Origin of the sequence: Paenibacillus sp. NPDC093718 (assembly GCF_050279985.1) — a bacterium.
Lineage (GTDB): Bacteria > Bacillota > Bacilli > Paenibacillales > Paenibacillaceae > Paenibacillus_AQ.
In genome coordinates this window covers 1-42,063 of sequence record NZ_JBNNUS010000008.1, presented here as the reverse complement: position 1 = coordinate 42,063, position 42,063 = coordinate 1, and the positions used below count along the sequence as shown (strand labels likewise).

At 53.2% G+C, this 42,063-nt stretch carries 37 protein-coding genes; 8 read left to right on the top strand and 29 right to left on the bottom strand.

What is annotated here, in order from left to right:
- From ACQKPA_RS22950 to cobD, 4 genes are all read right to left on the bottom strand, one after another.
- The coding region (locus ACQKPA_RS22950) for a histidine phosphatase family protein (RefSeq protein WP_427494827.1) at positions 1 to 500 on the bottom strand (500 nt) is incomplete at its 3' end.
- Positions 497 to 1,474, bottom strand: coding sequence for an adenosylcobinamide-phosphate synthase CbiB (gene cbiB / locus ACQKPA_RS22945; protein WP_427494826.1), 978 nt, complete (start codon positions 1,472 to 1,474; stop codon positions 497 to 499). The genes ACQKPA_RS22950 and cbiB, both read right to left, overlap by 4 nt.
- Entirely contained in the window at positions 1,471 to 2,202 is a 732-nt protein-coding gene (locus ACQKPA_RS22940) for an adenosylcobinamide amidohydrolase (protein WP_427494825.1), read from the bottom strand. The genes cbiB and ACQKPA_RS22940 overlap by 4 nt, the downstream gene beginning before the upstream one ends.
- Before the next feature lie 76 nt (positions 2,203 to 2,278).
- Positions 2,279 to 3,403 (bottom strand): threonine-phosphate decarboxylase CobD, encoded by a 1,125-nt coding sequence (cobD, locus tag ACQKPA_RS22935; RefSeq protein WP_427494824.1) that lies wholly within the window; start codon positions 3,401 to 3,403, stop codon positions 2,279 to 2,281.
- A gap of 174 nt (positions 3,404 to 3,577) precedes the next feature.
- Here cobD and ACQKPA_RS22930 point away from each other — a divergent pair, with 174 nt between their 5' ends.
- Entirely contained in the window at positions 3,578 to 4,579 is a 1,002-nt protein-coding gene (locus ACQKPA_RS22930; RefSeq protein ID WP_427494822.1) for a lipoate--protein ligase, read from the top strand.
- Between the two features lie 87 nt (positions 4,580 to 4,666).
- Here the strand turns inward: ACQKPA_RS22930 and ACQKPA_RS22925 are convergent, their stop codons facing one another.
- The gene (locus tag ACQKPA_RS22925) at positions 4,667 to 5,380 is read right to left on the bottom strand and encodes a metal-dependent hydrolase (protein ID WP_071222630.1); all 714 of its coding nucleotides are present in this window, start codon (positions 5,378 to 5,380) and stop codon (positions 4,667 to 4,669) included.
- A 287-nt stretch (positions 5,381 to 5,667) separates the two neighbouring features.
- On the opposite strand from ACQKPA_RS22925, the gene ACQKPA_RS22920 reads away from it, so the two are divergent.
- Positions 5,668 to 6,570, top strand: a complete 903-nt coding sequence (locus ACQKPA_RS22920) for a DMT family transporter (RefSeq protein WP_427494821.1) — start codon at positions 5,668 to 5,670, stop codon at positions 6,568 to 6,570.
- A gap of 38 nt (positions 6,571 to 6,608) precedes the next feature.
- Positions 6,609 to 7,415 carry a Cof-type HAD-IIB family hydrolase gene (locus ACQKPA_RS22915; RefSeq protein ID WP_427494820.1) on the top strand — a complete coding sequence of 269 codons (807 nt, stop codon included), beginning with the start codon at positions 6,609 to 6,611 and terminating at the stop codon, positions 7,413 to 7,415.
- A 135-nt stretch (positions 7,416 to 7,550) separates the two neighbouring features.
- On the opposite strand, the gene ACQKPA_RS22910 is transcribed toward ACQKPA_RS22915, so the two are convergent.
- Entirely contained in the window at positions 7,551 to 8,312 is a 762-nt protein-coding gene (locus tag ACQKPA_RS22910; RefSeq protein WP_427494819.1) for a TioE family transcriptional regulator, read from the bottom strand.
- Positions 8,313 to 8,532: 220 nt separating this feature from the next.
- Here ACQKPA_RS22910 and ACQKPA_RS22905 point away from each other — a divergent pair, with 220 nt between their 5' ends.
- Positions 8,533 to 8,943: a GNAT family N-acetyltransferase gene (locus ACQKPA_RS22905; protein WP_427494818.1), complete on the top strand. Its 411-nt coding sequence runs from the start codon at positions 8,533 to 8,535 to the stop codon at positions 8,941 to 8,943.
- A 111-nt stretch (positions 8,944 to 9,054) separates the two neighbouring features.
- Here ACQKPA_RS22905 and ACQKPA_RS22900 read toward each other — a convergent pair whose 3' ends face one another.
- The 4 genes from ACQKPA_RS22900 to ACQKPA_RS22885 form a co-directional block, all read right to left on the bottom strand.
- Positions 9,055 to 9,792 carry an MBL fold metallo-hydrolase gene (locus ACQKPA_RS22900; protein ID WP_427495048.1) on the bottom strand — a complete coding sequence of 246 codons (738 nt, stop codon included), beginning with the start codon at positions 9,790 to 9,792 and terminating at the stop codon, positions 9,055 to 9,057.
- Between the two features lie 194 nt (positions 9,793 to 9,986).
- Positions 9,987 to 10,223, bottom strand: a complete 237-nt coding sequence (locus tag ACQKPA_RS22895; protein ID WP_071222624.1) for a hypothetical protein — start codon at positions 10,221 to 10,223, stop codon at positions 9,987 to 9,989.
- Entirely contained in the window at positions 10,220 to 11,248 is a 1,029-nt protein-coding gene (locus tag ACQKPA_RS22890) for a nucleotide-binding protein (RefSeq protein ID WP_326097206.1), read from the bottom strand. The genes ACQKPA_RS22895 and ACQKPA_RS22890 overlap by 4 nt, the downstream gene beginning before the upstream one ends.
- Positions 11,249 to 11,360: 112 nt before the next feature.
- The gene (locus ACQKPA_RS22885; protein WP_427494817.1) at positions 11,361 to 12,641 is read right to left on the bottom strand and encodes a serpin family protein; all 1,281 of its coding nucleotides are present in this window, start codon (positions 12,639 to 12,641) and stop codon (positions 11,361 to 11,363) included.
- 189 nt (positions 12,642 to 12,830) lie between these two features.
- On the opposite strand from ACQKPA_RS22885, the gene ACQKPA_RS22880 reads away from it, so the two are divergent.
- On the top strand, positions 12,831 to 13,397 hold the full coding sequence (locus ACQKPA_RS22880; protein WP_427494816.1) for a GNAT family N-acetyltransferase: 567 nt from the start codon (positions 12,831 to 12,833) through the stop codon (positions 13,395 to 13,397).
- Positions 13,398 to 13,620: 223 nt separating this feature from the next.
- Here the strand turns inward: ACQKPA_RS22880 and ACQKPA_RS22875 are convergent, their stop codons facing one another.
- From ACQKPA_RS22875 to cysT, 4 genes are read right to left on the bottom strand one after another with little or no spacing between them, the layout of a single operon-like run.
- Complete coding sequence (locus ACQKPA_RS22875; RefSeq protein ID WP_427494815.1) at positions 13,621 to 14,679, bottom strand: sulfate ABC transporter substrate-binding protein; 1,059 nt, start codon at positions 14,677 to 14,679, stop codon at positions 13,621 to 13,623.
- 35 nt (positions 14,680 to 14,714) lie between these two features.
- Positions 14,715 to 15,779: a sulfate/molybdate ABC transporter ATP-binding protein gene (locus tag ACQKPA_RS22870; protein WP_427494814.1), complete on the bottom strand. Its 1,065-nt coding sequence runs from the start codon at positions 15,777 to 15,779 to the stop codon at positions 14,715 to 14,717.
- A gap of 1 nt (position 15,780) precedes the next feature.
- Positions 15,781 to 16,578 carry a sulfate ABC transporter permease subunit gene (locus tag ACQKPA_RS22865; RefSeq protein WP_071222618.1) on the bottom strand — a complete coding sequence of 266 codons (798 nt, stop codon included), beginning with the start codon at positions 16,576 to 16,578 and terminating at the stop codon, positions 15,781 to 15,783.
- Positions 16,575 to 17,390, bottom strand: a complete 816-nt coding sequence (cysT, locus tag ACQKPA_RS22860) for a sulfate ABC transporter permease subunit CysT (RefSeq protein WP_071222617.1) — start codon at positions 17,388 to 17,390, stop codon at positions 16,575 to 16,577. The genes ACQKPA_RS22865 and cysT overlap by 4 nt, the downstream gene beginning before the upstream one ends.
- Before the next feature lie 299 nt (positions 17,391 to 17,689).
- Here cysT and ACQKPA_RS22855 point away from each other — a divergent pair, with 299 nt between their 5' ends.
- Complete coding sequence (locus ACQKPA_RS22855; RefSeq protein ID WP_071222616.1) at positions 17,690 to 18,091, top strand: secondary thiamine-phosphate synthase enzyme YjbQ; 402 nt, start codon at positions 17,690 to 17,692, stop codon at positions 18,089 to 18,091.
- Positions 18,092 to 18,271: 180 nt separating this feature from the next.
- Here the strand turns inward: ACQKPA_RS22855 and ACQKPA_RS22850 are convergent, their stop codons facing one another.
- The 3 genes from ACQKPA_RS22850 to ACQKPA_RS22840 all read right to left on the bottom strand — a co-directional run bounded on the left by ACQKPA_RS22850 (position 18,272) and on the right by ACQKPA_RS22840 (position 20,966).
- Positions 18,272 to 18,865, bottom strand: a complete 594-nt coding sequence (locus tag ACQKPA_RS22850) for a TetR/AcrR family transcriptional regulator (RefSeq protein ID WP_113061516.1) — start codon at positions 18,863 to 18,865, stop codon at positions 18,272 to 18,274.
- A 6-nt stretch (positions 18,866 to 18,871) separates the two neighbouring features.
- A complete protein-coding gene (locus ACQKPA_RS22845) occupies positions 18,872 to 19,504 on the bottom strand; it encodes a YigZ family protein (protein ID WP_071222614.1) in 633 nt (210 codons plus the stop codon).
- 106 nt (positions 19,505 to 19,610) lie between these two features.
- The gene (locus tag ACQKPA_RS22840) at positions 19,611 to 20,966 is read right to left on the bottom strand and encodes a glucose-6-phosphate isomerase (protein WP_194544386.1); all 1,356 of its coding nucleotides are present in this window, start codon (positions 20,964 to 20,966) and stop codon (positions 19,611 to 19,613) included.
- 196 nt (positions 20,967 to 21,162) lie between these two features.
- Between ACQKPA_RS22840 and ACQKPA_RS22835 the strand changes: the two genes are divergently transcribed.
- Both ACQKPA_RS22835 and ACQKPA_RS22830 read left to right on the top strand, forming a co-directional pair.
- On the top strand, positions 21,163 to 22,059 hold the full coding sequence (locus ACQKPA_RS22835) for an NAD(P)-dependent oxidoreductase (RefSeq protein ID WP_427494813.1): 897 nt from the start codon (positions 21,163 to 21,165) through the stop codon (positions 22,057 to 22,059).
- 168 nt (positions 22,060 to 22,227) lie between these two features.
- The gene (locus ACQKPA_RS22830) at positions 22,228 to 23,154 is read left to right on the top strand and encodes a copper amine oxidase N-terminal domain-containing protein (protein ID WP_427494812.1); all 927 of its coding nucleotides are present in this window, start codon (positions 22,228 to 22,230) and stop codon (positions 23,152 to 23,154) included.
- A 131-nt stretch (positions 23,155 to 23,285) separates the two neighbouring features.
- Here ACQKPA_RS22830 and ACQKPA_RS22825 read toward each other — a convergent pair whose 3' ends face one another.
- The 12 genes from ACQKPA_RS22825 to ACQKPA_RS22770 all read right to left on the bottom strand — a co-directional run bounded on the left by ACQKPA_RS22825 (position 23,286) and on the right by ACQKPA_RS22770 (position 41,921).
- The gene (locus ACQKPA_RS22825) at positions 23,286 to 23,603 is read right to left on the bottom strand and encodes a pyrimidine/purine nucleoside phosphorylase (RefSeq protein WP_006212330.1); all 318 of its coding nucleotides are present in this window, start codon (positions 23,601 to 23,603) and stop codon (positions 23,286 to 23,288) included.
- A gap of 100 nt (positions 23,604 to 23,703) precedes the next feature.
- Complete coding sequence (gene tkt / locus ACQKPA_RS22820; RefSeq protein WP_427494811.1) at positions 23,704 to 25,725, bottom strand: transketolase; 2,022 nt, start codon at positions 25,723 to 25,725, stop codon at positions 23,704 to 23,706.
- A gap of 368 nt (positions 25,726 to 26,093) precedes the next feature.
- Positions 26,094 to 29,120 carry a VWA domain-containing protein gene (locus tag ACQKPA_RS22815; RefSeq protein WP_427494810.1) on the bottom strand — a complete coding sequence of 1,009 codons (3,027 nt, stop codon included), beginning with the start codon at positions 29,118 to 29,120 and terminating at the stop codon, positions 26,094 to 26,096.
- Positions 29,104 to 31,110, bottom strand: coding sequence for a vWA domain-containing protein (locus ACQKPA_RS22810; protein WP_427494809.1), 2,007 nt, complete (start codon positions 31,108 to 31,110; stop codon positions 29,104 to 29,106). Before ACQKPA_RS22810 ends, ACQKPA_RS22815 begins: the two co-directional genes overlap by 17 nt.
- Before the next feature lie 263 nt (positions 31,111 to 31,373).
- Positions 31,374 to 32,321, bottom strand: coding sequence for a DUF58 domain-containing protein (locus tag ACQKPA_RS22805; RefSeq protein WP_427494807.1), 948 nt, complete (start codon positions 32,319 to 32,321; stop codon positions 31,374 to 31,376).
- The gene (locus tag ACQKPA_RS22800; protein ID WP_326119914.1) at positions 32,318 to 33,307 is read right to left on the bottom strand and encodes a MoxR family ATPase; all 990 of its coding nucleotides are present in this window, start codon (positions 33,305 to 33,307) and stop codon (positions 32,318 to 32,320) included. Before ACQKPA_RS22800 ends, ACQKPA_RS22805 begins: the two co-directional genes overlap by 4 nt.
- Before the next feature lie 71 nt (positions 33,308 to 33,378).
- Entirely contained in the window at positions 33,379 to 35,112 is a 1,734-nt protein-coding gene (locus ACQKPA_RS22795) for a phage tail tape measure protein (RefSeq protein ID WP_427494805.1), read from the bottom strand.
- A gap of 35 nt (positions 35,113 to 35,147) precedes the next feature.
- Complete coding sequence (locus ACQKPA_RS22790; protein WP_071222604.1) at positions 35,148 to 36,095, bottom strand: ABC transporter permease; 948 nt, start codon at positions 36,093 to 36,095, stop codon at positions 35,148 to 35,150.
- The gene (locus ACQKPA_RS22785; RefSeq protein ID WP_427494804.1) at positions 36,092 to 37,021 is read right to left on the bottom strand and encodes an ATP-binding cassette domain-containing protein; all 930 of its coding nucleotides are present in this window, start codon (positions 37,019 to 37,021) and stop codon (positions 36,092 to 36,094) included. The genes ACQKPA_RS22790 and ACQKPA_RS22785 overlap by 4 nt, the downstream gene beginning before the upstream one ends.
- Positions 37,018 to 39,378, bottom strand: a complete 2,361-nt coding sequence (locus ACQKPA_RS22780; protein ID WP_427494803.1) for a DUF7408 domain-containing protein — start codon at positions 39,376 to 39,378, stop codon at positions 37,018 to 37,020. Before ACQKPA_RS22780 ends, ACQKPA_RS22785 begins: the two co-directional genes overlap by 4 nt.
- Positions 39,379 to 39,770: 392 nt before the next feature.
- A complete protein-coding gene (gene purU, locus ACQKPA_RS22775; protein ID WP_216530669.1) occupies positions 39,771 to 40,670 on the bottom strand; it encodes a formyltetrahydrofolate deformylase in 900 nt (299 codons plus the stop codon).
- A 129-nt stretch (positions 40,671 to 40,799) separates the two neighbouring features.
- Positions 40,800 to 41,921, bottom strand: a complete 1,122-nt coding sequence (locus tag ACQKPA_RS22770) for a deoxyribonuclease IV (protein WP_427494802.1) — start codon at positions 41,919 to 41,921, stop codon at positions 40,800 to 40,802.
- Between the last annotated feature and the right edge of the window lie 142 nt (positions 41,922 to 42,063).

Below are 42,063 nucleotides of genomic sequence, written 5' to 3'. Positions count from 1 at the left end.
TGCACAAGGGTATCCGGATCTTCCTCTACATGCAACAGTTCCTTTAAATCCAAATACAAATCGTTCAAGAATGCCTGAACCCGGGAACGGAACGCCTCCCAGCTCTCCCCATTCGGCGGCGTAACTTCTGCGGGGGTATCAATCCAGCGCCGATAAGAGATATCCGACTTCAAATCCTCGTAGGTTTTCCCTTCCCAATCTCCGAAATCGAGCTCGCGCAGCCGCGGATCATACACGACGCCCGGTATAATCCTGCTCAAAACTTCATCATCAGGAGCAGCCATTTTTAAGTCCGATAGGATAACATTCAGCGTCTGCCTGCATCGAAGGAGATCACTGCAATAGATCCGAACAAACTGCCCGGTAAAAAACCTATCCCGCAGCGGGAGGAGCTGCTGTCTTCCTTCCATGAGAATCCCCTGATCCTCGTGACCGAGATAACGGCGTTCCTCGTTCCACAACGTGCGGCCGTGGCGGACCAGATGCAGCGTGATCCTCATATCCATAGATCTCCTCCGGCTGCGGCAACAAGTCCAAGCACCAGGGTACCCAGTAACGTAAATAATACCGATACGCCCAGCAGCAGACGGTTTGTCACCCGAATATGCTCCGCTTCAAGCGGGCGTTCGGGATCCCCCATGTAAGCCCGGAACGAGATAACGCCTTGATAGGAATTCTCGCCTCCCAGACGAATGCCCAGCGCACCGGCAACGGCCGATTCGGGGAAGCCGCTGTTCGGACTGGGATGCTTTCGTGCATCTCTTCTGACCATCTTGATCGCTTTTTTCCATTGCAGCGAAAACACGGCAGCCACTATGGTCAACAGTCCTGCCGTCAGACGTGCCGGTATCCAATTGGCGATATCGTCCAGCCTTGCGGATGCCCAGCCGATATGCTGATATTTCTCGTTTTTATAACCGACCATGGAATCGAGCGTGTTCACGGCCCGGTAGGCCATCGCCAGCGGCGCTCCCCCGATCAGGGCAAAAAACAGCGGAGCGATGACCGCATCCACGATATTCTCCGCAACCGTCTCCACCGTTCCCCGCACGATCTCCGGCTCATCCAGATGGCCGGTGTCTCTTCCGACCACCATGCTGAGCGCGCGCCTGGCCTCTGCGATATGGCCGGAGCGAAGATGGCCGTAGACCTCCAATCCGGCTTCACGCAGCCCCTTGATGGCAATCGCAGTCGCAATAAGCACGATCTCTACTCCCCACGCAAGCCAAGGATGAATGGCCCCGCAGAGCTCCAGCAGCAGCCATGCCAGCACGAAGGAGCCGCCGGCCACGATCACCGGCAGCAGAATGCCCGCTCGCTTCAGGCTCTGGGCGGTAGTCGCCCGCTGGCGTATCCAGCCTTCCACACGGCGGATGGCTTTCCCCATACCAATGACAGGATGGGGAAGCCATCTCGGATCTCCGATCAGCAGGTCCAGCACGACCGCTGCCCAAATGATCCACACGACAGTCATATCCGGTCCTCTCTTTCGGTGACTATGCTTTCCGTAACACTCTCGTAGACAAGACGGCCGATCATGCCGCCCAGATCGGTGGCGGTTCCGGCATAATGGTGGTTCACGCCATAGGCTGCATTGCCGCTGACCCCAAGGACCATCGCGTCCGTCGTCGTTCCGGTCGCAACGGCTCCGGTCTCATGATCCTTCACGACCAGATCATGCAGTGCAGCGGCTTTCGCTTCCGTCGCCGTCAGCATCGCGTTCACCATGCAAGCCGGCGTCATCATCCCGTCCACCATCAGCATGATATTAATCGTGCCCGGCTGGTAAGCCGCAAAGGTCGTACGGCTCGACCCGGCGCGGGCTGCATTGCCCACGCCGGCGGTGGTGCAGCACAGGATGGAGGCCTGTTCACTCCGCTCTTCCCGGATGGCAGCATACTTCAGTTTTACCGCTGTCATCAATCCAGCTGTGGATTCAGCCGGATAACCGTGAACAGCCATAAAGTTAACCATATCGTTCACAGGGTCGCTGCAATCGTAATGCTTGTCCACATAACGGTTCACGATATGATCCAAATGCACGAATCCGCCGCCGTATATGGCGCTGCTTATGGACGCAGCCGGCTCCGGAAGCGAGATCCGGATATGCGGATGCTGCCGCTCCGATTCCAAGGACACTGTGGCTCCCGGCCACGCACTCGAACGATATAGATTCTTGCCTTTCAGAAAAGGTACTGCCATGTTTCTCTCTCCCTGCTCTCTATGATCTCGCAATCCGCCTGATCCCGAACTTTATGGGTATGTTCCGGTTGATCCCCTAGGTTGCGTCTTCTGAAGAAATTCCAAGAACCTCCGCCATAATGGCAAGCAGCCTGTCGTTATCTTCGGCATGTTTAACGGCCAGCCGGATATGACGCTCACCAAGGCCCGGGTACATGGCGCAGCTGCGGACAAGCACGCCGCGTCTCCCCATCTCCGACTGAAACATCTCGGCACTCCATGGCCGCGGAAGCTCCATGAGTAGAAAATTGGCCTCCCCCGGCGTAACGTCAAGCCCCAGCGTCCGTACACCCCGTATGAGCTTCTCTCGCTCTGCCCGAATCAATTGCAGCGTGTTCTGCTCGTAGTCCCTGCCGCTGCCAAGACAAGCCTCTCCTGCAAGCAGCGCCAGTCCATTGACGCTCCATGTCACCTGCTTGCCTGCCATCTTGCGTATCACATCAGGATGTGCGGCCGTATACCCGAGCCGTAAACCCGGAATCGCATAAAACTTGGTCATCGATCGGACAATCACGGTTCGGGTATAGTCATGAAGCTCTGGCATCAGGGTTTGTCTGTCTTCCAGCGGAATAAAGTCGATAAAGGCTTCATCCAGCACCAGCCAGGTCCCTTCTTGCTCTGCGCAAGCCGCTATTTCACGGATATCCTCAAGGCTGTATTGAACCCCGTTCGGATTGTTGGGTTGTCCCAAAAACACGAGATCCGTGCTAGCCAACAGCTCCATCACATCCGCCTTGTCTGCACGCCAGTCCCGCTCCGGATGTCCGCACACGGAGCGGATGTCCGAACCAAATTTTAAGGACAATTCCCGGTATTCGGAAAAACACGGGTCAACCACGCCCACAGTCCTTGGCGTAAGGCCCATCAACAACAGCGCCATGCACTCGGCCGCTCCGTTGCCGACAAGGATTCGCCGGGGATCGGTGTCTAACTCCTCTGCGAGCAGCTCCTTGAACTTACGGTGTCCCGGATCCGGATAACGAATGACCGCACTCATTCCCTCCTGCAAGGCCGTAACAACCCCTTGCGGCGGTCCGAGCGGGTTAATATTGGCGCTGTAATCCAGGAATGCCGAGGCTTGCCTTCCGAACGCGACAGCCGCCGTCTCCACGTCCCCTCCATGGCCATACACCTCGATCAAGGGTTGTTTTTTGTCGTTCATAAGAGCTCCTCCTGTTCCATGCCCTGACTCTTGCAAGCTCTGCCGTTATGTAATGCCATCATTATGTCGCTACCGTCCCTGACTCGTCAACATGGAATGCTTTGTCTCTGTCTTAAAATTGGTTTACAATAGTCTGGAAGCACCACATTTTGAATTGTGACGACGGAGGATACTATGCTATTTATCGATAATCAGGGGATCCACGATCCATCCATTAACCTAGCGATTGAAGAATATGCCTTGAAGCACTTGTCCATGGACGAGAGCTACCTTCTCTTTTATATCAACAAGCCTTCCATTATTATCGGAAAGCATCAGAATACGATCGAAGAGATCAACCAGGAATACGTTCGCGACAACAATATTCAGGTTGTGCGCCGGTTGTCCGGGGGCGGGGCCGTCTACCATGATCTCGGCAACCTGAATTTCAGCTTCATTACGAAGGATGACGGACAGTCCTTCCACAACTTCCTGAAGTTCACGCAGCCGGTTATCGACTTCCTGCAAAAGATGGGCGTACCCGCCGAGCTGAGCGGCCGTAATGACCTGCAGGTCGGCGAGAAGAAAATTTCGGGGAACGCGCAGTTCTCGACGCGGGGACGCATGTTCAGCCACGGCACGCTCATGTTTGACCTGAACCTGGATGATGTCCAAGCCTCGCTGAATGCCAATCCGGAAAAATTCAAATCCAAGAGCACCAAATCCGTCCGCAGCCGCGTGGCGAACATCAAGGAGCTGCTTGGCACGGATATGACGATTGAACAGTTCCGCGCAGAGCTGCTTCGCTCGATTTTCGGTATGGAGCCGGATCAAGTACCGCAATATGTCCTTCAAGAGAAGGACTGGGAGATTATCAACCAGATCTCGAAGGAACGCTACCAGAACTGGGATTGGAACTATGGGCTATCCCCTGAAAGCAATGTGAAGCATGCCAAGAAGTTTCCGGTGGGCATTATCGATATCCGGATGGACATCCGTGAAGGGCATGTCGGAGAGATCAAAATTTACGGCGACTTCTTCGGCGTCGGCGATGTCGCTGATATCGAGAACCTGCTTCGCGGCAAACGGTATGAAGAAACAGCGGTGCGCACCGCGTTATCCGGCATCGACGTCAAGTTTTACTTCGGCAACCTTGAGCTCGACGATCTGATCGGCTTGATTTTCCTTGAGGATTAGAGCCATCTCGTATTAAATAAGCCTCCCGCCCGTATGCTCATGCATTAGGGTGGGAGGCTTTTTCATTTCAAACATGTACACCTCGGATCAAGAGGAGGCCATAAATACATACCAAACAAGGACCAGCGTTAACACAATGCATGCATTCTCTACCGTGCGTCCCCATTTGCTTCCGGTGCTCATGATTTTCAGTTTAATTCTCCATTTGAACGGAGGGAGCGGACGGATTCCGCGATTAGTCAATGCATCTGCAAGCAAATGAATGGAGTAGGATAAACCGCCGGCAAACCATAGGCTTTCCCCGCCGATCTTGCCCTGCGATGCAAAATACAGCAGGCCCGTCCATCCGGCAGCCGCATAGACGGTATGGGTTAACCCTCGGTGGGTCACCAACGAGCCTGCAATGAGCACGCTGCCTGCAATCGTGTTCCATGGGCTGAAGCCCTGCCCGAAGGATATCAGTCCAAGACCGATCAGGAACATGACGATATGGCGCAGGGTCCGGCTTGGCAGGTACGAAACCACCCCGATCAGTCCGGCCAGGGCGATGTTCCAAGGGGCATACTCCTTGCCGTAGAAAACAACGAAGATGGCTGCGCCGATCATGGCCAGCTGAAGGATTCTCAGCAGCCCGGAAGGAATCGCCTTGCGCACCAGCAGAGAGTTGGGCTCGTCAATGTCGGGAAGCAGTGCGCTAACCAAAGCCACCGCGGCAGCCGGCAATGTGACAGGCACTCCGCTCATGCCCATGACGGATAACGTGACCCCTGTGCTAATAATCAAATGAGCTCTGCCCATCATGATGACAATCTTCCTTTCTAAGCTCAATGCTGACTATGGGATCGATGGATCGCTTGCCGACCTTAACGTCCGATAGCCCAGGGTCATGAGAATGTACGTTCGGTTCATTAGTATAGCAAAATCATCCTCTTTTTGTCTACCCCTTCCACTTGGGTTAGGCTTAAAAATGGTTGTCCGATTCTCTGATATGGGATACAATTTGATCACTTGCCCAAGGTAACGACCGGGGACGAATGCACGGGAATCTCATCAGGAGTTTCACATGTTCAAGAAAGGATGACTACCGAGTGAATCGCTCACGAATTGCCGATCTCAGCCTGCTTCTGGTGGCTATGATGTGGGGGTCTACGTTCCTCATCGTTCAGCATGCGGTCCGCGTGCTCCCGCCGATGGCTTTCAATTCCGTCCGCTTTTTGGGAGCAGCCCTGCTCCTTGCACTAATCATCACCCTCTTTTACCGGAGCCAGTGGAAGCTAATATCCGGCAAAATGCTGCTGCATGCCTGCCTGCTGGGTCTTTTTTTATTTATAGGGTACGCCTTTCAAACCGCGGGCCTTCTGTACACCACCACGTCCAATACAGGCTTTATTACCGGCTTGTCCGTCGTGCTGGTCCCTTTCATATCCTATGTCCTGTTAAAGCACTCCATCTCCAAATTCACCTGGATCAGCGCCTTGCTTGCGGCGGCGGGCCTGTACCTGCTCACCTTCACCGGGTCCGGCATGAGCCTGAACAAGGGCGATGTGCTCGTATTCGTTTGCGCCATCGGTTTTGCGCTTCATATCGGTTATACGGGCGTTTATGCCGGGCGATACCCCTCTTTGCTGCTCGCTGCGCTTCAGATGGCTGTCGTGGGGATACTTAGCTTAGCGGCATCTGCGCTAACCGAGCATGTCGGCAATGTGACCGACCTGATGGAGAAGCTGACCCAGCCGAACGTGCTGTGGGCGCTGGCTATATCCATCGGACCTACCAGCGCATTCGCCTTCTGGATCCAAACCGTCTGTCAAAAATATACGACGCCGTCCAGGGTGGCCATCATCTATGCAACGGAGCCGGTATTCGCCGCGCTGACCGGAATCCTGTTCGCGGGAGAGCGGCTTACGCTCATTGGCGGCATCGGTTGTCTATGCATTTTGGCAGGAATGATGATTGCGGAATTGAAGTCTGCGCCACAGAAGGTACAATAGAGTTAAAGACAGAGACAGAAACAAAAGGAGAGATACCCATGACAACTTACAAATTGATGGCCATCGACATTGACGATACCCTGATCAATGACGATAAGGAAGTAACCCCCGGCGTCCAGCAGGCGCTTGAGCAAGCCGTAGCCCACGGTGTCGTTGTGACACTGGCAACCGGGCGTGCCTATGCGTCCGCTCAAGCTATTGCGCGTCAAACCGGACTCAACGTTCCCATTATCACCTACCAGGGTGCCCTGATTAAAAATCTGCTTGACGAGAAGGTTCTCTACGAACGCTTCGTACCCGTCGATGCAGCCGTGAAGCTGTATGAATACTGCGTAGAGCACAATCTCCATCTGCAAACCTACATCGATGACAAGCTGTATGCCCGTGAAGAGAATCAGAAGCTGATCGATTACTGCGCCCTGAACCGGACGCCGTATTACATCGAGCCTGATTTTATGAAAATGGTTCAGAAACCGACCCCGAAAATGCTCATCATTGACGATCCCGACTATCTGGATGAACTGATCCCTGTATTCCGTGAGCTGCTGGGCGATGAAGTGCATATTACCAAATCCAAGCCGCATTTTCTGGAGTTCATGCATAAGGAAGGCACGAAGGGACATGCGCTAACCTTCCTAGCCGATCATTTTGGCTGCGATCTCAAGGAAACCATCGCTGTCGGCGACTCCTGGAACGATCACGAGATGCTGGAAGCCGCCGGTCTTGGCGTCGCCATGGGCAATGCAATCGAGCCGCTTAAGGCGATTGCCGATTATGTTACGCTTGGGAACAACGAAGACGGCGTGAAACATGTCATTGATAAATTCGTGCTCAACCAGGGTTAATATCCGGAACAAATAAATCTGCGCAAATAAGCCTCCATGATATCCATGGGGGCTTGTTCTTGTCATAAAAAACGCAGTCAGTGCGTTCCCTAACCGGTCAGCTGGGATGGCGCAAAGGCCTTTGCGGCCTGTCCGTCATTCCCGATCCGGGTTAAACGTTAGAATCGGCTTCAAAAGCGCCGCATCATTGAACTCCAGCAGGCCTACCTCCATGCACAGCTCCATCAATTTATGAATGCCGTTGTATTGCTGCAAATTCCGTTGATGAATGACGGATAACGCTTCGCGAACCATTTTTTGGGCCTGTTCAATGCTTTGATGCTCCACGGCCTGAATGATCTCCTTGATACTCTCCAAGTAATATACCGTCCGCCTGAGCGAGCGGATCAGCAAAATCTGCCTGACTTGCGACGGGGTGTACAGCCGATATCCATTCTCGGGGTTTCGATCCGGGGTGATCAAGCCTTCCTTCTCCCAGTGACGGATGGCGGACGATTCCACGTTGGTCAGTTCGGCGACCTCGCCGATCGTCATATGGGCTTTGAGCTTTTTATCCTTGATGATGTTAAGTTCGGGATTCTCGAGCAAGGCAAGCGTTTCATCGGCAATGTTTTTTTCCTGCAATAGTTTGACCTGCTCCCCATTCACGAGCCAGAGGGCTTCATCCATCTCCCTCTTCTGAATGTGGCGAATCACATCATAAGTAACCGCGTAACCAAAGCCCGGAAACATGGCGCGCAGACAACGGAAGTAAGCCATATGCATTTGCGTGTATAAACGGTAGCCCTTCTCGTTCCGGGCAGGAGGGGGGACCACTCCCCAAGATTCATAATGCCTTAAAGCACTCGTGCTGATTTGCAGCTCTTTGGCGATATCTTTCGGCTTGTAGTAATGCATGCCGTTCCCTCCCCAATCACGATTGAGAACCTACTTTACCAGAATCGCAAGCCATTGGCAAACCTTAAATTAAAACATTAAAGTCCTCTGAGAAGGATTATTGGATGACATCCTCGGCTTGGTTGGATCCGCTACAAGACATCTTCTCACTTGCATCAATGTTGTATATTGAGTGGTGTAGAGGCAATATGATCTTATTCTTAACCGCGGGAGGCTGATTATGATGAACGTGCACATAACCGAGGAGTTTCCACAGAATCAAGAATACATGAATCTAAGAGTAGATGCAGGGCTGCCTGAGGTTGAGATTTCGGCCATAGCGACTGCGCTAAACCGCAGCGTGCTGTCCCTTCTGGCCAGAGACGGCAATGACCGGCTGATAGGGATGGGAAGGGTCGTAGGCGATGGCGCTTTCTATTTTCAACTGGTGGATATTATGGTTGCGGCCTCCCAACAGGATCAAGGGGTTGAAGAGATGATCGTGTCCGAGCTGCTCTCCCGCCTGAAAAAAATAGCGCCTAGCGGAGCCGAGGTCACCGTCATCACCGACGTGCCCGGAATCAAGCTGTACCAACACGCGGGCTTCAAGCTGCTGTATCCTGATCGATACGGCATGGCCAGATCGTTGTAGGAGAGATCCCTGCAAGCGATTAAAGCGGCAATCCTGCCGCATTTTCACGCTATAGGTCTCGGCACGGGAGCACCCCGAGCCCCACGCATGCCCGGCCTAACGCTATGTTTTTCATTTACTCAGCTTTATTGTCATCCCCGCCCTCGCCAGACGGACTCCCTCCGGAAGAGGCAGCTCCTTCCGAACGTCGACGTCATGCGACATATGGGTATACACCGTTTGGCGAGGCTTCACCTCGGCGAGCAGCTCTGCCGCTTCCTTCATGTCATAGACGGAGCGCGTCTCGAATTTGGCGGTTTCATGAACAAAGCTGGTTCCGAGGACCAGCAAATCCACGCCATTCAGCGGTTCCTTTTCCGCAGGGCTCAGATTAATCGAGTCGGAATTGTATACCCAGACGTACCCGTCCTTCTGAAACCGATATGCATAAGAATATCCGTTCTGTCCATGGTTTACCTTCCAGCAGGAAATATCCCAGCCACCCAGTGAAAACCCATCATCGACTGGCGTCATCTCCATCTGTCGCGGAAGCCATGGATACTGCCTCACAATCTGCTCCAGCACCTCGGCAGGGGCGTATAACCGTCCCTTTTCCCTCTGCCATCTGCAGGCATCGCTCCATTCCGGAAGGCCGCCGATATGATCAAAGTGAGCATGCGTAATCAGCATATCGCTCATCTTCCGCTTTCCCAGCCCCTCCATCATAGAGCGCCAATCCGGACCGCAGTCGATCATGAAGGACGTTTCATCGCACTCCACCATAACGGCAGAGCGCAAACGCCGATTGATCCCCGTATTCCGGGCTTCCGTGCATACCTCACAATCGCAATATACCCGCGGAACGCCCATGGCATCTCCCGTTCCCAAAAAAGTTAATGCATCCCCGCTCACATGACATCCCCCATTTGTGTTTATAAATTTGTTCTTGTTTACGTAAACCTTGTCCCTATATTGTATAAGCGCACGAAGAAAAAACAAAGACCGCCCGGATCATCCCGAACGGTCTTTCGCCATTTCTTCTTAAACGGTAGCGTAGCAATTCATTAAGCAAATGAGGGCTTATTATCGTCAACAGCTCCGCTGATGACCTTGACGTATTTCTTATCTACACCTTCCACAGAAGGACCAACATATACACTGTTCTTGCTTGGGCGTCTAACCGAGCGCTTCCGGGATTTCAGCGTACTCATCATCGGTACGGGCCCCCTAACCACCCAGCTGCTGCCATTGGCGGACCCCTGCGGATGACCTGACGTTCTCTTCTTCTCATTCCTGCTCACGACGAATCCCCTCCAACTAAATGCCTGATGGTACGAAGCAGCTCACGATTCTGTTCTACAACCTCCGCGAGATCTTCATCCGTAAGAATCTCATGTCCCGTAAAATGTACGGACAATACATGATTTACACCTAAAGGATAGCAGAACACATACACCTGCGCAACTTCCTCTTCGTGATAAAATGCCCATTTTCCACTATTATAGACATCTATCACGTAAATCGACTGGTTACTTGGCGAATGTTCCTTACTCCCATCGAACGGGAAATACCGTCCTCTACCTACATTACCCCCAATTTGGGCAATGCCTTCATCTCTTCGGCCCCAGAAGGCGGCGCCGGTCACCCTGAAATCCCCTGCAGCCGGCGGGAGCAAGGAGTTTCGGACAGCTTCACTTAGTGCATGATATTTTTCCGATTCATCCGTCACATGCACATTTCGATTATATTCCCAGAAAAAATGCAGCACACTTTGCTTGCGCCTCAGCTCCGCATCCTTCTGCTCAATCACGGTGCTCGGGTTGTTGTAGAACCCTTCGGTTTCGATCGCGCTCAGAATATGCCCGCAAGCGACATCGACCGCTGATTTGTAATCGTCATCGCTTCGCAGTTCGTATTCAAGCAGCGTTAAGCCCTGCAGGTCGGAGAGTAGATGGTAATCCTTAACAATAACGTCTTGAACGGAGCTGCTGTCTGCCTCCACCTGATCCGGGATGATGCAGTACACCCTTCGCCGCCCGAGCCTTCCCCAATACAGCCCCATCTCGAACAGCGTGTTGTCGCGGGTAACAAATACATGTTTGCCTCGAATGAGTGCGACATCATCCGGAGAAAAGACGAACACACCAAAATCACTGGACGCCAGCTGCTTCTCCAAAGCTTCCATCGTATACATGTTCGCCCCGAACGTTCCGCCGTACCAAGGCGTCACTTGAGCGGACCGTTTAAGCTGTTCGTGGATCGCCCTTGCATACTTGATGGCCTCTCTGGAAGAACCTATGAATAAATTCGGCTTCGGTATGGTCATAGGCACATCCTATTCTCCCTTTGTTATACATTTTAGTCTTATTCGACCATTATAACAAAGTTGCCTATTTTTGGGTGAAAATTATGGCAGGCGCATGTTGGTATAGTATATGCTACGGTTTCAAAACAGACCCCATAAATAACCATGCACCCGTGTCCCGATCTTCAATGGCGAAGAAAAAAGGGCGGTCGACATTCATGACGATCGGCTCGGTAGGCTGAGCAGCGCTTGTCTCAATCCCGACCGCTGTAATCGCTGCGGCCTCCGTGCCCTTTTCGCTGACATCAACTACGGTCTTATGTTTTATCTTATCAATCCAAAATTTCTCTCCATCAGCTGCCATGGCGCTAAAATCAGCTTCATTCCTGTTGAATGCCTTCGTCATCCCCAGGCTTTGAAGCGCATCTGGGAGCTCGAAGGTCTGTTCTACCTTAAATTTGGGCAGCCCAAGCTGGATGGTCTCATGCGGGTAATCACCTTTCCAGACGGACGTATCCTTCCACAACTGCTGCTGCAGCTCATCCATGGATGAGGATTCCTTCGGCAGGATGACCAGCATATGCATGCGGCCATCTCCATAAGGAATGCGGATCGCCTGCCAGGACTCCCCTTCTTTGTAACTGTATTGTCCTTTCCGCTTCATCATCGGAATTTTTTGAGTGGTGCCGTCAGAAAGCGTGAATTCTTCATCCACGGTTTTCGCCGGATCAAATTCATCCATCCACCCGCCGTTAAAATATATGGCATTGATCAGAACCGCAACGCCGCCCGGAGGCTTATCATATATCGAAGGAATCATGCCGCTCGTCTTGTCGTTCACCCACCGATTTATGGCCTCCATAGCATCGGCATGCATCAAGTCGGCCTCCTTAACTTCAGCAAGATAGCTATCCTTAACAGTCTGCAAATACGTCTTCTTCATCTCAAGGCCTTGCGTGTGCCACACGGAATTGGCCACATTCAGCACGACGCCTCCCCCGTTCTCCAGCAATGATCGCAGCTGGCGGTTCCCATCGTTGATATCGGCCACACTCATGCCCTTCCATCCAAGTACGTCGGACATCTCGGCAGCCGTATCGCCCGCTGTCCCGTTATAGGCCAATGCCAAAGCTTGCGTAATGCTGTACGGAGAAATAATCAGATTGCCATTCGTGTACTCCGGGTTGTTTGATAACGCTTGATGCAATCGTAAGCCAAAATCATTCTGCGCTTCTACCATGCCGGTATCAATCTTGGTCAATACCTCTTTACGTTCCTGAGCCGACAATTCCTTCACTTTGGGCAGCTTATCCACAATGGCTTGCGGTTCCCCTGACTGGATTTCGCTGCCCTGAGCGCAAGCGGTAAGCCCCATAAGTAAACATAGGCCAAAGAGTACCATTCTTTTTCGCATAACCTTGTCCCCCTTCAATCTCAGATTCTTTGTCTATCTGCTATTGACGGAATGACGTCACCTAATGTTTCATATAAAGGATCATTTATCCAAATTTAGTTGGCAACCAACTTGTTCCCCGTTACAATGTAGAGAACCCGGACCGTACTTAAGCATGTACAGAATACAGAGCGAAAGGAATTTCTACATATGCAAAAATTTCGCCTTGAAGGCAGCAAAGTGACGCTAAGATCCAGGAAACCCGAGGATACCCCGGTTTTATATAATCTGATCTATGGCACGAAGAATCCGGAATGGAAAAAATACGACGCTCCTTATTTCCCGCTCAAGCAGATTTCCTACGAAATATTTGAAACACAGTGGAATGCCGACTTTGAAACCGATCAATTTCCAAGTGATTTGCTCATCGAAGCGGAGGGAAAGACGATTGGCATCGTCACGTTTTATTGGGAGCATGAAGCCTCACGCTGGCTGGAAGCCGGGATCCTGATTTATGATCCGAGCCGTTGGAGCGGCGGATACGGTACGGAAGCACTTTCGCTGTGGGTGGAATGCCTGTTCCAAAATCTCACCATCGCCCGTGTCGGCATCACCACCTGGTCCGGCAATCCGAGAATGATGCGCTGCGCTGAGAAGGTTGGCATGCAGCTCGAAGGCCGCATGCGAAAGTGCAGATATTACAATGGTGTCTACTACGATTCCATTCGCATGGGCATTCTGCGCGAAGAATGGGAAGCTCGGAAAGCTCGTGTGTAGGACAAGATTGTACGGCACAATCCGTATACGTAGCATCCTTGCAGCACACGAGGCGTCATTCAGACGATTGCTAATGTTTTCTTACATACAAATAAGCGAGCCGGCCAGGAGATCCTGGGCGGCTCGCTTTATCCCTTTTTTGATCGACGGGCCATGTACGAAACGCAGCTTAGCACGCGACTGACCCTCATGAATCCACAATCGCTCCCGTTTGCCGCGAGCATCATAGACCGGCCAGTACCTGATACCAGACTCCGCGCTTGGAATACAGCGTCTCGCGCACCTGATCCCATCCACCCAGATACTCGATATCGAATAACCCCGGCGGGTTGGAAAACTGATCCTTCGTCTGTTCAAACACCGATTCTTCAACTGGACGGAACCCGTACTTTACGAATATGCTCTGCGCCTCCGGCGTGCGCAAGTACTCTACGAAAGCTGCCGATACATCCAGCGTGCCGTGTTTTTCAGCGAAACGCTCGACGACTGCAGCCGGATTCTCGATCAGCATCGTGTGCTGCGGCACAACGATATCATATTGGACGCCTTGAGCAATCCGGGCGAGCAGCTCGTTCTCATACGTTACGATCACGTCGCCTACCCCGTATTCAAAAGCCGCCATGGAAGCCCGCCCGCTTTTATCGAGCGATTCCACATTGCGGTGAACCGCTTCAAGGAAAGCTTTCGCTTCGGCAGGATCACGCTTTCCGTTCTTTTCCGATTGTTTCAGCCCCGCGCCGTAGATCGCGTTAATATCCCACTGCGCGCCGCCCGAGGTCTTCGGGTTCGGATACAGCACCTTGACGTCCGATCGGGTCAGATCGTCGAAATCCCGTATCCCTTTCGGATTTCCCTCGCGCGTACCGAGAACGACAATCGATCGTGTCACCATGCCGTTATACGGCTGAGATTTCCATTCCGGATCCACAAGCCCTTCCCTGACCAGCTTGTCGACATCCCCTTCCATGGCAAGCAGCGTGACGTCGGCCTCAAATCCGCCCGTGATGGCACGAGCTTGTGTTCCGGAAGCCTCGTAGGATTCCTGAAACCGAATGGTTTCACCCGTCTGCTCCTTCCACTGCGCTTGAAAAGCAGGGATGATCTCGGACAGGGCATCTCTGGCCACGCTGTACGCGCCCAGAACGATCGTTCTCTCTCCCGTTGGAGATATCACTTCCTCGCGAACAGGCGGGTCATTGGCGCATCCTGCCATAAAAAAACTGAAGAGAAGCGCCATGCCAACCAGCAGGAATGAGGTGCGTTTCATATTCAAGATCCGCATGAATGATTCCACTTCCCTTCGGATATTTAAAACCATCAGATCATAATTGGCATCGGGTCGACCTTCAGTCGATTCTCCTCGATCCAGCTGTGCTCTTCATTAAAGAGATAAGCCCGGTGAACGAGGACGCGGACCTCTTGACCCGGAAACAGCGTTTCCTTCTCCAGTGAACGGTAGGTGATCAGCTTATGTCCCTTAACCTCCACCTCCACCAGCCATTCGCTGCCGCGGAAATGCAGATGACGAACGATCCCCGTCTCCGTTGCGGACAACACGCTGAAATCATGCTTGCTTCCAATCTCGATATATTCCGGACGAATCAGCGCACGCGTCGCATTCTTGTTAGCCGCTGCCTCAAATCCCTTCAGCTCGGCCGCGCTCGAAATCACGGTGGATTCGCCTATGAATGAAGCGACAAACGGCGTCTTCGGCTCCTTGTAAATATCCCAAGGCGTTCCCTTCTGCTCAACGCGCCCCTGATTAATAATCATAATTTCATCCGCGACTTCAATCGCCTCATCCTGGTCATGCGTAACAAAAATCGAAGTAATGCCGACCCGCTCGATCAGCTCGCGAAGCCAGGAGCGCAGCTCCTGGCGGATCTTCGCATCGATGGCAGCGAACGGTTCATCCAATAAGAGCAGCTGCGGTTCAGGTGCCAGCGCTCTGGCAAAGGCTACTCGCTGACGCTGTCCGCCCGATAACTGGTGCGGATAGCGGCTCTCGAAACCTTTTAAGCCGGTCAGCTCCACCAATTCCATTACCCGGTCCCTGATTATCGCCTTGGGAGTCTTCTTCACCTTCAAGCCGAAAGCGATGTTATCAAACACGGTCATATGCTTAAACAAGGCATAGTTCTGGAATACAAAGCCGATGCCGCGCTCCTGCGGCGGCAGATCATTGACCACTTGGCCATGAAAGGAGATTTGCCCGGAGTCCGGATTCTCAAGCCCGGCCAGCATGCGCAGGATGGAAGTTTTGCCGCCTCCGCTGGGCCCCAGAAGTCCAATCAGATGTCCCTTCTCAATCTCGAAGCTGACATCCTTGACGGCATGAAACGTACCAAAATGCTTGTTCAGATCGCGAACCTCCACATGCATATCAATGCACATCCTTTCTTTTTTTGGCCCATTCCATCAGCAGCAAGAGTCCTACCGAGAAGGCAGCCAATACCAATGCGACGCCATTCGCCGCAGCCACGTTAAAATTCTCCACATCCTGATATACTAACGTTGTCGCCGTCTGAGTTTTATTCATGATATTACCGGACACCACCAGCACCGCACCAAACTCGCCCAATGAACGGGCTACCGTGAGTACCAGGCCATATACGACAGCCCACCGGATGGAAGGCCATGTTACCTTTCGGAACGTTGTCCATTCGTATGCCCCCAGCGTCGCTGCCGCCTGTTCCTGATCATTTCCAATTTCCTGCAATACAGGCATGACCTCACGAACCATGAGCGGAAACGTGACGAACAGTGTGGCGATTACCATACCCGGGAAAGCATATACCACTTTAAACCCGATCCCTTCAAAAAAACCGCCGATGATGCTGTCGGGTCCGAGCAGCAGTACAATCATCAAACCGCCAATGACCGGCGATACCGCATAGGGCAGATCGACAATGCTGTTCAGAATGCCCTTGATCTTTCGGCTCAGCCAATTCGCCCGTACCAGGTACAACGCCATCATGATGCCAAACAACGCATTGAAGAACGTAACGAATACCACTATAAGCCCCGTCATCATCAGGGCATGCAAGGCTTCCGGCCTGAACAAACCTTCGGCAAACCCGCTCAGCCCTTTATCAAACGCACCGATCGCAATTCGGGACAGGGGGATGATTAACAGAATAATAAATACAGCGTACGTAAGTCCGATCCACAGACGTCTCAAACTCGTCTCCCCCTCTGCTGTACGGCATTGATCACCCAGAGGATGATAAAAGAGAGGGTAAGGAGCAGAATAGATACCGCAGCCGCTCCGGCAGGATTATCGCTCTCGACCTCACCAAAAATAAAAACCGAGGCAATAAGTGTTCTTCCCGGAATGTTGCCGGCCACCAAGACAACAGCCCCGAATTCGGCTAATGCCCTTGAGAATGCCAGCATTCCTCCGCTGATAATCCCGGGCAGCATCGACGGCAGGATGACTTTAAAAAAGGTTCTCGTCCTGGAAGCTCCCATCGTATATGCCGCTTCTTCCTCCAGCGGGTCGAGCTCCTCCAGCAGCGGCTGAACCGCACGGATGACAAACGGAAACGTGACAAACATCATCGCTATCACAATCGCGGGCTGGTGGAATACAATTTCAAAACCCAATTTCTCTGCCAAACCACCGAGAAAGCTCCCGGGGCCCAGCAGCAGCAATATCATCAGACCGCCAACGGCTGTCGGCAGTGCAAAGGGCAGGTCGACCAGACTGTTCAGCAGCGTCCTTCCCGGAAACTTATATCGTATAAGCACCCATGCAATCATCGTTCCGATAAGCACGTTGATGAAAGTAGAGATGACGCCCAGCTTGATGGTAAGCAGCACAGCCTTCCACGCGATCGGATCCATAATGCTCTCCGTAAAATGACTCCATCCTGCAGAGAATGATTGCACATATACCCCAAAGATCGGCAGTACGATCAAGGCAAGAAAATAAAGCAGTACGGTACTTCGAAACCCCCAAGTCCAACCTTTATGACGAATCCATGTTGTCATCTCGTATCCCTCCCGCCTCCGGATGGCATTCCGGTCGACACTTTCACAAACCATCTTTATATTTCCTATTTGTATACTTGGTTTTCTTTACACATACTTTACCAAAAGCTGAATCCCATCGTCAATCCATCTTTTGCACTTTATCGGGTAAAATAAAAGAAATGGTAAGAAAAACGTCTGTCGACGTACTTTCTCAGTAGACAGACCGCATTTAGCTGAAGTTTTTCTTGCGAGATAAGGATGCTAAGCCTCGGATGTTTATACTTTCTTATCTCTTGAAAAATGAGGAGGTATTGTACATGCTGTATACCGGTGAATTGGATACGCAAGGTCGCGATGAGATGAGGGATATTACAAGGGAGATCCACTCCTATGTAAAACAAAGCGGGGTCCAGCAAGGAACGGTCCTGATCTATTGTCCGCATACGACGGCGGGGATTGCCATCAATGAGAACGCGGATCCTGATGTGAAGCGGGACGTCCTGATGTCGCTCGATGAGGTATATCCTTGGAATCATCCCAAGTATCGCCATGCGGAGGGCAACACCGCTTCCCACCTCAAATCGATCACCTGCGGCCCTTCCCAGACCGTTATCATTCAGAACGGGCACCTGCTTCTCGGACGTTGGCAGGGCATTTATTTCTGTGAATTCGACGGACCGCGGCAGCGCCAGTATCATGTGAAGATCATGGAAGGATGATCCCTTAAATAAGATGTTATGTTGACGCCAGCGTACGTATAACAACACAAAAAGCAGACAGGCACATGCTAGGGGGCGTGGACCTGTCTGTGTTTTATTCATTAGGTGATTGACGTTTCAACGCTAGATCGTTGTAACGGATTGAAGCATCAAGCTGCACGTTTTGACCGTATTTAAACATCAGACCCTGCTGTACAAACTCCGGCATAACACTTTGATATGGGTAAGAGCGGCTGGTTTAATCTCATCAAAACCAATTCTGTCCTGAATATAATACGATATAAATCCATGCAGCGACAAAAACAAAGTCAACGGAACGGTTCGCCGTTCTTCCTCACTGTAATTCTCCTCAAGCAAATACTGACGGACCAGCATAGCAAACATTTCAAAACAGCGTCCCTGCTCAGAGCGACAGTAGGACAGCAGCTCTTCGTCCCGAATCATGAACATGATTTCGTACTGGTAAGGATTATCCAGACCGAAACGAACGAATTCCAGCATCAGCTGCTCCAGCTTCGATACCCCGTCACAGGGAGGCTTTCCCGAGACTTCCAACAGCAAATCACTTAGATCATTAAAGTCCTTCATGACAATGGCGTAGAAAAGCTCCGCCTTTTCCTTAAAATGATAATACAAGGAGCCGTGGCTATAACCCAGATGCTGCCCGATGCTTCGCATCGATATGGCCCTGTATCCTTTGGTTATGAACAAATGCCTGGCTGCTTCCAGTATCCGCTCTCTCGACAACTCGCGTTCGACTGCTCTTCTTGCCATATTATTTTATTCCCCTTCAATAAAATAAAGCCGCTCTCCCTCAGTGATCAGGGACTGCCCCTGTGTCAAATCCACCATCCAAGACATAAAGCTCTCCGCATCACCATCGAGCGGCAAGCAGGTCAAGGTCACCGTGTCGGCAAAGTTTGTCTCTCCCATACGAACGCCTCGGTTGCGTAGCTCGTTCTCCACCTTACCCAGCCAGGTATAATCCAGCTCCACGAATATTTCCCGATGAAGAACCCTCGTAATCGGATCGCCTGACTCAATCGCAGCCACGGCTCCGTCGGTGTACGCCCGGATCAATCCGCCCGCACCCAGCATAATGCCGCCAAAATAACGAGTGACCACAATGGCTACATTCTTTCGCCCCTGATTGCGGATCACCTCGAGAATTGGCTTACCAGCCGTTCCGCTCGGTTCCCCGTCGTCCGATTGCTTCTGAATCTCATCCCGCTCGCCGATCATATAAGCGGAACAGTTATGGGTAGCATTCCAATGTTTTTTCTTGATCTCTTCAATAAAAGCGACGGCTTCCTCTTCGGCTTCAACCGGCATCACATGCCCGATGAAACGCGATTTCTTGATGACGATCTCTTTGGAGCCCGCCTGACGTACCGTTTTGTAACGATCCAGCATGAAACTACAACCACCTCTATATTGCCAAGAAAGCAGTCCACGGCAATGATATGCCAGCGGACTGCTTCCTTCAGCGTCTTACGTCTAATCCAATGAAAGTGTCAGGTTATTCGGAAAGTCTAGCTTCCAATTCGGCCTTCTCTTTCTCATACCCAGGTTTGCCGAGCAATGCGAACATATTTTTCTTGTACGCCTCTACGCCCGGTTGGTCAAACGGGTTGACACCCAACAGATAGCCGCTGATACCGCAGGCCTTTTCGAAAAAGTATACCAGATATCCGAACGAATAGGGAGTGAAATCTGGAATTGTCACAATCAAATTCGGAACTTGTCCGTCTGTATGGGCCAGCATCGTGCCTTGGAAGGCCTTTTTATTAACAAAATCCAATGTTTTCCCGGTCAGGAAGTTCAAGCCGTCCAGATCGTCCGGATCCGATTCGATCGTAATATGCTCGGATACGTTCTCAACCTGAATGACCGTTTCGAAGATGTTGCGGCTGCCTTCCTGGATAAATTGACCCATGGAGTGCAGATCGGTAGAGAAATCGACGGATGCCGGGTAGATCCCCTTGTAATCCTTGCCTTCGCTCTCGCCGTAAAGCTGCTTCCACCATTCGGATACAAAATGCAGGGAAGGCTCGTAGTTCACGAGGATCTCGATGCCTTTGCCTTTACGGTATAGCGCGTTACGAACGGCCGCATATTGGTAAGCTTCGTTCTCGGCCACGTTCGGGCTGCTGTATTCCTTGGATGCGTCAGCCGCGCCTTGCATCATTTCTTCAATGTTGATGCCTGCCGTAGCAATCGGAAGCAGACCGACCGCTGTCAGCACGGAATAACGTCCGCCCACATCGTCAGGGATGATAAAGGACTCGTAGCCTTCCTCGGTAGCCAGCTTCTTAAGGGCGCCCTTCGCTTGATCCGTCGTAGCGTAAATGCGTTTGCGAGCTTCTTCCTTGCCGTATTTCTTCTCCAATTCCGCACGGAAAATACGGAATGCGATAGCCGGCTCTGTCGTTGTTCCGGATTTGGAGATGACGTTGACGGAGAAGTCCTTGCCTTCAATTAATTGAAGCAGATGGGTCACATAAGTGGAGCTGATGTTGTTACCCGCAAAATAGATTTCCGGTGTCTTGCGCTGGTCCTTCGACAGCTCATTATAGAACGAATGCGAGAGCATTTCGATGGCCGCGCGTGCCCCGAGGTAGGAGCCTCCGATTCCGATAACGATCAGAACGTCCGAATCGCTTTGGATTTTGGCAGCCGCTTTCTGGATGCGCGAGAATTCTTCTTTATCATACTGCGTCGGCAGGTCGATCCAGCCCAGATAATCGGAGCCGGCTCCCGTACCGTTATGTAACTGTTCATGAGCTGTGCGGATCGGCTCAGCGAAATAATCAACTTCGTGCTGATTGACAAAAGTCAGTGCTTTACTGTAATCAAACTTGATTTTTTTAGACATGCCATTAAACCTCCTGTGAATTTAGAAATAGGATACTTTAATTTAATAAAGACCGCAAGTTTCACGGGCCAACTGTCATCTATTCTTCATGCGCGGGACTCCTTCCACTTCCATTCCCTGCAAAGGCTGGCTTCGTTTCGGGAACCCATGCTAAGATAGAGTGGATCAGGAATCCATAATCGAAGGTGATATAGCTATGAAAAAAATCGGGTTTATCGGACTGGGCACCATGGGCGCTCCCATGGCCTCCAATCTGCTGAAGCAGGATTACGATGTGACGGTATATAATCGCACCCACGAAAAATGCCGTCCGCTCGCCGAACAGGGAGCCTCCATTGCGGAGACGCCTCGGGAAGCGGCCGAAGGACAAGATCTTGTCATTACGATGGTAAGCAACGACCAATCCATCCGGGAAGTATTCTATGGAGAGAATGGCCTGCTTGGCTCCCTGAAGAGCGGGATGACCGTCATTGACTGCAGCACGATCTCCGAAAGCCTTGTTAAGGAGATTGCTTCCGCCGTTTCCGGCCTCGGCGCTTCCTTCCTGGATGCCCCGGTAACCGGGAGCAAGCCTGCAGCGATTGACGGTACCTTGGTCTTCATGGTTGGCGGCGATGCCGCCGTCATCGAAGCGCAGGCGGACGTATTTGACACCCTGGGCAAAAAAGTCATTCATATGGGACCTAACGGAAGCGGTGCCGTGGCCAAGCTCGCGCACAATACGATTGTAGGCATTAACAACCTGGCGCTTGCCGAAGGCTTCGCCATCGCCGCGAAATCAGGCATTCCCGCTGACAACTTCCTGGAGCTCGTGCAGCTGGGATCAGCCGGCAGCAAAGCGGCCGAGCTGAAGGGACGCAAAATTATCGAGGGCGACTTCAGCAACCAGTTCTCGCTTGCGCTCATGCTCAAGGACCTCAAGCTGGCCTCTTCACTCACCGATGGCATCGGAATGCCTTCCCCTATGCTGAATCTGGCCAAGAGCCTGTTCCAAGCCGGTGCCAGCGAGGGCTATGGCGAAGAGGATCTTTCCGCTGTCGTGAAATGTTACGAAGCCTGGATCGGCCAGAAAATCGGCGAACAGCAGCCATAATACCAGCTAAAGCCATGCTTTGCCTTACACTGGCTCTTTCATACTGGTTTTCGGATCATCCGGACCAGGAGGAAGGAGCCAGTTTTTTTGGTCTATTCATGATTTTTTCCTCCGGAAGAAACTTTTTGCATTTCATTTCGTCTACTATGCGAAGGGAGGAATTACAACATGAAATGGACCACAGGTTTAAAAGCAGTGACAGCCGCTGCCCTATTAACCACTGTACTATCTTCAGTAACAGCTGGATCACCGGCTTCTGCCGCAGCCAAACCAACCGCTTCGATTAACAATGTTACCGCGAGTGGTGAAGTGCTGGTTAAGCGGGGCTCCACCTTTGTTACCCTAACCGATCTCAAGCCTCTGGGTAACTACGTCATGAAGTACGACAACAGCAAGAAACAGGTGACGATTCAGGGTGACCACCGAACGGTGATTCTCACGGCGGGAAGCACTCGCATGGAAGTGAACGGAGTTCAGAAGACGCTGTCTGCAGCCCCGCTGCTACATAAAGGCAAGACCATGATTCCCCTGAGGGCCGTAGCTCAGGCTTTTGATGCTGACATCGACTGGAACGGTTCTCTGAAGACGGCTTATATCAATAAAGCAGACGCCGCTATGCTCGCTGACTTAAAGAGCTCCGATCTGGCCACTGCCCGGAATGCCGCAGCCAAGCTGCCTTATTCATCCCAGTTGCAGAAACCTGAGCTGGAAATGCTCCCTGTGGAAATGCAGGGCGTGGATTATTATTTTCCGAAAGGCAAATCCGATCGCTTCTTCCTGGTCGATAACGACATCGCCGAATATTACGAGATCCAGGGTGGCGTCAAATATTTGAAATGGCAAGGCAAGCTGGATTACTCCGCCAAAGCGGCTGCAAATCAGAACCTGTTCTTCCTGCCCCCGATTCAAGCCGAGATCGGTAAGCAGCCGGATGTCAGAAACTGGACTGTAGCCAAATTCGCATTCCGTTATCCTTCCGGCGTCACCAGCTACAAACTGCTCGACCATAATCAGGAATGGAGCGAAGGATACGTAGAGCTTGACAATCGGGCTCCCGGATATAAAGGCGAGATCGTGCCAATTCCGGAGGAATAAGTCCATTATAGCAACCACCGTTAACGGCATGCGTTGATATCCGACATTGACAAGAAGGGTTCAAAGCCAACGGCTTTGAGCCTTTTTGTTATGTATTTGCGGACACGAAATCACATGCGGCATTTCATCAATTACATGGTTGGATAAGAGCAGCAATAATCCGTCACGGTGCGGATCTCCAGCTTAAAGCTTGAATTGCCCGGAACGTTAAAGGTCGCAGACCCTTGAATCTCTAACCACTCCTGCTCTCCAGGCAGCAGAACGCGCAAATCGCCGGACAATATTTCCATTATCTCAGGGCCATCCGTTCCGAATTCATAGCTTCCCGGCAGCATGATACCGAGCGTTACCTTCTCGCCATTCTCCAGCAGCACCGTACGGCTGGTTACCTTTCCCTCATAGTAAACGTTGGCTGCCTTTGTAACGGTAGCATTCTTAAATTGTGACATCGACAAACTCTCCTCCTCCAACATCGTTATGGCTTGATATATGGACGGCACCCGCATGATGCGGGTGCCGGAAAATCAATATAGAGTTAGATCCGTTGGATTACAACAAGCCTTTTACGCGGCTAACCACGTTCTCAACGGTAAATCCGTATTCGGCAATGACGCGGTCGCCAGGAGCCGAAGCGCCAAATGTGTTGATGCCCAGGATGTCGCCTTTGTCTCCGACATAACGCTCCCATCCGAACGGATGAGCCATTTCAATGGCCAGACGGGCTTTTACGTCAGGAAGCAGCACGGAATCTTTGTATGCCTGATCCTGGCTGTCGAACAGATCCCAGCTCGGCATGCTGATGACGCGTACGGCGATTCCTTCTTCAGCCAATGCTGCTTGCGCTTTAACGGCAAGCTGAACCTCGGAACCCGTTGCAATGATTTGAGCCTGCACGTTGCCATTCTTCGCGTCAGCAACAACATAAGCGCCGCGTTTGATGCCTTCACGTGCATGATCCGCCGTGCCTGCAAGGATCGGAAGATTCTGACGAGTCAGCACCAACGCTACCGGACGGTCTGTGTTCTCAACCGCATAGGCCCATGCCGCGGAAGTTTCGTTGGCATCCGCAGGACGGATCACCGTCAGGCCTGGAATGATGCGCAGGGAAGCCAATTGTTCAATCGGTTCATGCGTAGGACCGTCTTCACCGACAGCGATGCTGTCATGAGTCAGTACATACGTAACCGGCAGCTTCATGATCGCAGCCAGACGAACAGCCGGACGCAGATAATCCGTAAATACGAAGAACGTACCGCCGAAAATCTTCAGTCCGCCATGGAGAGCGATACCGTTCATGGCACCAGCCATTGCGAATTCACGAACACCATAATACACGTTGCGGCCTTCGTAGCTGTTCGCTGTGAAAGAGGCCAGGTCGTTCAAGTGAGTCATCGTGGAGCTTTCCAGGTCAGCCGATCCGCCGAGCAGCTGCGGTACGCCTGCAGTCAACCCGTTCAGCGCTTTACCGGAAGCCACGCGAGTGGAAACCGCTTTGTCATCCGCGCTGTATTTCGGAAGGTCTTTGTCCCATCTTGGAGCCAATTCGCCGGATTCACCGCGCTCGAATTGCGCTGCCAGCTCAGGGTAAGCTTCTTTGTATTTCGCAAATTGATCAACCCAAGCTTGATAAGCTGCAATGCCGCGCTCTTTCACTTTGCCGAAATGCTCGCGCACTTCCTCAGGCACATAGAAATCCTCTTCATATACCCAATTATAAAAATCCTTGGTCAGCTTCGCTTCATCAGCTCCAAGCGGAGAACCGTGTGTACCGCCATGGCCGCCTTTACCTTGTTTGTTCGGGCTGCCGTAACCGATGACGGTCTTCACTTCGATCAACGTCGGACGGTTCGTATCGGCTTTGGCTTCCTCGACCGCTTTCTCGATCGCAGGCAAATCGTTACCGTCTTCTACGCGCAGCACTTGCCAGCCATAAGCATCAAAACGCTTCGCTACGTTCTCGGAGAATGCCAGGCTGAGCTCGCCGTCAAGGGAGATATCATTGGAATCGTACAACATAATCAATTTGCCAAGCTTCAAATGACCTGCCAGGGAAGCTGCTTCGGAAGCTACGCCCTCCATCATGTCACCGTCGCCGCAAATCGCATACGTATAGTGATCCACTACATTGAAGCCGTCTTTATTGTAAGTCGCGCCCAAATGAGCTTCAGCCATTGCCATACCTACAGCCATGGCCACGCCTTGTCCAAGCGGACCTGTCGTTGCATCAACGCCGGCCGTGTGGCCGAATTCCGGGTGACCCGGGGTTTTGCTTCCCCATTGACGGAACTGCTTCAGGTCCTCAATAGACAAGTCATAACCGCTCAGGTGAAGCAGACTGTAGAGCAGCATGGAGCCATGGCCTGCAGACAAGACAAAACGGTCGCGGTTAATCCACGCCGGCTGGTCCGGGTTATGGTTCATCGTCTTCGCGAACAGCTGGTAGCCCATAGGTGCAGACCCCATCGGCATGCCCGGATGACCGGATTTGGCTTTTTCGATCGCGTCGATCGCCAGTGTCCGGATCGTTGCGATGGACAGGTTGTCGATCGTTTGGTTATGTTCAGTTGTCATGATTCGTCCTCCTCAAATCTTTTCCATAGTAAGCTTCGAAAATGAAGGCTTCTTACGTCCCTCCAGCCCCGATCCACATGGTATCAGAGCAGTTAGGAATGTTGAGAATATCATTTTGACTCTTATTGTATCACCACACGTCTTTCATTTCCATAACGTAATTGTCAAAGTTGTGTAAAAGCCGCCAGGGCGAACGACATCCCCCTTGCATTATTTCCCTTAATAGTCCGGTTATAACCGGATTCGACATCCGTTAAACGATTTTACGGACATCGGCGGCATGGAAAAAGTTACTTCATTCGACAATTTAAAAAAGCTTCGCCTAAGCTGCAAATTAGACAGCTTAGGTCGAAGCTTGAGGCGGCACATCAGCGCGTGCCGCGTTTTTTGGCTTTGAGGAGGCGATCCATGGAGGAGCCTCCTTCCGGAGCCGGCCCGGTCTCCCCGGGCCGGCCGCTGCCGTCCCCCTGCGCCTGCGGCGGCGGGGGCGGGGGTGGCGTGGGCGCGCTTCCCTTGCGCGCGCCCTGGCTTGCGGCCGGCTTCGCCTGCGCCGGCCGCTCCTCCCGCAGCGGGGCATTCGCCCGCTGCGAATCGCGCGCCTCCGGCGGGGCCTTGCGGCCCGCTGCCGGAGCTGCGCTTGGTGCCGGGGCGGAGTTCCCGCCCCCGGCACCCTGGCCCGCGCCGCTGCGCTCGCGCGCGGGCGGGGTCTTCAGCGGCGGCTTCGCGGAGCTGCCGCCGTAGAACTGGGCGGCGCGGGCTTTGCGCGCCGCCAGCCGCTCGAGGCCGGCGTCACGCGCGGCCTCGCCGGCAGGTGCCGGCCGCCTGCGGAGCAGGGCGGCCATCCATGCGCCGATGGCGCCCCATGGCAGAGCCAGGCGCCGCACGGCGATGTCGGCGACCCACAGCAGCAGGGCCGCCGCCAGCAGCCGATAACTCCAATCATGGAGATTCATCCGCGAGGTCGCCTGCCGGTCGAACACTTCGGCCGGGTTATCCCAGGATAATACACGGCCGCCGGTCACCTCGGCCAGCCGCTTCATGGCTTCCTCGCCGCTGCCGGAGGACAGCCGGTATTCCGGAGAATACGGCACGACAAAACCGGTGCCTGGCGCCGCCTGCAGTGCTTCTTCCCCGCTGGCATCCTCAAGAGACATGAGGAAGGCTCCCGGCTTAGTGACGTTGACGAGTCCGGTATAACGGCCGGGCGCCTCCTGAATGAGCTCTACCGTCTGCTCGCCGGCTTCATCGTCCCCGATCACCGCATTCAGCTTCTCCGGCGGATTCTCGCCCTCTGCCATAACTTGGAGCTTTACTTGGTTGCCGGCCGTTTCGGTAGTCACTTCATAGGGCGACGACGTAAACTGTGGGAACGTCCACTTCACGATTTCGGTCAACGTGTTGGCAAACCCGGACCACGACACCCACTCCTTGGACCACTTTCCGCTTAAATCGCTCGTCCATGCCACCGTTCGTCCGGATCCGTACTGCCAGCGTGACAGGATCGGGTCCGGCTCCGGACTGGACAGAATCGTCTGGGCGGAAGACTTCGGCGTTGTCGCTACATAACCATACAGCCCCGGAACGCCCTGCTGGAATAGACTCGCCCAATCGCCCGGGTTCTGAACGGCCGGGACAAAGGGTTTATCCACGATATAGGATTTGGCCAGCATGACGGCCTCCCGGCTGAATACCGCCGGCAGCGTCGTTTCATCCTCAACGAAGTAATAACGGCCCTTGGCCGCATCCGCCAAGGATTGAAGCAGGTTGGTGTCCGCATCCATCCCGACCGCCACGGAAGACATCGTGATTTTGTTCTCCACCATCGTATCGGTCAGGTCCTGATACCCGGAATTCATGGCGGATTGTCCGTCGGTCATCAGAATGATATGTTTGCGCTGGGTTTTAATCTTCAGCATTTCCTCAAGCGCCGAGGAAACGGCAGGATAGATGTTGGTTCCTCCTGCGCTCGGAATCGACTGGATGCTGCTGAGCACCTCTTCCTTGTCCCCGAGCTTCTGCGGCGGAACGACCCACCACGGCTGATCGTCAAAGGCGACAACGCCGACCGTATCCTTGGCTCTCAGCAGCTCCACCGTGCGCATCGCCGATTCCTTGGCCAATTCGATTTTGTTGCCGTCCATGCTCCCCGACCGGTCGATGACGAGTATGAGCCCAAGGGATGGAATCTCCCGCTTGCCTTCCAGCTCCATGGAGACCGGCAATGCCTTTTCAATTGGAGTTTTAAAATATCCGCCCATCCCGAAGCTGTCCTCGCCGCCCGCCATCATAAACCCGATCCCGAAGCTTCGGACCGCCTGCTCGATCAGCTCCATCTGCTTGCCGCCGACGTCGCTGCCCGAAACGTTATTAAAGATGATGCTGTCGTATACGGCATACTTGGCCGCTTCCAGCGGTAGCAGCTCCGGCGGAATCACTTCGGTGCCGATCATACCGGACTCGAGTGCCGCCGTGATATTACCCGATGTTCCCGGGGTTCCTTCCACGATCAGTACGTTCGGCGGACCTTCCACCCGGGTGAAATCGAACGCTGCATTATTGGCGGACGCTTCATCCCCGTCCATGAAGATTTCGGCACGGTAACGGTGAAGTCCCGGACTCTTGGCCAGGCCTTTCACGGCATACCGGTTCTCGCCCGGGGTAACGTCCACGCGTTCCCGGCCGATCTCACGGTTGTCCTCGTAAATGCGCAGCTCACCGGAGGTCTTAAACGTGCTGCGGATCATAACCTCCACATAGAAAGACTCCGCTTGATACAGCTTATCCGGTACCTTCAGTTCCTCCACCGCAACGTCACGGATGGCCTGCTTCGGAGTCGGAAGCACATCAACCGCAATGCCCCGGTCCTTCAGCAGCCTCCCGGCCGCTGCCATGCTGCCTACATTCTCTTCCCCGTCCGAGATCAACACGATTCTGGAATCGCTGTTGCCCTCGAACAGGCTCCCCGCTAGCTGAAGACCGGACTCCAGCCCCGTAAACTGCTGCTCCAGCAGCGCATTAAGAGAGGCTCCCGCATTCTCTGCAGAGGTTAACCGCCGTTCTACAGCGCCCTCAAGCCCCGTAGAAACAACGGCGGTGCCATCCTTCTCGCCTTTTGCCGAGAGAGAATCGTTAATCCAGCTCGCGATCCGGGCCGAATCCCCCATACTGTCGGAACGGTCGGCCAGATACACAACCTGTTTATCCCTCAGGACGGTAAAGCCATGCAAACCCGAAATCATAAGAATCAATAATAAAATGACGCAGGTTCTAAAGAATAAAGCCAGTTTCTTCCGAAAGCCGCTTAATCGAAAATCCGATTTGTATGCATTGTAGAGAAATAATCCTGCCGGAATCAACAGCAGCAACAACCATGGTTGGCTAAATTGAACGCCCACGCTGGTACACCCCCCATTCTGCTGCGATCACAGCCAGTGCCAAGGCAGCAAGCCATGGCATTAACGAGCCGGCGCGGTTTGCGGTTTCGTTGCTGCCGGATGTCCCGGCATGCTCTCCCGCTTCAGACTCATCCAAGTTCGGAGCCGCTTGACTTACGATTGGACCCTGATCGTTGCTCCAATCCGCCTCGTACGGGTCTGCCGTTACAGCAAGCCAATACCTAAGCTTCTCACCCGCTTCATTCTGCTGTTCGAAAGCGTACAGCCCCGGATATTCCGGCACGGTCTGTACCGGCGATATCCCTTGCTCATTCCGGAGAGGTTCTGCAGCAGGAAGGCCGTCAGTAAGAGCAAGACCGCTCTTGGGTACCCATTTTGCTGCTACCGTATCCGCCGCAATCGGTATATCGGCTTGCGCGCCAGCCATATAGCGGCCAAGGCCGCTTCCCTTGCCCGAGGTCATCCACTCCAGTGCATTGCTCACCATGACCGGGAATTCCGGCGATAACGGAAGATCGCTATCCTGAAGCAGGAAATTAAAGGACAAGCGCGGTCGCCCGTTTTCGCTTCCCGCATAGACGATCGGTTGATCCCCCAGCTTTATAACGGGCTCTCCCCAGGCAGGGGCCTGTTCCACCAGCGTGCCAAAATAGACGCCCGACAAGGTTACATAGGCGGTTACCGGATGCTTGGAAAGTACGGCGCTCCCCCCTTGGTTGCCGACTTTGGCACCTTCTCCGCCGATCGTCCATAGCGGTGTTTTGGCGGCCAGTTCCGCCCACTTCCCTTGCTTGAACCCTTCCGGCACGTCCCCGTCGATGACGAGCAGATCAAATTCGCCTTCGGGCACGGGCGGTACATCCGCAGCTGTGCTGCCCTTGCCCGCCTCCTTATCCGCACTGCCATTGTCCTCGGCGGTCTTGTCTTTGGACTCGTCCAAAGCAACCCGGGTGACTTCGGCTCCGCTTAGCTGCAAAGCCTTCTCCAGAAACAAATTGCCCGAAGTCAGCAGAAGCACGCGCGAAGATCCATGGCCCAATCCGAATGCAAAGGACTGATTGTCTGCGGCATATCCGTCATCCTGCGATAACTCAAGCCGGTACACTTCCGCAAACGGCAGATCGGAAAAGGATTCGGTTAATTTTTTACCAGGCTCCAGTTCAAGCATCTTGCTGGTCAATAGCTGTTCATCCCCGTAAAGATTCACTTCAGCCGACATCGATTCCTTGGCATTCGTGCTGAGGACAGCGACCGCCCCATAGGATGAACCCGCTTCACCCTTGGGTGAAATGCCGAATTGATCGATGGAAACGTTAAGAGGGTGCTCCCCCTGTACCTTCTCTACAGATACCGGAACCTGAAACGTTATGGGAGCCGCATCCTGCTTCCAGTAGCTGTCCGTAAAAATAACGACCTCTGCATCACGTTCTTCCCGTGTCAGAGCGGAAGCGAGCGATAAGGTTTCCCTGTAGGAGGCCTGGCCGTAATAGGGCCGTAACCCATCCACAGCCTTATCAATGACGGTGCGGTCGCTTTCATGAGAGACCAGCGTCATGGGACTTGCTCCCACGGACAGGAGGGTAATCTCGCTCCGTCTCCCTTGGCTCTTCACGTATTCCTTCATTCGTTCCTGCATCCATTGCAGCCTGGATGCTGCTTCGCCTTCAACTGATGGTTGAATCTGCGCGCTCATGCTGCCCGAGGTATCGGCAACGATGACCACGTGGGCGCTGCCTCCGCCAGACACCTGCAGAAAAGGCTGCATCAGTGCGAAGACCATCAGCGCAGCAGCAAGCAGCTGGAGCCACAGCAGAAGCCGGTTCTGCAGCTTCTGCCACGGCCTGTTGGCCTCCAGGTTCCGAAGCACCCGCTCCCACAGCAAGTGGCTGGGAACGGTTGTATCGACATATTTTCGTTTGAACATATACATAAGCACGATGGCCGGCAGCGTTAAACCGAACCATAGGCTCAGCCAAGATTGAATCCCCAACGTGTCCCCTCCTTACTCCCGTGGACCCTGACTAACACGACTTGGACGTTTTCTCAAAGCATCGGATGAAGGCCTGTCATCTGTTCCCTATTTTATTTCAATGAGTTCTCTTCTTGTTTCTTCTAAATAGATCACAGACAGTTGCTCGTGAAGCCTTCATCTCATATGTGTATATTCACCGGCGTTCCCCCGTCTACAAGCTTCCCATATACGTATAAAGTTCTGCAGATGCTCGGACACGGGACCCTGCATGGGATCCCGCTCTATCCAGTAACCAGGCCAGCTCCCGCAAGCACCCCGAACATCGCATCCGTAAGCGGCATGTCCGCCGGAATGAGCACGTAAGACATCCCCCGCTCCGCGCACACGCGGGACAGCATCGTCCGGTACCGCTCCAGCTCCTCTTTGTAAGCATCGAGCACTTTACCCGTCAACGCCACTTCCTTGCCGCTCATCGTTTCGCTGTCGACCAATCGCAAATCGCCGGTCAATTTGGGCTCCAGTTCTTCCCTCGACAACACATGCACCAGCACCACTTCCTGCCCGGTGCCGGATAAAAGGGAAAGCGCCCTGAACAATTCCTCCTCGCCGCCCTCCAGCCAAAAATCCGAGAACACCCAGGTCATCCCCGGCTGCCGGGGGAGTGCGCCAGGAACCGCAAGCGCTGCGCCCAAGCTGCCCTCGCCTCCCGTTTCTGCCCCTTGCAGGAACGAAAACAGGCGATGGGCCGAGCCCTTTCCTCTCATGATCGGAAGGCGGGCGTTAATCGAACGGCTGTAACAGGCGATCTGCAGCCTGTCGTAAGAGGACAATGCCATGTAGCCGATGCTTGCGGCGAGTTGACGTGCGAGCAGCCATTTCGGACTTTCCTTCGTTCCTGCCGGATCCGCAGCGGATGGTTCCGATGACGATGACATGACAGCCCCCATCGATGCCGAGCAATCCACGAATAGACTGACCGTCAGCTCCTGCTCGTCCATGAATTGACGCACGAACGCTTTTCCCGTACGAGAATAGACACCCCAGTCAAACCTGCGGACATCATCGCCGGGAGTATACACTCGATAATCGGCGAACTCGAGGGACGATCCGAGCCGGCGGGATCGCCTCTTTCCCTGCAGCGTCCCGGCAACCCGTCGCTTGGCATCGAGACTCAATCGCTCCAGACGCGGAAGCCATTCCGGAGGAAGCAGGTGCCCGCCCCCGCTCACGCGGATGCCTCCAGCGCTTGCAGAACCTCCTGAATGACATGGTCTGTCGTAATGCCAAGCGCCTGCCCCTCGAAATTCAGGAACAAACGGTGACGCAGCGCAGATAAAGCCACGGCGCGAATATCCCCTGTCGATACATGCATCCGCCCGCTGCACAATGCACGGACCTTGCTTACGGATATGATGGACTGTATGCCCCGCGGTCCGGAACCGAACTGGACGTATTTTCGTACCGCCTCCGGGGCCGCTGCCTCTTCGGGATGCGTCATCATGAGCAGACGAACCGCATAGTCCAAAATCTCCTCGGCTACCAGCACTTCCCGGGCCCCGCGCTGGATTTCCAGCAGCTCGTCTCCGGTCATTTGCCGTTCCACCTGGAATTCGTGGGAGGACGTCGTCCGCTTCACGATTTCCTTCAATTCCTCCGCGCTCGGATACGATACTTCGATCTTCAGCAGAAAGCGGTCAAGCTGCGCCTCAGGCAATGGATACGTCCCCTCGTTTTCCAGCGGGTTTTGCGTCGCCAGAACAAAGAAAGGTTTTGGCAGCTGATGGGTGACCCCACCCACCGTGACGGTCTTCTCCTGCATGGCCTCCAGTAAGGCGCTCTGGGTTTTGGGCGTGGCCCGGTTAATCTCGTCGGCAAGCACGATGCTGCTGAACAGCGGACCCTTTTGAAAGGTCATCCCGGTGTCTCCATGCTGCCCGAACGACAGGATATTGGTGCCCGTTATATCGCTCGGCATCAAATCCGGCGTGAACTGAATGCGGGAAAAGGACAGCTCCAACGCTTCCGACACCGTGCGGACGAGCATCGTTTTACCGAGGCCCGGAATCCCCTCCAGGAGGGCGTGCCCTCCTGCGAAGATACACCAGAGCATCTGCTCCACAACATCCTGCTGCCCGACAATCACCTTGCCGATATGTTCCCGCAGGCCTGATATTTTCTCCATCCATTCCTGTGGTCTCACTGCTATATCCGACATGGACGAAACCTCCATCTTCTTGGTAAAGTTCAAGTACTCATTCTAGCTTCCGTGATCGGTTCCTCGATCCCCTACGGATTCGGATTGATCTGTATGAAATATTCCTCAACCAACCCTTGCATCTGGTCAGGCAGCGGATTACGATCTAATGTTTTGCGCGCTTCGGTCTCATAATCGCGGTACACTTCCTCATAAGGCCTGGACATGCCCGGTACGGTCGGCGAAACGCCCCCCTTCTGAATATCACCGCCGCTGCCCTTGATCTCGCCGGAATCGTTCTGCACATTGCCGCTGCCCTTGTAATCCCTAGGGATGGTCACAAGCTCGCGTCCGCCTGAGCCAAGGCCGGCTCCGCTGCCGGTTCCGTTTCCCGATCCTCCGCTGCCGCCTGAGCCGGAGCCGGCTCCGCTTCCGGTTCCGCTTCCCGATCCTCCGCTGCCGCCAGAGCCGGAGCCTGCTCCTGATCCAGAGCCGCTCCCCGAACCGGACCCACTGCCGGCGCCTTGACCTTGACCGGCCCCGGAGCCGCCTTCACCGGGGCTTCCCTCCGAGCCTTCGCCTTCTTCTCCCGAGCCTTCCCCGGATCCCGCTTGCGCCAACGCCTCCGCACTGCCGCCGTTACTCCAGGCATCCGATACCGACATCCCGGCAGCCGTCATCTGATCGGCCAAGCTCAGACCTTGCGAAGCAAGGGAGGACGCCAGCGAAGCGGCGGATTGCGATTGACTGTCGGATGCGGCTTTAGCTTGAGCCGCTTTAGCCAGTTCCTCGGCCAGCTGCTGGAGTGCTTCTTCCAGCTCTTTCGGCAGCTTGCCTTCCTTCAGCGAGTCTGCCGCTTTCTTGAGCTCTTGCTCCAGCTTCCCATCTTCCAGCTGTTTGGCAGCTTCCTCAGCCAACTTTTTCAAAGCATCGGCCAGCTCGTTCTTCTCTTCCTGGGACATCTTTTTCACCTGCTCGGTGAGTTTCTTCATTTCCTGCTTGAGCTCATCGGCCATGCCTTCGGCAAGCTTTTTCCCCACCTGGGACAGCGCCTTCTCCTGCTGCATTTGCTTAGCCAGCTCCGACAATGCCTTCGCTTTTTCCTCCTGCTGTTTCGCCATTTTCTCCAGCTCTTTCATGGCTTCTTCCAGCTTCTCCAGCGCTTGCTCGGGATGCTTCTCACGCTCCAGCGCTTTTTTCAAGGCATCCAGCTTCTCCTGCAGCTTCTTTCTGTCGGCTGGATCTATCGTTTCTTTCTGGAGTTCTTCCGCAAGCTCTTCCGTTTTGGCTGCCTGCTCCTTTATCCAGCTCTGCGCCTCTTTTGCCGCTTCCACCTTCTTATCCATCGGGTTCGGAACAAAAACAAGGATGAGCACGGCAGCCAGCGAAGCGCCACAGATCAAGAGATGTCTTTTACGATTAGGGTAAGGAAGACGCTCCGGCAATTGCTCTGCAAAACGTGCGCCATAGCGCTCCGCCTGCTCGCGCTGCCATTTTGCAGCCTGCGATTCCTCTTCTTTGAACGATAGTGCCGTCACCATCATGTCACTTCGCTCCGCTCCGTCAGGAACATGATCCATCGCAGAAGCAGCCTCTTCGATCGGAACCCGGTGCAGCCATCCCCATAACAAACCTACGAAGCCTGCCCCGACAGGAATGGCCACGGATGCAACGGGAAGCCAGACTATGGGCACGAATCTCCCCAGCACCAGAAGCAGCAGCAGCACGGCTAACCCTGCCATCAGTCCGTATAAAACATACGTTATGACGCGGAATCGCTGCAGCCGCCGTCTCGCGGCTTCGATAAAACGCATGATGTTGTCCATTGCTCTTCCTCCCTACCCTGCTCTTATGCTTTAGGTTACGCTTCGTCCCGCGTCATTTCCGATACTTGCGGGAGCTGTTCTTCGTTCTTATCCTTACGTTTCCGCCTTGCGACAGGACGGATATTCCGTACGGCAACCCACAGGGCGAGAACGATCACAACCGAATAGACGATGAAAAATTCCAGCCACAATTCAATGGGAGCCTTGCTGTTCAAACTTCCGCCGTGCAGCAGGAATACGTCTTTTGAGAAGGACGGGTTAAACAAACTCATCATCGCCCCGGCCGGATTCAGACCCAGCAAATACCCTACCCAGGAGTAGCTGCCTGGCGTGGGCGCCTGCCCGCTTTGATACATATTCTGCTGTTCAATTCCCATGAAGAACAAATACAGCAGTCCTGTTATAAGGAAGATAATCAGTCCCGCACCGTAGGTGACAATAATCGCGACGATGGTTCTTTTGAATAAAGTCGAGAACATCACCCCAAGCGAACCGAGCAGCAGCATCACGAATAAATAAAATACAAAGACGGATATGAGCTGTTTCGGCGAAATCCCTCCATACAGGAAAACAATGCTGTATACCGGCAGGGTGGCCAGCACGATCAATGTCATGAAGCTGAGTGCCGACACCAGCTTGCTCAGCACAATCGTAGCCGAGCTCTGCTGCGTCGTCAGCAGCATGCTCAGCGTTTGCTTCTCCCGCTCGCTGCTGATGACGCCGGCGGTAAGAGCTGGCGCCATGAATGCAATGAGGACAAGCTGAGCAAAACTCAGCACGTAGAACATCATTTGGCTCATCTGCGGATCGAATCGTTGAGGTCCCCGCTGTCCCAAATATAAGAAGAGATAAATGAAGCCCATCGCAACGGCTCCGAGCGCCAACACATAAAATAACACCGACAGCATGGAACGCGTAGAACGCATCCGCAGCCGAAATTCCTTGTCAATGACCGGATTAATTAACTTTCTGCTCCAATTCATTCGCGGGGTCCTCCTTTGGTAATTTCGAGGAATACATCCTCCAGATTGCTCTGCGCTTCCTGAAACGAGACAATCGGAATTTCCCAGGAGACCACCTGCCGCAGCAGAGCGCTTTGCTGCGTGTCATCCCCGCCGTAATGAACATGGACGCCGGTGTTATCCGTTAATACCGACGTGACAAACGGTTCGTCCCTCAGCTTCTCGGCCAGTTCCTCTTCACGCTCGAGCGTGCGGATATGAATGACTTTTTTCACGCGGAGACGGCTCTGAATATCGGCCACCTTGCCTTGGGCAACCATCTCGCCGTGCTCGATCACGCCGATTTCATCCACCATCTCCGCCAGCTCAGGCAAAATATGCGACGAAATGATGATTGTCTTGCCCATCAGCTTCAATTCCTTCAATATTTCACGCATCTCGATCCGCGCCCGCGGATCCAGCCCCGAAGCCGGCTCATCCAGAATCAAGACGTCCGGATCATGCACCAGGCACCGGGCAAGGCATAAACGCTGCTTCATCCCGCGCGAGAGACTGTCGACGTAGGTATCCGCTTTATCGCTCAGGTTGACCAGCTCCAGGAGCTGCGGAATGAGCTGTTCCCGCTCGGCGCGCGGAATGCCGTAACTTGCCCCGTAAAAATGCAAATATTCGGTAGACTTCAGCTGGTCATACACGCCAAAGAAATCGGGCATGTAGCCGATCCGCTTGCGGACCTCCTTGGGATGCCGGGTCACGTCGAAACCGCCGACCTTGGCAACACCCGAGGTTGGCAGCATCAGGGTGGCCAATATGGACATCGTTGTGGATTTACCGGCTCCGTTCGGACCGACAAATCCAAATACCGTCCCTTTTTCGATATGAAGACTGATGTCCTTCAACGCATGGAACGTTCCGTATTTTTTACTCAGGTTTCTAATCTCGATCATTGAGTGGCCTCCCCCTTCACAGACAGCTCCGGCATCATAAAGTTGGTCTGATCCTTGGCGGTGATCATGAAGCGGATCCGATTCCCTACGATATACTGCTCGGGATTCTTGGTAATGGTAAACACATTGTTCGCGTCTGTAACAGGCTCCCATTCGCTCTTCTTCGAGTTCCAGATCTCCATTGTAACGTTGTTGTTGAATTTGGTGCCTTTCATCGACAGTTCCGAATACTTCACGTTGCCTTCCAATATTAACGGGAATTCGGCGATCAAGCTGCCCTGTCCCATCTCGACCCCATGAGGGTAAATCCCGAACATCGGCGCATTCACCTGCGATATTTCGGGAGACAGGAAGCCGTAAGGAATGTTGATCTCCCCGTTCAGTCCCCAATCCATCTCCACCGGCTGTATCCAGAAATTGAGCTGATCACTGTCCACCTCAGCGCCTTTCAGCGTATAATTCGTCAAATGGTCCTTGCTCCATCCCAAGATGTAAGCATCTCTGTTGACCATTCTGTTGGAATATCCGTATTGGGACAAAATATCGCGCTCACGCTGTTTCGGATCATTCTGCGAATAAGGGTACAGCATCCCGGACAAGTCACCACCCGTAAACTTGATGATTTGTTTCGGGTCCTGAGGAACGGCTGCAGCATCTCCCTTCTTGATATCTCCCAGCTTGTAGGCTTTGCCCCCGACAACCAGCACAACCTCGGTCAAATCGTTAATCGTGTCATTGGTGACCTTGCCGTTTAATTCTCCTTTGGCATCCAGCTTCAAATCCATGCCCAGACGCCCCATCTCCTCGGTTCCTTGACGGTCCACCCAGACCTTGGCTAATGACCATTGGGACATGTCGCGTAGCTCCAGCGTCGTGGACGCCTGCTCCACTCGGACAAAACTCTTATTCTCGCCCATTCCTCCAAACCTGGTCTGGGACTGCCCCGTTTTCAAATACGTATTCTCCGGAAATTCCAAAGCATAGTTCCCGCTTCGAGGCGTGAAAAATGCGGAAGCCGTCGATTTAACCGCATCCCCCTGACCGTTTAGTTCAATCAAGTTGATGGTGTGCGCGAGTTCCCGCGTCTTGTCCGATGAACCGACCACGTAAACGGAACCGCTCGCGATGACGGCAATGATCGGGATCAAGAACCACGCCCATTCCCGCTTGTCCGCCTTCTTCAAGATATAGTAGAGCAGCGGCGCAACGACGACCGCATAAATAATGAGCATCCACAACAGCAGCGTGAAGGAAGGCATCTTCAGCGATGGAAAATACTCCAGAACGTAATTCAAACTGTCCATCAGCGAATTGTAGTACATGCCATTCTGCGCGCCCATCATGGGAAGGTTATTGCGCAACATCGATGCCCAAGCATCCGGATGGCCTGCCCATGAGCTCACCGGCTCCATGGCCAGATCATAGGCCGCATATTGAACGCTCCCTTGGCCATAGGCCTTCGAGGCAAACAAAGGTTGTCCGTCCGCTTCAATTCCGATTTGGGCGCCTTCCACCGCTTTCGCTGTAGAAATGGTAAATGCCCCATCCAGTTTCAGCGGTTTCCCGCCAAGCTTCTCCAGCTCAGCCAGCGAATGAACGGTGGTGGTTCCATCCGCAACGACCGGCGCGATGTCGGCAAACGGTGCCGCTGTTTTGGCATATCCCGCTCCGCCGGCCAGAATCAGGGTGCCGCCGCCATTTACCCAATCTGTAATTGCCTTGCGCTGCGGCTCTGACAGCGTATCGGAAGCAAAATTGTTGATAACGATGACGTCCAGTCCGTTCAGCAGCATTCCATCCGATGGAACGCTGGCGTTCTTAAGCGGGAACACATTCACGCTGTTGCCCTTGCCGTTAAGGACATTCATGAAATTCATCGTATCCGGATCATCGGATAACACGGCGATGAGTGCGCCCTGATACGGAGAAGCCTGCACGTAATTTTTACCTGAGGCAAACGGAATCTGCTTCCCCTTGGTATAAGATCCTTCATAGAAGAGGATCTGGTTATTATCTTTATTCAGCACGGCCCCTGGAATGCCGATCACGACTTCCTTCGGCGTATCCTTCGGCAGGTCCACCTGCTGGACGTAGGAGGTTTGAAATCCGAAGCCATTGTAGTTCTGAATCTGCACAACCACGTCACCGGATATATCCCGGTCACTGGTTAAGGTCAGTTTGAGCGGATTCCATTTATCATGTTTAATCTTGCCTTGATAACCCATTTCGGATTGAATGCCAATCTTCGCTCCGTCGGCGTAGACGTTCCCGGCCGGAATCGACAAGGATAACGTTGCAACAATCAGCAGCGCCACCATCGGCAGCAACATCCACGCTTTTTTTGTATAAAACGACAACTGATGATTCCCCTCTCCACATATAAATTGCTTTCTCATGACAAATGACACCTATGTTCAGAAGACGTATGTAAAGGTTCTCTTCACAAGTTCAACTATATTGACGAGTCGAATCTATAAAAAGTTTGACGTTTCCTTCCATAAATAAAAATCCCACTCCAATAAGAGGAGCGGGATCAAGGGGTAATCCATTGCAGCGTTAAAGTGTCAGGCTGCTCCATAAGTACTATCTATGATGAAACGTCCGAATACAGCCTCATATCCTTACATGTATCTCAGGCACAGACCCGGTTACTCTGGCATCGCTCGCCATCGTGTTCGTGCTGTTTCCGAACCTGCTGGCTGTCTTCCTGTCTGATCATACGTACGCTTGCAAATCTTTTGCAGGATCGTTAGTTGAATACAACCGTTTTATTGTTATGCACCAGAATCCGATCCTCAACATGCCATTTGACGGCTCTTGCAAGCACCACGCGTTCGATGGTTCGGCCAATACGCTTCAACTCGTTGACATCATCCCGGTGGCTAACGCGCTGCACGTCCTGCTCAATAATCGGCCCGCCATCCAGCTCTTCGGTTACATAATGGGCGGTTGCTCCGATAATTTTCACCCCGCGGTTATACGCTTGCGCATAAGGCTTGCCGCCGACAAAGGCCGGAAGGAAGGAATGGTGGATGTTGATAATCCGGTTCCGGTAATGCTCGATAAAGGTTGGCGAAATAATCTGCATGTAACGCGCAAGGATAATCACGTCGATATCATCGCCGATCACATCCAGCTGACGCTGCTCCGCTTGAGGCTTCGTATCCGCCGTAACCGGAATGTGGTGATACGGGATACCGAACGATTCCACGTATTCCTTCATATCCAGATGGTTGCTTACCACTAGCGCGATATCCGCGTCCAGATCGCCGGCCTGCCATTGCCACAACAGCTCTACAAGGCAGTGATCTTCTTTTGAAACAAAAATCGCCAGCCGTTTCTTACGGACCGCATGGTAGATATTCCATTCCATACGGAATTGATCGGCAACTTCCCGGAAGGACTCCTCCAGCTGGGGAAGCTTCGTGTTCAAATCCTCCAGATCAAATTCAACCCGCATAAAAAACATGCCGCCGGCCGGATCCATTGTATATTGATCAGACTGGACAATGTTGGCGCCATGCTGGTACAGAAACTGGGAGACCGCGGCCACAATTCCCGGTCCATCCGGACAGGAGATCAGCATGCGGGCACGATTAGGGTACTGACCTGCCGCAGACGGCAGATCCTTCTTGATGTGAATTTCCATGAGACTTGGTGATCCTCCTTTTAGATCTGCAAATAACGTTAATCGGCCTCTCAGGAAAACATGCCGCGACTTGCGGACGTTATCCTGAGAATGCCTTAGTATTCTGAATATAAAGCCATTTAATGAAGCTTATGAAGTCAGGGAAACACCGGACAACCAAGCGATCAGGCGCTGATTGATCTGCTCCTCCGAAAGGTCGGACAGCAGGCCGGCTGCCATGACCATATCGTACAGGCGCTCCATCGGTTCGCGTGGATCGGCCTTTTTGGCTTTCGCGTCATTCTTCAGAAGCGTCCAGGTATCCAGCACGAACGAACGGGATTCAATGCCTTCCTTCGCAAAGAAAGCACCCAGTTCTTCTACGTGCTGAGCAAAAGTCGACCCGAAACGGCCTTCCACATCCCCGCGCAGAAGCGCAATCTCGATCTCATACATCGGACGCTGCGTTTTCGGATCTTTACCGATCCACGGCGTCTCCAGAATGAACGGTCTGCGCTGGAGCTTCTCATGATGAACCACTCTTTGAATGGCTTCATAGCCGATCCATCCGGTTCCAATCGGCGTATGACGGTCTTTACCCGCTCCACGCGGATTCTTGCTGTCATTCACGTGGACGACCGTTAACCGGTCAAGTCCGATTAGCTTGTCGAACTGCTCCAGCACGCCGTCCAGATCATTTGCGATATCATAACCCGCATCATGAATATGGCAGGTATCGAGGCAGATGGCCAAACGGTCATTGTACTTCACCTTATCAATAATGGAAGCAATTTCTTCAAAACTGCGTCCCATCTCGGTGCCTTTGCCGGCCATCGTCTCCAGTGCAATCTTCACTTCGGTCTCATCCGTACCGCCGAGCACTTCATTGAGCCCTTCAGCAATTCGGTCGATGCCGTATTCCGCATCCTTATCGGTATACGCGCCGGGATGGAGAACGATGTTCTTCACGCCGACCGCATGCGTGCGGCGAATCTCCTCCTGCAAAAAGCTTACCGCCAGCTCAAACGTATTGGGCTTGTACGATCCAAGGTTGATAATGTACGGCGCATGGACCACAATCTCCTCAATGCCGCTTTCCTGCATGGCGGCTTTGCCTTCTTCGATAAACATGGAATCGATCGGCTTACGGCGCGTGTTTTGCGGCGCGCCGGTATATATCATGAACGAGCTGGAGCCATATGATGTGGCTTCAGCCGTCGCAGTCAGCAATCCCTTGTCCGAAAACGACACGTGGGAACCAATTTTCAACATGCTGCATCCCCCTTTTTAACACACAATTACACCTATTTTAGCTTGTATATCGAAATAAATCTAGAAGGGATGGAATCGGAAGGACATACTTGGAAGGAATCCAATATCCACGTGGGTTCTCGACATTTCACGTTGGAAACCG

What these genes read in the sequence shown, in the direction of transcription:
- purU (WP_216530669.1), bottom strand. Translation starts at nt 40,670, where the DNA reads ATGGAAATTCACATCAAGAAGGATCTGCCGTCTGCGGCAGGTCAGTAC.
- ACQKPA_RS22900 (WP_427495048.1), bottom strand. Translation starts at nt 9,792, where the DNA reads ATGGGCGTTCCGCGGGTATATTGCGATTGTGAGGTATGCACGGAAGCC.
- ACQKPA_RS22910 (WP_427494819.1), bottom strand. Translation starts at nt 8,312, where the DNA reads ATGCATTACTACAAGCCGAAAGATATCGCCAAAGAGCTGCAAATCAGC.
- ACQKPA_RS22850 (WP_113061516.1), bottom strand. Translation starts at nt 18,865, where the DNA reads ATGGCAAGAAGAGCAGTCGAACGCGAGTTGTCGAGAGAGCGGATACTG.
- ACQKPA_RS22880 (WP_427494816.1), top strand. Translation starts at nt 12,831, where the DNA reads ATGCAAAAATTTCGCCTTGAAGGCAGCAAAGTGACGCTAAGATCCAGG.
- ACQKPA_RS22840 (WP_194544386.1), bottom strand. Translation starts at nt 20,966, where the DNA reads ATGTCTAAAAAAATCAAGTTTGATTACAGTAAAGCACTGACTTTTGTC.
- ACQKPA_RS22905 (WP_427494818.1), top strand. Translation starts at nt 8,533, where the DNA reads ATGATGAACGTGCACATAACCGAGGAGTTTCCACAGAATCAAGAATAC.
- ACQKPA_RS22845 (WP_071222614.1), bottom strand. Translation starts at nt 19,504, where the DNA reads ATGCTGGATCGTTACAAAACGGTACGTCAGGCGGGCTCCAAAGAGATC.
- tkt (WP_427494811.1), bottom strand. Translation starts at nt 25,725, where the DNA reads ATGACAACTGAACATAACCAAACGATCGACAACCTGTCCATCGCAACG.
- ACQKPA_RS22940 (WP_427494825.1), bottom strand. Translation starts at nt 2,202, where the DNA reads ATGGCAGTACCTTTTCTGAAAGGCAAGAATCTATATCGTTCGAGTGCG.
- cysT (WP_071222617.1), bottom strand. Translation starts at nt 17,390, where the DNA reads ATGACAACATGGATTCGTCATAAAGGTTGGACTTGGGGGTTTCGAAGT.
- ACQKPA_RS22790 (WP_071222604.1), bottom strand. Translation starts at nt 36,095, where the DNA reads ATGAATTGGAGCAGAAAGTTAATTAATCCGGTCATTGACAAGGAATTT.
- ACQKPA_RS22800 (WP_326119914.1), bottom strand. Translation starts at nt 33,307, where the DNA reads ATGTCGGATATAGCAGTGAGACCACAGGAATGGATGGAGAAAATATCA.
- ACQKPA_RS22930 (WP_427494822.1), top strand. Translation starts at nt 3,578, where the DNA reads ATGCTATTTATCGATAATCAGGGGATCCACGATCCATCCATTAACCTA.
- ACQKPA_RS22915 (WP_427494820.1), top strand. Translation starts at nt 6,609, where the DNA reads ATGACAACTTACAAATTGATGGCCATCGACATTGACGATACCCTGATC.
- cbiB (WP_427494826.1), bottom strand. Translation starts at nt 1,474, where the DNA reads ATGACTGTCGTGTGGATCATTTGGGCAGCGGTCGTGCTGGACCTGCTG.
- ACQKPA_RS22785 (WP_427494804.1), bottom strand. Translation starts at nt 37,021, where the DNA reads ATGATCGAGATTAGAAACCTGAGTAAAAAATACGGAACGTTCCATGCG.
- ACQKPA_RS22875 (WP_427494815.1), bottom strand. Translation starts at nt 14,679, where the DNA reads ATGCGGATCTTGAATATGAAACGCACCTCATTCCTGCTGGTTGGCATG.
- ACQKPA_RS22870 (WP_427494814.1), bottom strand. Translation starts at nt 15,779, where the DNA reads ATGCATGTGGAGGTTCGCGATCTGAACAAGCATTTTGGTACGTTTCAT.
- ACQKPA_RS22825 (WP_006212330.1), bottom strand. Translation starts at nt 23,603, where the DNA reads ATGTCACAATTTAAGAATGCTACCGTTACAAAGGCAGCCAACGTTTAC.
- ACQKPA_RS22795 (WP_427494805.1), bottom strand. Translation starts at nt 35,112, where the DNA reads ATGGACAACATCATGCGTTTTATCGAAGCCGCGAGACGGCGGCTGCAG.
- ACQKPA_RS22835 (WP_427494813.1), top strand. Translation starts at nt 21,163, where the DNA reads ATGAAAAAAATCGGGTTTATCGGACTGGGCACCATGGGCGCTCCCATG.
- ACQKPA_RS22925 (WP_071222630.1), bottom strand. Translation starts at nt 5,380, where the DNA reads ATGATGGGCAGAGCTCATTTGATTATTAGCACAGGGGTCACGTTATCC.
- ACQKPA_RS22890 (WP_326097206.1), bottom strand. Translation starts at nt 11,248, where the DNA reads ATGACCATACCGAAGCCGAATTTATTCATAGGTTCTTCCAGAGAGGCC.
- cobD (WP_427494824.1), bottom strand. Translation starts at nt 3,403, where the DNA reads ATGAACGACAAAAAACAACCCTTGATCGAGGTGTATGGCCATGGAGGG.
- ACQKPA_RS22885 (WP_427494817.1), bottom strand. Translation starts at nt 12,641, where the DNA reads ATGCGAAAAAGAATGGTACTCTTTGGCCTATGTTTACTTATGGGGCTT.
- ACQKPA_RS22855 (WP_071222616.1), top strand. Translation starts at nt 17,690, where the DNA reads ATGCTGTATACCGGTGAATTGGATACGCAAGGTCGCGATGAGATGAGG.
- ACQKPA_RS22830 (WP_427494812.1), top strand. Translation starts at nt 22,228, where the DNA reads ATGAAATGGACCACAGGTTTAAAAGCAGTGACAGCCGCTGCCCTATTA.
- ACQKPA_RS22770 (WP_427494802.1), bottom strand. Translation starts at nt 41,921, where the DNA reads ATGTTGAAAATTGGTTCCCACGTGTCGTTTTCGGACAAGGGATTGCTG.